At 39.5% G+C, this 52950-nt stretch carries 61 protein-coding genes and 5 pseudogenes; 63 read left to right on the top strand and 3 right to left on the bottom strand.

Annotation, left to right across the window (positions count from 1 at the left end):
* Positions 1-556 precede the first annotated feature (556 nt).
* The 23 genes and pseudogenes from DXA07_RS13130 (at position 557) to guaA (ending at position 23458) form a co-directional block, all read left to right on the top strand.
* Complete coding sequence (locus DXA07_RS13130) at positions 557-1177, top strand: ATP-binding protein (protein ID WP_182429591.1); 621 nt, start codon at positions 557-559, stop codon at positions 1175-1177.
* A 164-nt stretch (positions 1178-1341) separates the two neighbouring features.
* On the top strand, positions 1342-2037 hold the full coding sequence (locus DXA07_RS12130) for a PD-(D/E)XK nuclease family transposase (protein WP_348980830.1): 696 nt from the start codon (positions 1342-1344) through the stop codon (positions 2035-2037).
* 23 nt (positions 2038-2060) lie between these two features.
* On the top strand, positions 2061-2297 hold the full coding sequence (locus DXA07_RS14170) for a hypothetical protein (RefSeq protein ID WP_348980831.1): 237 nt from the start codon (positions 2061-2063) through the stop codon (positions 2295-2297).
* A 247-nt stretch (positions 2298-2544) separates the two neighbouring features.
* A pseudogene (locus DXA07_RS12125) lies at positions 2545-4070 on the top strand (DNA methylase).
* A gap of 15 nt (positions 4071-4085) precedes the next feature.
* Complete coding sequence (locus DXA07_RS12120) at positions 4086-4520, top strand: hypothetical protein (RefSeq protein WP_118484767.1); 435 nt, start codon at positions 4086-4088, stop codon at positions 4518-4520.
* 149 nt (positions 4521-4669) lie between these two features.
* The gene (locus tag DXA07_RS12115; protein WP_021945016.1) at positions 4670-5557 is read left to right on the top strand and encodes a sulfide/dihydroorotate dehydrogenase-like FAD/NAD-binding protein; all 888 of its coding nucleotides are present in this window, start codon (positions 4670-4672) and stop codon (positions 5555-5557) included.
* Positions 5557-6945 (top strand): NADPH-dependent glutamate synthase, encoded by a 1389-nt coding sequence (gene gltA / locus DXA07_RS12110; protein ID WP_117785569.1) that lies wholly within the window; start codon positions 5557-5559, stop codon positions 6943-6945. Before DXA07_RS12115 ends, gltA begins: the two co-directional genes overlap by 1 nt.
* 118 nt (positions 6946-7063) lie before the next feature.
* Entirely contained in the window at positions 7064-7192 is a 129-nt protein-coding gene (locus DXA07_RS12105; RefSeq protein ID WP_348980829.1) for a hypothetical protein, read from the top strand.
* 221 nt (positions 7193-7413) lie between these two features.
* Positions 7414-8759 (top strand): annotated as a pseudogene (gene gdhA, locus DXA07_RS12100) (NADP-specific glutamate dehydrogenase).
* A gap of 257 nt (positions 8760-9016) precedes the next feature.
* Positions 9017-9682: a phage holin family protein gene (locus DXA07_RS12095; protein ID WP_117822191.1), complete on the top strand. Its 666-nt coding sequence runs from the start codon at positions 9017-9019 to the stop codon at positions 9680-9682.
* 137 nt (positions 9683-9819) lie between these two features.
* The gene (locus DXA07_RS12090) at positions 9820-10254 is read left to right on the top strand and encodes a transcriptional repressor (protein ID WP_118484765.1); all 435 of its coding nucleotides are present in this window, start codon (positions 9820-9822) and stop codon (positions 10252-10254) included.
* Positions 10255-10388: 134 nt separating this feature from the next.
* Positions 10389-11513 carry a putative manganese transporter gene (locus DXA07_RS12085; protein WP_226801056.1) on the top strand — a complete coding sequence of 375 codons (1125 nt, stop codon included), beginning with the start codon at positions 10389-10391 and terminating at the stop codon, positions 11511-11513.
* Between the two features lie 27 nt (positions 11514-11540).
* Positions 11541-12274, top strand: a pseudogene (locus tag DXA07_RS12080) (SDR family NAD(P)-dependent oxidoreductase).
* A 100-nt stretch (positions 12275-12374) separates the two neighbouring features.
* Positions 12375-12617 carry a hypothetical protein gene (locus tag DXA07_RS12075; protein ID WP_117808322.1) on the top strand — a complete coding sequence of 81 codons (243 nt, stop codon included), beginning with the start codon at positions 12375-12377 and terminating at the stop codon, positions 12615-12617.
* A gap of 350 nt (positions 12618-12967) precedes the next feature.
* On the top strand, positions 12968-13525 hold the full coding sequence (locus tag DXA07_RS12065; protein ID WP_021943140.1) for a LytR C-terminal domain-containing protein: 558 nt from the start codon (positions 12968-12970) through the stop codon (positions 13523-13525).
* Positions 13526-13684: 159 nt separating this feature from the next.
* The gene (locus tag DXA07_RS12060) at positions 13685-14557 is read left to right on the top strand and encodes a YitT family protein (protein WP_118484761.1); all 873 of its coding nucleotides are present in this window, start codon (positions 13685-13687) and stop codon (positions 14555-14557) included.
* 197 nt (positions 14558-14754) lie between these two features.
* Positions 14755-15867, top strand: a complete 1113-nt coding sequence (gene ugpC / locus DXA07_RS12055) for a sn-glycerol-3-phosphate ABC transporter ATP-binding protein UgpC (protein ID WP_021943138.1) — start codon at positions 14755-14757, stop codon at positions 15865-15867.
* A gap of 206 nt (positions 15868-16073) precedes the next feature.
* Positions 16074-17162, top strand: coding sequence for a helix-turn-helix domain-containing protein (locus DXA07_RS12050; protein ID WP_021943137.1), 1089 nt, complete (start codon positions 16074-16076; stop codon positions 17160-17162).
* A gap of 128 nt (positions 17163-17290) precedes the next feature.
* Entirely contained in the window at positions 17291-17977 is a 687-nt protein-coding gene (gene ftsE / locus DXA07_RS12045; protein WP_021943136.1) for a cell division ATP-binding protein FtsE, read from the top strand.
* Positions 17967-18875 carry a permease-like cell division protein FtsX gene (gene ftsX, locus DXA07_RS12040; RefSeq protein ID WP_021943135.1) on the top strand — a complete coding sequence of 303 codons (909 nt, stop codon included), beginning with the start codon at positions 17967-17969 and terminating at the stop codon, positions 18873-18875. Before ftsE ends, ftsX begins: the two co-directional genes overlap by 11 nt.
* Before the next feature lie 13 nt (positions 18876-18888).
* Complete coding sequence (locus DXA07_RS12035) at positions 18889-20112, top strand: peptidoglycan DD-metalloendopeptidase family protein (protein WP_243013972.1); 1224 nt, start codon at positions 18889-18891, stop codon at positions 20110-20112.
* A 223-nt stretch (positions 20113-20335) separates the two neighbouring features.
* The gene (locus DXA07_RS12030) at positions 20336-21604 is read left to right on the top strand and encodes a S41 family peptidase (RefSeq protein WP_243015451.1); all 1269 of its coding nucleotides are present in this window, start codon (positions 20336-20338) and stop codon (positions 21602-21604) included.
* Positions 21605-21916: 312 nt separating this feature from the next.
* Complete coding sequence (guaA, locus tag DXA07_RS12020) at positions 21917-23458, top strand: glutamine-hydrolyzing GMP synthase (protein ID WP_044944527.1); 1542 nt, start codon at positions 21917-21919, stop codon at positions 23456-23458.
* Positions 23459-23682: 224 nt separating this feature from the next.
* Here the strand turns inward: guaA and DXA07_RS12015 are convergent, their stop codons facing one another.
* Positions 23683-23958 carry a hypothetical protein gene (locus DXA07_RS12015; RefSeq protein WP_117942769.1) on the bottom strand — a complete coding sequence of 92 codons (276 nt, stop codon included), beginning with the start codon at positions 23956-23958 and terminating at the stop codon, positions 23683-23685.
* Positions 23955-24478 (bottom strand): annotated as a pseudogene (locus DXA07_RS12010) (helix-turn-helix transcriptional regulator). The gene DXA07_RS12015 and the pseudogene DXA07_RS12010 overlap by 4 nt, the downstream one beginning before the upstream one ends.
* Positions 24479-24812: 334 nt before the next feature.
* Between DXA07_RS12010 and DXA07_RS12005 the strand changes: the two are divergent.
* The 40 genes and pseudogenes from DXA07_RS12005 to DXA07_RS11815 all read left to right on the top strand — a co-directional run bounded on the left by DXA07_RS12005 (position 24813) and on the right by DXA07_RS11815 (position 52528).
* Entirely contained in the window at positions 24813-25034 is a 222-nt protein-coding gene (locus tag DXA07_RS12005; protein WP_117942771.1) for a LysR family transcriptional regulator, read from the top strand.
* 17 nt (positions 25035-25051) lie between these two features.
* On the top strand, positions 25052-26143 hold the full coding sequence (locus DXA07_RS12000) for a site-specific integrase (protein WP_117739262.1): 1092 nt from the start codon (positions 25052-25054) through the stop codon (positions 26141-26143).
* Positions 26133-26468 carry a hypothetical protein gene (locus DXA07_RS11995; protein ID WP_015540715.1) on the top strand — a complete coding sequence of 112 codons (336 nt, stop codon included), beginning with the start codon at positions 26133-26135 and terminating at the stop codon, positions 26466-26468. Before DXA07_RS12000 ends, DXA07_RS11995 begins: the two co-directional genes overlap by 11 nt.
* The gene (locus tag DXA07_RS11990) at positions 26458-27600 is read left to right on the top strand and encodes a helicase RepA family protein (RefSeq protein ID WP_118484757.1); all 1143 of its coding nucleotides are present in this window, start codon (positions 26458-26460) and stop codon (positions 27598-27600) included. Before DXA07_RS11995 ends, DXA07_RS11990 begins: the two co-directional genes overlap by 11 nt.
* A 95-nt stretch (positions 27601-27695) precedes the next feature.
* A complete protein-coding gene (locus DXA07_RS11985; protein WP_015540717.1) occupies positions 27696-27929 on the top strand; it encodes a hypothetical protein in 234 nt (77 codons plus the stop codon).
* An 83-nt stretch (positions 27930-28012) separates the two neighbouring features.
* Entirely contained in the window at positions 28013-28240 is a 228-nt protein-coding gene (locus DXA07_RS11980) for a DUF5348 domain-containing protein (RefSeq protein ID WP_015540718.1), read from the top strand.
* A gap of 297 nt (positions 28241-28537) precedes the next feature.
* Entirely contained in the window at positions 28538-29968 is a 1431-nt protein-coding gene (locus DXA07_RS11975; protein ID WP_117942772.1) for a MobA/MobL family protein, read from the top strand.
* A gap of 17 nt (positions 29969-29985) precedes the next feature.
* Positions 29986-30360: a TnpV protein gene (locus DXA07_RS11970; protein ID WP_015540720.1), complete on the top strand. Its 375-nt coding sequence runs from the start codon at positions 29986-29988 to the stop codon at positions 30358-30360.
* Positions 30361-30453: 93 nt separating this feature from the next.
* Complete coding sequence (locus tag DXA07_RS11965) at positions 30454-31299, top strand: MerR family transcriptional regulator (RefSeq protein ID WP_015540721.1); 846 nt, start codon at positions 30454-30456, stop codon at positions 31297-31299.
* Complete coding sequence (locus DXA07_RS11960; RefSeq protein ID WP_015540722.1) at positions 31296-31991, top strand: ABC transporter ATP-binding protein; 696 nt, start codon at positions 31296-31298, stop codon at positions 31989-31991. The genes DXA07_RS11965 and DXA07_RS11960 overlap by 4 nt, the downstream gene beginning before the upstream one ends.
* Positions 31992-32262: 271 nt before the next feature.
* Positions 32263-33177, top strand: a complete 915-nt coding sequence (locus DXA07_RS11950) for a hypothetical protein (RefSeq protein WP_243015450.1) — start codon at positions 32263-32265, stop codon at positions 33175-33177.
* Positions 33178-33517: 340 nt separating this feature from the next.
* Complete coding sequence (locus tag DXA07_RS11945) at positions 33518-34018, top strand: kinase (RefSeq protein ID WP_118484753.1); 501 nt, start codon at positions 33518-33520, stop codon at positions 34016-34018.
* Between the two features lie 11 nt (positions 34019-34029).
* Entirely contained in the window at positions 34030-34278 is a 249-nt protein-coding gene (locus tag DXA07_RS11940; RefSeq protein WP_118484751.1) for an NUDIX domain-containing protein, read from the top strand.
* Between the two features lie 49 nt (positions 34279-34327).
* Entirely contained in the window at positions 34328-34642 is a 315-nt protein-coding gene (locus tag DXA07_RS14165) for a hypothetical protein (protein WP_348980828.1), read from the top strand.
* Between the two features lie 52 nt (positions 34643-34694).
* On the top strand, positions 34695-34826 hold the full coding sequence (locus DXA07_RS13800; RefSeq protein ID WP_284467268.1) for a hypothetical protein: 132 nt from the start codon (positions 34695-34697) through the stop codon (positions 34824-34826).
* Positions 34827-35113: 287 nt separating this feature from the next.
* Positions 35114-35434 carry a hypothetical protein gene (locus tag DXA07_RS11925; RefSeq protein WP_348980827.1) on the top strand — a complete coding sequence of 107 codons (321 nt, stop codon included), beginning with the start codon at positions 35114-35116 and terminating at the stop codon, positions 35432-35434.
* Positions 35407-36210, top strand: a pseudogene (locus DXA07_RS11920) (CHAP domain-containing protein); the annotation flags it as partial. The gene DXA07_RS11925 and the pseudogene DXA07_RS11920, both read left to right, overlap by 28 nt.
* Positions 36211-36368: 158 nt before the next feature.
* Positions 36369-36581, top strand: coding sequence for a helix-turn-helix transcriptional regulator (locus DXA07_RS11915; protein ID WP_008703822.1), 213 nt, complete (start codon positions 36369-36371; stop codon positions 36579-36581).
* A gap of 5 nt (positions 36582-36586) precedes the next feature.
* Positions 36587-37288 carry a VanR-ABDEGLN family response regulator transcription factor gene (gene vanR, locus DXA07_RS11910; protein WP_004853366.1) on the top strand — a complete coding sequence of 234 codons (702 nt, stop codon included), beginning with the start codon at positions 36587-36589 and terminating at the stop codon, positions 37286-37288.
* Positions 37275-38360 (top strand): HAMP domain-containing sensor histidine kinase, encoded by a 1086-nt coding sequence (locus DXA07_RS11905; RefSeq protein ID WP_008703821.1) that lies wholly within the window; start codon positions 37275-37277, stop codon positions 38358-38360. The genes vanR and DXA07_RS11905 overlap by 14 nt, the downstream gene beginning before the upstream one ends.
* 143 nt (positions 38361-38503) lie before the next feature.
* Positions 38504-39352, top strand: coding sequence for a hypothetical protein (locus DXA07_RS11900; protein ID WP_330386414.1), 849 nt, complete (start codon positions 38504-38506; stop codon positions 39350-39352).
* Positions 39353-39356: 4 nt separating this feature from the next.
* Entirely contained in the window at positions 39357-40070 is a 714-nt protein-coding gene (locus tag DXA07_RS11895; RefSeq protein ID WP_004853372.1) for an ABC transporter ATP-binding protein, read from the top strand.
* Positions 40051-40518, top strand: a complete 468-nt coding sequence (locus tag DXA07_RS13610; protein WP_243015449.1) for a hypothetical protein — start codon at positions 40051-40053, stop codon at positions 40516-40518. Before DXA07_RS11895 ends, DXA07_RS13610 begins: the two co-directional genes overlap by 20 nt.
* Positions 40509-41243 carry an FtsX-like permease family protein gene (locus tag DXA07_RS13605; protein WP_243009403.1) on the top strand — a complete coding sequence of 245 codons (735 nt, stop codon included), beginning with the start codon at positions 40509-40511 and terminating at the stop codon, positions 41241-41243. Before DXA07_RS13610 ends, DXA07_RS13605 begins: the two co-directional genes overlap by 10 nt.
* 27 nt (positions 41244-41270) lie before the next feature.
* On the top strand, positions 41271-41774 hold the full coding sequence (locus DXA07_RS11885) for a hypothetical protein (RefSeq protein ID WP_015514509.1): 504 nt from the start codon (positions 41271-41273) through the stop codon (positions 41772-41774).
* Positions 41775-41817: 43 nt separating this feature from the next.
* Positions 41818-42774, top strand: a complete 957-nt coding sequence (locus DXA07_RS11880) for a peptidase S11 (RefSeq protein WP_012744280.1) — start codon at positions 41818-41820, stop codon at positions 42772-42774.
* 65 nt (positions 42775-42839) lie between these two features.
* Positions 42840-43238: a winged helix-turn-helix domain-containing protein gene (locus tag DXA07_RS11875; protein WP_015514508.1), complete on the top strand. Its 399-nt coding sequence runs from the start codon at positions 42840-42842 to the stop codon at positions 43236-43238.
* A gap of 218 nt (positions 43239-43456) precedes the next feature.
* Complete coding sequence (locus DXA07_RS13600; RefSeq protein ID WP_243013970.1) at positions 43457-44458, top strand: hypothetical protein; 1002 nt, start codon at positions 43457-43459, stop codon at positions 44456-44458.
* Between the two features lie 4 nt (positions 44459-44462).
* Positions 44463-44837, top strand: coding sequence for a TnpV protein (locus DXA07_RS11865; protein WP_118484747.1), 375 nt, complete (start codon positions 44463-44465; stop codon positions 44835-44837).
* A gap of 199 nt (positions 44838-45036) precedes the next feature.
* The gene (locus DXA07_RS11860) at positions 45037-45624 is read left to right on the top strand and encodes a helix-turn-helix transcriptional regulator (RefSeq protein WP_118484745.1); all 588 of its coding nucleotides are present in this window, start codon (positions 45037-45039) and stop codon (positions 45622-45624) included.
* Between the two features lie 162 nt (positions 45625-45786).
* Positions 45787-46842: a helix-turn-helix transcriptional regulator gene (locus DXA07_RS11855; protein ID WP_118484743.1), complete on the top strand. Its 1056-nt coding sequence runs from the start codon at positions 45787-45789 to the stop codon at positions 46840-46842.
* Between the two features lie 126 nt (positions 46843-46968).
* Entirely contained in the window at positions 46969-47217 is a 249-nt protein-coding gene (locus DXA07_RS11850) for a type II toxin-antitoxin system prevent-host-death family antitoxin (RefSeq protein WP_005333597.1), read from the top strand.
* Between the two features lies 1 nt (position 47218).
* Positions 47219-47518, top strand: a complete 300-nt coding sequence (locus DXA07_RS11845; protein ID WP_118484741.1) for a type II toxin-antitoxin system RelE/ParE family toxin — start codon at positions 47219-47221, stop codon at positions 47516-47518.
* 43 nt (positions 47519-47561) lie between these two features.
* Positions 47562-47783 (top strand): hypothetical protein, encoded by a 222-nt coding sequence (locus tag DXA07_RS11840; protein WP_118484740.1) that lies wholly within the window; start codon positions 47562-47564, stop codon positions 47781-47783.
* Entirely contained in the window at positions 47776-48579 is an 804-nt protein-coding gene (locus DXA07_RS11835; RefSeq protein WP_118484739.1) for an LPO_1073/Vpar_1526 family protein, read from the top strand. The genes DXA07_RS11840 and DXA07_RS11835 overlap by 8 nt, the downstream gene beginning before the upstream one ends.
* Before the next feature lie 337 nt (positions 48580-48916).
* Complete coding sequence (locus tag DXA07_RS13125; protein WP_182427544.1) at positions 48917-49054, top strand: hypothetical protein; 138 nt, start codon at positions 48917-48919, stop codon at positions 49052-49054.
* On the top strand, positions 49054-49773 hold the full coding sequence (locus DXA07_RS11830) for a response regulator transcription factor (RefSeq protein ID WP_008399859.1): 720 nt from the start codon (positions 49054-49056) through the stop codon (positions 49771-49773). The genes DXA07_RS13125 and DXA07_RS11830 overlap by 1 nt, the downstream gene beginning before the upstream one ends.
* Positions 49774-49824: 51 nt before the next feature.
* Positions 49825-50778: an ABC transporter ATP-binding protein gene (locus tag DXA07_RS11825; protein ID WP_008399858.1), complete on the top strand. Its 954-nt coding sequence runs from the start codon at positions 49825-49827 to the stop codon at positions 50776-50778.
* Positions 50771-51616, top strand: coding sequence for an ABC transporter permease (locus DXA07_RS11820; RefSeq protein ID WP_118484738.1), 846 nt, complete (start codon positions 50771-50773; stop codon positions 51614-51616). Before DXA07_RS11825 ends, DXA07_RS11820 begins: the two co-directional genes overlap by 8 nt.
* Before the next feature lie 3 nt (positions 51617-51619).
* A complete protein-coding gene (locus DXA07_RS11815; protein WP_118484737.1) occupies positions 51620-52528 on the top strand; it encodes a HAMP domain-containing sensor histidine kinase in 909 nt (302 codons plus the stop codon).
* Positions 52529-52588: 60 nt separating this feature from the next.
* Here DXA07_RS11815 and DXA07_RS11810 read toward each other — a convergent pair.
* On the bottom strand, positions 52589-52950 hold a 362-nt coding region (locus DXA07_RS11810), incomplete at its 5' end, for an integrase core domain-containing protein (RefSeq protein ID WP_147352437.1).

The raw sequence follows: 52950 nt of genomic DNA, 5'->3' as shown, positions 1-52950 counted from the left end.
ATCGTGTTACTTTTATATGATGGCAAAATGAAAAATAAAATTATAGTGTATGTATTATCATTGATATGATGGCAAAATGAAAAATAAAATTATAGTGTATGTATTATCATTGATAGGTGTTAATTATATTGATACTGCGATGTTTGTAACATTAGGATATTTAATAAAAGGAAAAATATGGTGGTATTATATTTATGATGCAGGATGGATTAAGATATATGCAAATATAATTTCATTTATTATAGTCATATTGATCGTTTTGGGATGCCGCAGATTTGTTAGAAAAAATATGTTGAATAGGAAAATTGAGACCTTGCAATGTTCCTTATTATCAGTAGCAATGCTGAGTCTTTATTTCATTTTTATAATTATGATGATGACTATGGCATATGGGAAACCAGAAAACAGGGCACGGCTGTATAACATTATTGGGCTTACCTTTGCTATAATCGTTGCTTGTATTATTGTATTCTTCCTACATTCAAATCGTTTAAAACACCAAAATGATGTACACATAGAAACGGAAGGGCTTTATGGCGAAAGTTTAGGATTGAAATTGGCATATGGTGAACAAGTTCATGATGATTATGAGAAGGTTCGGCAGTTCAGACATGATTTCAGACACCATATTGCAGCAATGGAAGGTCTGGTCTATGGTGGAGAATATTCAGAATTGGAGAAATATATGGGACAATTATCCCAGAAGGATAAAGAGTTAAATCGAGAACGGGTTCGGTATACCGGAAACTTTATGGTTGATTCTATTATATTTGGCATTACAAGGGATCAGAAATTTAAAGAGGTTGATTTTCAATTTGATGGTGGATTGCCAAGCAATCTGGGTGTCAAAGATATTGACATTTGTGGAGTTCTGGCGAATGCTCTTGAAAATGCAATGGAAGCGTGTCTGAAAGGAAATGATAGGAAAGCGGTTATTATGAAAGCTGGCTGTTATGAAAATATGATCAGTTTTCAAATTAAGAATACATATGACAGCAGCCGTTATAAAGCATTGGCTGGCGGTGAATTTTATTCTTCCAAAGAGGGAGATGGTCATGGATACGGAATCCAGAATATGGAACGTGTGGTAAAATCCTATAATGGGAGAATGGAGTACAACGTAGATCCGGAATGGGTAACAGTCGATATCTTTTTACAGCAAAAAGATGAGATATAAAAGGATATTCTGACATATTGAGGATTCTTTTTAGGTAAATAATTATAAACTTGTTTTCCGTTCGGATATCCATTACAATCAAATTTGGAGAGACGGAGGCAATATACAAAGCATAAAATATGCATGTTATTCTGTTCTATCAGTATTAAGAAAGGAGATAGAACATGGATAACGAAATTGTATATTCCTCCAATGCTACTGATCAGAAAGCACAGTATGATGCCAGTGCCAAGCGGCTGCTTGGACAGAAGATCATATTGGCGCATATACTGATCAGGGTAGTAGAAGAATTTAAAGGCATGGATGCAGATACGGTTGCATCATTGATTGAAGGTGAACCGTATATCAGCCAGATTCCGGTTGAACCTGGACTAATGAACAAAGAAGCAGTGGATGCCAGAACCGGTGAACGGATTGTCGGACTGAATACAGAAAGTTCCGAAATTGATGAGGGAAAGATATATTTTGATATTATTTTCTATGTACAGATGCGGGATGGATTGGCAAAGATGATCATCAATCTGGAAGCACAGAAGAATGAACCGACAAAGTACTTTATCTTAAATCGGGCAATCTTTTACACCGCAAGACTGGTATCATCACAGAAAGAGCGAGAATTCACAGGTTCTGATTATAACGAGATCAAACAGGTATATTCCATCTGGATTTGTATGAATATGGAGAAGAACAGTCTGAGTCATATCCATATGGTGAAGGATGATCTGGTAGAGGAACAGGATTGGAAAGGCAATCTGAATATTCCTAACATCGTGATGATTGGGTTGGCGAAGGAGATACCACCCAAGGAAGAAAGATATGAATTGCATCGATTGCTTGGACACTATTGTCACAGACAATGACGGCAGAACAAAAATTGAAGCTGATGAAACAGGAATATAACATACCGGTAGACAGACGCAGTATAAGGAAAGAGGTGAATATCATGTGCAATCTGAGTGAAGGCGTAGAAGAAATGGGATATGCAAAGGGCGAAGCCGCTGGCAGGGTAGAAGGAAAAATTGAATTTATTCTGAATATGCATAAGAAAGGCTACTCCTTAGAGCAGATCATGGATGTAACCGATATGAGCGAAGCGGAAATTAAGGCAATTATAGGCTAAAGACACAGGCAGAACAGATAGCATGTATATTTTAGTAGAAGTCCAGATATGGTAGAAATGCTGTATCTGGACTTTTTGCTCCAATAATATCCCTGACATAGCACCCGAAACAGGTGGGACTTTATCTTTGTATCCGTATTTTCCCATTGAGAAAACCAACCATTTTACATATAATTGAAGCGTGAAATAAAATGCAGAACAACCGTTGGATGATGGTGGATAAAATATACGGAAGGAGCATAGATAAATGGAAGAAAATAAAACATATATAGCGATTGATCTGAAATCATTCTATGCTTCCGTAGAATGTAGAGAACGGAACAGAGACCCCCTGACCACAAATCTGGTAGTGGCAGATCCGAGCCGAACAGAGAAAACGATCTGTCTGGCGGTATCCCCTTCTCTTAAGGCATATGGAATACCGGGCAGGGCGAGATTGTTTGAGGTTATTCAGAAGGTAAGGGAGGCAAATAACGCAAGAAGACGGAATATACCGGATCATCATTTTACCGGGACATCGGATGACAGCACGAAGCTGGGGACAGACCCGACTCTTCAGCTGGATTATATTATTGCTCCGCCGCGCATGGCACTTTATATGGAATACAGTACACGGATTTATGACATTTATCTGAAATACATTGCGCCGGAGGATATTCATATTTATTCGGTCGATGAGGTATTTATGGATGTGACCGGCTATCTGAATACCTATCATATGACAGCCAGAGAACTAGCCATGATGATGATACGAGATGTGTTAAAGACGACCGGAATCACAGCGACGGCAGGAATCGGAACCAATCTGTATCTTTGTAAGATCGCGATGGATATCGTGGCGAAGCATATCGAACCGGATGAGGACGGAGTACGGATTGCGGAGCTGGATGAAATGGCATACCGCAGGAAGCTTTGGAGTCACAAGCCGATCACGGATTTCTGGCGTGTCGGTCAGGGATATGCGAAGAAATTAGCGGAATATGGGCTATACACAATGGGCGATGTGGCGAGATGCTCGGTCGGAAAGACAAATGAATTATATAATGAAGATTTATTGTATAAGTTATTTGGCATTAATGCAGAGCTGCTGATCGATCATGCATGGGGATATGAGCCTTGCACGATGGATCAGATCAAGGCATATAAGCCGGAGACGAACAGCATTTGCACCGGCAGGTACTGCATTGTCCGTATGATTTTGATAAGACAAGGTTGGTTGTAAAGGAAATGACTGATCTTATGTCGCTTGATCTGGTGGATAAGGGACTTGTTACAGATCAGATCGTGCTTACGATCGGTTATGATATTGATAATCTGACAGATCCGGCGAGAAAGAAGAGATATAAAGGCGCTGTTACAACGGATCGTTATGGACGAAAGGTTCCGAAGCATGCACATGGAACGATCAATCTGAAGCGGCAGACCTCATCGACGCAGATGCTTATGGATGCGGTAATGGAACTGTATGACCGGATCGTCGACAAGGATCTTTTGATCCGGAGGATCAATATTACCGCGAATAAACTGGTGGATGAACATACTGTCACGAATGACGATGCGTATGAGCAGCTTGATTTTTTTACAGATTATGAAGCAGTAAAGGAACAAAGGGAAAAAGAGGAAGCAGATCTGGAACGAGAGCGCCATATGCAGGAAGCCATGCTCAGTATTAAGAAAAAATATGGAAAAAATGCGATCCTGAAGGGCATGAACCTGCAGGAGGGAGCAACGGCGAAAGACAGAAATGCACAGATTGGCGGACATAAGGCATAAAGAGGTATATATAATATGCAGGAGCAGAACAACCATAAATATGATGATATCATTCATTTGGAACACCCTGTTTCAAAGACGCATCCGCAGATGACGCTCTATGACCGGGCGGCACAATTTGCGCCGTTTGCGGCATTGACAGGACATGCGGCGGCGATTCGTGAGACTGCCAGACGGACAGATGAGAAACGGGTGCTCAGTGATGAAGTATTGGAAGAATTGAATGAGAAACTAAACATTATTTCAGCCAATATAGGTACAGAACAGTTAGTGGATATTACCTATTTCGTACAGGATGAGAGAAAAGCCGGAGGAGAATATGTTACGCATTCCGGTATCGTTAAGCGAATCGATCTGTACAGGAGAGCGGTGATCATGGCAGATGCAACGATCATACCGATTGAAGATATCAGTCGGATAGAAAGCGATCTGTTTTCCGGTTTGGAGTAACGTAAAAATTATATGAAAATGCCTGAAAATTACACCTTTACAGTATTTGTTAATAGATGCTATAATGGACTATATTGTGCGATTTCGGCAGTGTAGTATTCCTGAGTCTTGTGTGGAGAGTCGGGAAAAGAGAAAGGAAGGATAAAAACGTGTTTAAGATTGTTAGAACAGAAGCGTTGACAGATGCAATCTATCTTATGGACGTGGAAGCACCAAGAGTAGCAAAGAATTGTCTTCCGGGTCAGTTTGTAATCGTAAGAGGCTCAGAAGATGGAGAGAGAATTCCTCTTACAATCTGCGATTATTCAAGAGAAGCAGGCACGATCACTATCGTATTCCAGGTAGTAGGTGCAGCAACAGAGATGATGAAGAATTTAAAGGTTGGAGACAGCTTTACAGATTTTGTTGGACCGCTTGGCCGTCCGTCGGAATTAGTAGAAGAAGATTTAGAGACATTAAAGAATAAGAAGATCTTATTTGTAGCCGGTGGTGTAGGAACCGCACCTGTATATCCACAGGTAAAATGGTTACATGAGCATGGAGTAGCCGCTGATGTTATCATCGGTGGAAGATCCAAAGAGCTTATCATTCTGGAAGAGCAGATGAAGGCAGTTGCCGGAAATCTCTACATTACAACAGACGATGGTTCATATGGAAGCAAGGGCGTTGTTACAAATGAGATTCAGAAGCTTGTAGACGCAGGCAATAAATATGATGTATGCGTAGCAATCGGACCGATGATCATGATGAAGTTCGTTTGTAAGCTTACAAAAGAGCTTGAGATCCCTACAGTTGTCAGCCTGAATCCGATCATGGTAGATGGTACCGGTATGTGTGGTGCATGTCGAGTAACAGTTGGCGGCGAAGTAAAATTCGCATGTGTAGACGGACCTGAATTTGACGGACACCTTGTAAACTTTGAAGAAGCTATGGAGCGTCAGCAGATCTATAAGACACAGGAAGGCAGAGCATATCTTGCAGCCAAGGAAGGCGACACCCATCATGGTGGATGCGGACAGTGTGGAGGTGACAAATAATGGACGTTTTAAATAGAGTACCGGTTCGTGAACAGGAACCTGCGGTTCGTGCAAAGAATTTTGAAGAAGTATGTTACGGATATAATGAAGAAGAAGCAATGGCAGAAGCAGCAAGATGTATCGGCTGTAAGAATGCACAGTGTGTAAAGGGCTGTCCTGTTTCTATTGATATTCCTGGATTTATCGCTCATGTAAAGAAGGGCGAATTTGCAGAGGCATTCCAGGTGATCAGCAAATCATCAGCACTCCCTGCTGTATGTGGCCGTGTATGTCCACAGGAGACACAGTGTGAAGGTAAATGTATCAGAGGTATCAAGGGCGATCCTGTATCTATCGGTAAACTGGAACGTTTCGTTGCTGACTGGGCAAGAGAGCATGGCATTAAGCCGGAACCGGCAGCAGAGAAGAATGGCAAGAAGGTTGCAGTTATCGGTTCCGGTCCATCCGGTCTTACCTGTGCAGGAGATCTTGCAAAGATGGGTTACGATGTAACAATCTTTGAAGCACTTCATGAGACAGGCGGCGTACTGGTTTATGGTATCCCTGAATTCCGTCTTCCAAAAGATGGCGTAGTAAAGAAAGAAATCGAAAATGTAAAATCCTTAGGTGTTAAGATTGAGACTGACGTTGTAGTCGGTAAATCTGTAACGATAGATGAATTAATGGAGGAGGAAGGCTTCTCAGCAGTATTTATCGGTTCCGGTGCAGGACTTCCTAAGTTCATGGGTATTCCGGGTGAGAATGCAAATGGTGTATTCTCAGCAAATGAGTACCTGACAAGAAGTAACCTGATGAAGGCTTACAAGGAAGGCTCTAACACACCTATCATGGTTGGTAAGAAGGTTGCCGTTGTCGGCGGTGGTAACGTAGCAATGGATGCTGCAAGAACAGCACTTCGACTTGGCGCTGAGACACATATTGTATATAGACGTAGTGAAGAAGAACTTCCTGCCAGAGTAGAAGAAGTACATCATGCAAAAGAAGAAGGAATCATTTTTGATCTCCTTACAAATCCAACTGAGATCCTTGAAGATGAAAAGGGCTGGGTTAAGGGCATGAAATGTGTTAAGATGGAACTTGGTGAGCCGGATGCATCCGGTAGAAGAAGACCGGTTGAGATTCCTGGTTCTGAGTTCGTCATGGATGTGGATGCGGTTATCATGTCACTTGGTACTTCACCAAACCCGCTGATCTCATCCACAACAAAGGGACTTGATACAAATAAGTGGAAATGTATCGTTGCCGATGAGGCAAACGGACAGACCACAAAGACAGGTGTATATGCCGGTGGTGATGCAGTTACCGGTGCAGCTACAGTTATCCTTGCTATGGGAGCCGGAAAGGCAGCAGCAAAGGGCATTGACGAGTACCTCAAAGGACTCAACTAATATATAGTCTTTGAAACAAAATAAAGGATGGTATTATCTATTATTCCACAAGACGTTTAATAGTAATACCATCCATTTATTTTTGGATTTATATACCGATTAAAATAATTGAGGTCTTTTGAGATCTGTTTTAATAAGAGATGGTGCTGCACAGCTTAACTGGGAGCTTGAGAAGCTTCTGACCATGACATTACAGGCAATGGCAGCAACGGAGGATGAGATCAAGGCAGAGATGGAAGACCTGTAAATCCCGCTAATTTGCTAGCGCTTTAGCGCATTGTAACTTAAGAAAATCCTGCTTTTTCATTAAAAAGATAAAAAAATTCATAAAAATCATATTTTTACTTGATAAATTCAAGTCTATTGTTTATAATCTTAAGTGGAAATTTTCTTAAAGAGAAAATACTACTCCAAATGAATTTCGCAGAGATGCGATTTACTTATAATTAATTTAAGGAGGATTTTAAGATGTCATACGTTGATGAAGTGCTGGAGATCGTAAAGAAGAAAAATGCTGACCAGCCAGAATTTTTACAGGCAGTAACAGAGGTTCTTGATTCACTTAGACCTTGTATCGATGCAAACGAGGAGCTCTACAGAAAGAATGCGATTCTTGAAAGAATCACAGAGCCGGACAGACAGATCATGTTCAGAGTACCTTGGGTAGATGACAATGGACAGGTTCAGGTAAACAGAGGTTTCCGTGTACAGTTTAACAATTCTATTGGACCATACAAGGGAGGATTAAGACTTCATCCTTCAGTTAATTTAGGTATTATCAAGTTCCTTGGATTTGAGCAGGTATTTAAGAATTCACTGACAACACTTCCAATCGGTGGTGGTAAAGGTGGTTCTGATTTTGATCCTAAGGGCAAATCAGATAGAGAGATCATGCATTCTGCCAGAGCTTTATGACAGAGCTTTGCAAGTACATCGGAGCAGATGTCGATGTTCCTGCTGGTGATATCGGAACAGGCGGAAGAGAGATCGGTTTCTTATTCGGACAGTATAAGAGAATCCGTGGATCCTACGAAGGTGTTCTTACAGGTAAGGGACTTACATATGGTGGATCGCTTGCTCGTACAGAAGCTACAGGATATGGTTTATTATACTTAACAAACGCATTATTAAAGGATCATGGTATTAATATCGCTGGTAAGACTTGTATCGTATCTGGTGCTGGTAACGTTGCAATCTACGCAATCCAGAAGGCACATCAGTTAGGCGCTAAGTGTGTAACATGCTCCGATTCAACAGGTTGGATTTATGATCCGGAAGGAATCGATGTTGACTTACTTAAGGAAGTTAAGGAAGTTAAGAGAGCACGTCTTACAGAGTACGCAGCAGCCAGACCAAGCGCTGAATACCATGAGAAGAAGAACGGCGAGCACGGTGTATGGAATGTTAAGGGTGATATCGCATTACCATGTGCTACTCAGAATGAGTTAGACTTAGACGATGCTAAGGCATTAGTTGCAAATGGTGTTATCTCTGTAACAGAGGGTGCTAATATGCCTACAACATTAGAGGCTACTAAGTACTTACAGGAGAATGGCGTATTATTCGTAGGTGGTAAGGCTGCTAACGCCGGTGGTGTTGCGACATCTGCACTTGAAATGAGCCAGAACTCAGAGAGACTTTCATGGACATTTGAAGAAGTTGACGGCAAGTTAAAGGGAATCATGGAGACAATCTACGCAAACATCAGCGACGCTGCTAAGCGTTACGGTGTAGAAGGCGACTATGTTGCAGGTGCTAACATCGCCGGTTTCGAAAAGGTTGTAGAAGCTATGCTTGCTCAGGGCGTTTGCTAATCAAATGCCGGTCAAAATCTGACGATAATTATTATATAGTAAATGTTAATATAAGATCCCGGAATCGTGATATGCGGTTTCGGGGTTTTCTTTGCGAGAAAACAATTACAGAAAAGAAAATTCAATAACGCTTTATTTCGGAATATGCAGATAAAATCTATAATGATTTTATGGAAAGTTTTTGATTGAATCTATGGATATCTTTTCGTATAATGTAGATATTATATGCTTTTTACATAAAAAAGGAGGATGTTGATATGGGAAGAGATATTGTACTTGCAAAAATAAAAAAAGGTGGAATCACAGCGATTGTCGGCGGAGCGGTGTTAATGCTGATTTTCGGATTGATCACAATAGGTGTGATGTCAGATAATGCAGATGACGGAATGGGTATGATCATTTTATTTGGTTTATTTGCATTATTAGGAATTGTATTTATCATAATGGGGATTCGTAATATTGTAAGACCTGAAAAAACCGGCTATTTGAAAAATAACCCGCAGCTTTTGGAGATGGCCGACCAGTTATATTCGCATATAATATATGAAGACCAATATGTATTGATTTCTGATAAGGTGCTTGCAAATAAGAAACAGCCGACACAGATGACCTGGCTCTGGGATGTATATCTGATTTATCTGCATACTACATCGACGAACTTTATTCCAACCGGAAGTGAATATGTAATCGAAAATCGTTTTCCAAAGAACCGTGTTGCTATTAATGTACTGGCAAGAGGAAAAAAGAGTAAACAGGAGTTGTTGAATGTACTTGCACAGGCATGTCCAAATGCGAGATTTGGATATTCTGATGAGGGACTGGCATATCTTCAGTATATGAGAAATCAGGATCTTAGAAATATTCCGAATACACCTTATTATCAGGGGGTACCGGTGCAGATGCAGGACAATGTGCAGCAGTAATTAGAATATGCAGTAGGAAGATAAAGTATAGATAGAATGTGTAACAAAAGGCAGATAATGTGACAGTAGATCGATACTGCATAGAATAACAGTTTACATAGTGGAGACTTAAGAACAGATAGAAAGCAGGAATTGAGATGGAACGTAAACATGAATATCAGACAAAGAGCAGACAGATGATCCTTGATTATCTGATCCGGAATAAAGATCGTGCCGTTCATGTGTCGGATATTATACAGTATATGGATCAGGAAGAGTGTTCGGTAAACAAGACAACTGTATACCGATATCTGGATAAGCTGGTTGCAGAGAAGACACTGATGAAATATGTGGCTGATAAGGGCGAAAAAGCAGGATATCAGTATGTAGAACAGCCATCCAGATGTCAGAAGCATCTACATCTGCAATGCTCCGAATGTGGAAAGGTCATCCATCTGGACTGTGATTTCATGAAAGAGATATCAGAGCACATTTTGTCTGATCATGGGTTCACACTTTGCTGCAAGGATTCCATTTTATATGGTGTCTGCGACAAATGCAGTAAGAAAGAAAAGAAAGAAATAGAAAAATAAAACCAGATAACAGGAATTTCCATGCTGAAAATTGAATATTTCTGATAATAGGAGTTGACATTGGGGAAAATAATGCTATAATCTGATAATGCAACTTGGTTGCAAATTATATTTTTAGGAATGAGATGGATAGTATGGAATTGTTATTTGATTCGTTTTCAGATGCACTGATCGATAGTGTAAAATTGATACCATTTTTATTAGTGACATATCTGCTGATGGAATGGTTGGAGCAGAGAACAGAAGAAAAGCAGAAGCAATATATGCAGTCTGCCGGTGCGTTTGGTCCGTTGGCAGGTGGAGCACTTGGAATCGTTCCACAGTGTGGATTTTCCTGTGTGGCAGCGAACCTTTACAGTGGTGGTGTGATTACAGCAGGAGTTTTGCTTGCAGTATTTATGTCAACCTCTGATGAGATGCTCCCGATCTTTATTTCGCATACAGTAAATGCCGGTACAATTATTCGTATCCTGCTTACAAAAATGTGCATTGCGGTCGTTACAGGTTATGCAGTCGATCTTGCAAATAAATATATTCGCAGAAGATATCTGGCAGGAAGAAAAACGAAGCGTACAGCGTCTTCAAAAAACGATAATTCTAAAATTACAGACAGTGCAGATGAATCAAAGCATTCTGGATATTCCGTTCAGGCAGCACAGACAGTCAATGCAGAATGTACACATAATAAAGATACTCATACACATAATGGAAAAAGTGTGCATGTGCATGATGAAAAAATTATTCATACCGACGATGAAAAAAGTACACACACACATCATGGACATATCCACTATGATGGTACAGACATAGAAGAAAAACATATCCATGATCTGTGCGAGCAGGAACACTGCAACTGCGAGGACGGAATCTGGATGTCGGCATTAAAGCACACCTTGAAGATTACGGTATTTATCCTGGCGGTATCCTTTGTGTTAAATATTATTATCGGTATCGCAGGGGAAGATGCGATTGGAAGACTTCTTGGTGATGTACCGTTCCTTGGAGAAGCAATGGCGGCACTGATTGGACTGATACCAAACTGCGCACCATCTGTTATTATTACGGAGCTTTATCTGGATGGTATGCTCAGTGCCGGAGCAATGATGTCAGGCCTGCTTGTCAGCGCAGGCGTAGGACTTCTGGTATTGTTCCGTATGAACCGCCACAGATTGAAAGAAAACATTATGGTCGTTGGAACCTTGTATGTTACTAGTGTGTGCTGGGGGTTGTTGATCAATCTGTTGGGTATCACATTTTAAATAGAAAGAACAGCGAGAACAGAAAGAATGGAGCAGAAAACAGCAATAGTTATCGGGGCATCAACAGGAATTGGTGCAGCAACGGCGGAAGCCTTGCACAACAATATAAAAAAATAGCCATAACGTCATTTCGTCATCCGGAAAAGCTGAAAGAGGTTCAACAGAAGATACTTGCGCAGGGCACAGATTGTTATGCAGAGACCGGTGATGCCGGAGATTTTACATTTGTGAAGCAGTTTATAGAACATGTAACCGAACAGTTTGGGGAGAAGATTGATCTGTTGGTCAATAATGCCGGAATTTCTTATGTCGGACTGCTGACGGATATGGATGAAATGGACTGGAAAAGGATTATAGATACGAATATAACGTCAGTATTTAACACATGCCGGCAGGTTGTGCCATACATGGTGCATGCACATAAGGGACGTATTATCAACATTTCATCTGTATGGGGCAATGTTGGAGCCTCCTGTGAGGTAGCGTATTCAGCGACCAAAGGTGCGGTCAATGCATTCACAAAGGCACTTGCGAAGGAACTTGCACCAAGCGGCATAGCGGTAAATGCCATCGCATTTGGTGCAATTGATACTGCGATGAATGGACATCTGTCATTGGAAGAAAAAACCGTTCTGGAAGAGGAGATTCCGTTTGGCAGGATGGCTACAGAGAAAGAAGCCGCAGATTTTATTGTAACGACAGCAAATGCCGGCAGCTATCTGACCGGTCAGGTCCTGACCTTTGATGGTGGCTGGCAGTAGTCTGGTAAACGTTTGCATTTTCCCTAATTTTCTATTGAAAAATTGTTCATATTGCTATAAAATAATCTATGCAAAGTTGCGCAGATATGGGGTAGAGATTATGGGAATAAAGTTTATTAAAAAGAAAAAGAGTGAGGTTGCTGCGGCAAATACATTGGCAGATCTGAGAACGACAGTAGATAAAGATGGCAATGTTGAGATCGTTTCGAAGAATTTTACAATGACAACTAGTCAGCAGCCGAAGAAGGAAGCAGAGGCTTCGGAGTGGACATGTTGGGGCTGCGGACATGTAAACAGTGGAGAAGTTTGTGAGGTCTGTGGGAAAAAACGGGTACAGAAGTGAAAATATATGGAATCGGTTGATTTTTAAAACAGAGAGTATAGATGTGAAAAAGGATTCTTGTATGAAAACATATGAGGATTCTTTTTTATGTCTGGGAAATGGACAAAATACAGGATTGTATATTATATTGGTCTATCATTTGCCGCGGATAAATAAGAAATTGGAAATGCAGGTTGAAATTTAAAAGTACGTTTGGTATACTCATTAGGTGATTTTTAGGTATAATGAAGAATCATAGAAAAGTAATTTTTTTTTGGTGCATTTGTGATGCATGGAACTGGTAGGCTGTTTTAAGAACAATCGGATGTTCCTAGGATGCATTATAGTATATATTAAATGGAGGCCAGAAAATGGGAAAAAAAGTATTGAGATTATTTCTGGAAACAATGCTCAGAGCACTTGTAATTATTCTTGCAATCGGAATAGTTATTATGGGAGCACTGCTTATAAAGACCTTAGTAAAGAATAATTCTCTGAAAGACAGTAAGAAAACAACAAACGGAAAAGAAATTGTAACAGAAGCAGGAGATGAAAATGATCCTACCTTCAAGAATGGAGATGGAGAAAACAGTGGATCAGATGACTCAGACGAATCAGGTTCTGTTGCTTCCACAGATGCGAAGATCCTTGTTATCAATGCGACAGGAACAAGTGGCGTTGCCGGTGCATGGAAGACAGCATTAGAAGGCAAGGGCTATACTTCTGTAGAAGTTGGTACGTATACACAGTCTGCAATTGCAACCTCAAAGGTATGTGTATCCGGTTCATATGATGGAGCAGATCTTGCTGCTGAATTAACTTCGCCGGAGATGTCAACGGTAGATTCCGTAAGCGCATCTGATTGTGATGTATCAATTGATGGATATGATATTATCGTTATTATAGGAACTAGCGATATTAAAAATTAAACAGAACAACTGGAAGAACATGTATTTGTACAGGTTGCCCATACAAAAAACAGGTATTGTCACAGAAGTGTGACAGTACCTGTTTTTTGTTTTAGATGCACATGACTACACTGGAATAAATCGGACATACTATAAAAAACTGTATGAAAGGCGGTTTATATGAAAAATATTGGCGAAGTGATAGAAACATATGCATTGCTTACGGTGGCAGCATTTCTGATGTCGCTTGGGGTTGTCTGGATTTTTAACAGTGAACAGATTGTGCCGGGTGGTGTGACAGGAATTGGAATTATAATTGAGAATTTGACAAAAGGGATGGGAAACGGAGAAACAGGCATACCGGTCTGGCTGAGTAATCTGGTGATCAATATACCTCTTTTTATCTGCGGATATTTTCTATTGGAAAAGAAGAGCATGATAAGGACAGTATATACAACAACCGTTTCAACAGTATTCATGGCGGCTATTCCCACATTTCCGCTTGCAACACAGGATAAACTGCTGAATATGATCCTTGGCGGTGTTATGTTTGGCTGTGCTTATGGGCTGATGTTCCGGCAGAATGCTTCCTCCGGCGGGGTTGATCTGATGGCATTGATCCTGAATCATCTGCGGCATGATATAGGAGCACCATTATTTCTTGGCGGGATCGATCTGGCGATCGTTGTGGCAGGCGGACTGGCATTTGGATTTGAAAATATGCTGTATGCAGTTATTGCGATTGCGATATCGACAAAATTATCCGATGTGATCGTGCAGGGACTCCGGCATGGAAAACTGGTATATATTATTTCTTCCCATTGTGAAGAGATCAAAGCCTGTATCATGAATGAGATTGGAAGAGGTGTGACGGTATTAAATACCAGAGGCGGTTACACGAATGAAGGGCGTGTAATGATTATTTCTGTTTTGTCAAGTAGGCAATTAGTAGAATTAAAAGATAAAATAAGGACAATTGATGAAAATTCTTTTCTCATTGTAGGGCAGGTTACGGAGGTTTTTGGTGAAGGTTTCACAAAATTCTCGCCTTAAAAGTTCTTAAATCGACGCGAATATCGTCAAAATGTTAGTTTTTTTGCGGTCGTATACAAAACAAACAAAACATTAAAATTTTTTTTGGGCAATAATCATATGGTTTAAAGAAGGGGAATGTTGTAAAATGACACTATGTTCAGAACGAATGAATAAATAAAACAATACTATATAATATTTACGGAGGTATTTGCAGAATGGCAAGTTTATCACTTAAGAACATCTATAAGGTATATCCTAACGGATTCAATGCTGTTAAGGATTTCAACCTTGAAATTGAAGATAAGGAGTTCATCATTTTCGTTGGACCTTCAGGATGTGGTAAGTCAACAACTCTTAGAATGATCGCAGGTCTTGAGGATATCAGCTCAGGTGAGTTATGGATCGGCGACAAACTTGTAAATGACGTAGAGCCTAAGGACAGAGATATCGCAATGGTATTCCAGAACTATGCTCTGTATCCACATATGTCAGTATATGACAACATGGCATTCGGACTTAAGTTAAGAAAGGTTCCAAAGGAGAAGATTGACAAGGCTGTTCATGAAGCTGCTAAGATTCTTGATATCGAGCACTTACTTGACAGAAAGCCAAAGGCTTTATCAGGTGGTCAGAGACAGCGTGTAGCTATGGGTCGTGCAATTGTTCGTGAGCCTAAGGTATTCCTTATGGATGAGCCACTTTCAAACCTTGATGCGAAACTTCGTGTACAGATGCGTGTTGAGATTTCCAAGTTACATCAGAGATTACAGACAACTATCATCTATGTTACACATGACCAGACAGAGGCTATGACACTTGGTACAAGAATCGTAGTTATGAAGGATGGTATCATTCAGCAGGTAGATACACCACAGAACTTATACGATAAGCCATGTAACTTATTCGTAGCTGGTTTCATGGGTATGCCACCTATGAACTTCATTGATTGTAAGGTAGTTAAGTCTGGATCAGACATTCTCTTAATGTTCGGTTCACACTCAATCAAAGTTCCAGACAGCAAGGCTGAGAGACTTATCGCACTTGATGCAGTTGATAAGGAAGTTGTTCTTGGTATCCGTCCAGAAGATATCCATGATGAGCAGCTCTTCATCGAGTCCTCACCGGAAAGTGTTATTGATGCAAGAATCAATATCTATGAAATGTTAGGTGCAGAAGTTTACTTATACTTCACAATCGATCAGTTCGATATCACAGCAAGAGTTAATGCTCGTACAACAGCAAGACCTGGTGATACAGTTCAGTTCGCATTTGACTTAAGCAAGATTCATATCTTTGATAAGGAAACAGAGGAAATCTTAGTAAGCTAATAGATGCTACATACTTAATATTTATAAACAAAGAGGGAAAATGCAGAAAATTCTGCATTTTCTCTTTTTTTTTTTGAAATATGTTTTAGAATAGGTATAGTAGTGTATTTTGTTATTCGTATGCTTTCCGGGAGGTTTATCCGTCGGGCAGAATGGATAAGGAAAGAATACAGAATCCGAATATAAGAATAAGGAGTGTAGAATATATGATATCGAACCAGATACTTCAGGATACGATTGATGGATTAAAGAATATTACAAGAACCGATTTATGTGTTCTTGATACAGAAGGTAAAATACTTGCATCAACATTTAAGGATGTCGATGACTGTGAAGAGGCTGTACTCGCATTTGTGGATTCTCCTGCGGAAAGTCAGGCAATCCGTGATTATCAGTTCTTCAAGGTATTTGACGATAACCAGTTAGAGCATATCTTACTTGCAAAGGGTGAGACAGATGATACCTATATGGTAGGTAAGATCGCAGCATTCCAGATCCAGAATCTGTTAGTTGCATACAAGGAGCGTTTTGATAAGGATAACTTTATCAAGAATCTTCTGCTGGATAATCTGTTGCTTGTTGATATTTACAACCGGGCAAAGAAACTGCATATCGATACAGATGTCAGAAGAATCGTATTTATCATTGAAACCAAGAATGAGAAGGATACCAATGCACTTGAGACGGTTCGTAATATTTTTTCAACAAAGACAAAGGATTTTATCACTGCTGTAGATGAGAAGAATATTATTCTTGTAAAGGAAGTAAAGCAGACAGAGTCCTATGATGATATGAATAAGATCGCAAAGGTTGTTGTAGATATGCTGAATACAGAGGTTATGTCTTCTGTTCATGTATCTTATGGTACGATTGTAAATGAGATTAAGGAAGTATCCCGTTCTTATAAAGAAGCAAAGATGGCACTGGATGTAGGAAAGATCTTCTACGAGAACCAGAATATCATCGCATACAGCAATCTGGGAATCGGACGTCTGATCTATCAGCTTCCACTTCCGCTTTGTAAGATGTTTATCCGTGAGATTTTCGATGGCAAGTCACCGGATGAATTCGACGAAGAAACACTTACGACGATTGATAAGTTCTTTGAGAACAGTCTGAATGTATCAGAGACATCCAGACAGTTATACATTCACAGAAATACTCTGGTTTATCGTCTGGATAAGCTTCAGAAGAGTACAGGCCTGGATCTTCGTGTATTTGAGGATGCGATCACATTTAAGATCGCGCTGATGGTTGTAAAATACATGAAGTATATGGAGTCATTAGATTATTAAAGGTAAAAGCTGGTCTCTTTGTAATATATTGTATGCATGATTTACACATATATTTCACATTTAGTTGCTATACTTGCAAATGCAAAGAGAGAGAAAGTACAGACAGTTAAAGTTGAAAGGAAACCATTATGATAGAGTTAGAGAATGTTACTATGACCTACCCGGGTGGTATGACGGCTCTGAAGAATGTTAATATCAATATAGAAAAAGGCGAGTTTGTCTTTATCGTTGGAAGCAGTGGATCTGGTAAAACGACATTGATCAAGCTCTTATTAAAGGAACTAGATCCGACATCCGGTTCTATCCGTGTAGCGGGATATAATTATAAAACGATCAAAAAGAAGAATATCCCAAAGGTCAGAAGAAAGATTGGAGTTGTATTCCAGAACTTCCGACTGTTAAAGGATCGTACCATCTATGAGAATGTCGCATTTGCACAGAGAGTTATACAGACTCCTGCAAGATATATCAGAAGACGAGTACCTGCTATGCTGACGCTGGTAGGACTTGCTGATAAGTACAAGTCATATCCAAAGGAGTTATCCGGTGGTGAACAGCAGAGAGTTGCCATGGCAAGAGCTTTGGTAAATAATCCTGAGATCATCCTTGCCGATGAGCCAACCGGTAACCTGGATCCGAAGAACTCAGAGGATATTATGGAGCTGCTGGACGATATCAATAAACGTGGAACGACAGTTGTTGTAGTTACACATAATAAGGATATCGTAAATGAGATGCGAAAGAGAGTAATCACACTGAAGAAGGGTGTGGTTATCAGCGATGAAAAACAAGGTGGTTATATAGATGAAGATTAGTACATTCTTTTATATCCTGAAACAGGGATTTACAAACATCAGAAGAAATATATTGTTCTCCCTTGCATCCATCGGTACAATTATTTCGTGTTTGTTTATATTTGGTATTGTATATGCAGTTGTTGTTAACTTCCAGTCCGGAATGCAGGATCTGGAGAACAACGTAACGATATCTATCTTTTTTGATGAAGATATTCCGGATGAAACGGTTCAGTTGATCGGAGAGCAGATCCGTGTTCTCGATTATGTGAACACAATGGATTTTATCAGTGCAGATGAAGCATTTGATAAATTCTGTGAGCAGAACTATGATGATCCGAAAGCAGCAAAAGCAGCTTTTGGTGATGACAATCCGTTAAAGAATTCTGCTTCTTATGAGGTAACATTGAAGGATGTATCCAAACAGGCTGAATTTGTAGCATTTGCAAAGGGACTGGACGGTGTAAGAAATGTCAGAAGCTCAGAGGTAACGGCTGATAGTATTTCGACATTATCATCACTGGTCGGTTATGCTTCCGTCGGTATCGTTGTGATACTGATGCTGGTATCTATCTTCCTGATCAGTAATACGATCACGATCGGTATTACCGTTCGTAAGGAAGAAATTGCGATCATGAAGCTGATCGGTGCAACAAACTTTTTTGTACGTGCACCGTTCATAATAGAAGGTATTATTATCGGAGCAGTCGGTTCTGTTATTCCGCTTTATCTGTTATATATTATGTATCAGAAGATTCTGGAATATGTGGCAGGACGATTTGCAGTTCTGACATCAGTATTTGCATTTGTAAGCAAAGAGGAACTGTTCCGTACGATGGTACCGGTAGGCTTAATACTTGGTATAGGTGTAGGTTTGTTTGGTAGTTTGATCACTACCAGAAAACATTTGAAGGTTTAAGGGAGGTTTTATTTTGAAGAAATTTCAGATTCCATTGATGAAGAAATTCAAAAAGACAGCAATTGTTGTTGTATGTGCGGTTACACTTGCGGCAATACCGCCGGTTTCCAATGTCTCGGCAACTACCATGCAGGAGGCACAGGACAGCAAGAATGAAGCTGAGGGAAATAAAAAAGATGCACAGAATGTGCTGGACGGTCTGCAGGAGAGACAGAACCAGTTGATCAGTGATGTTGAAGTGCTTGATAAACAGGTTTCTGATATTCAGACAAAGATCACTGCAAAAGAGGAAGAAGAAGATCAGTTGAATACTGAGATCGATGATACAAAGAAAAAGCTTGCAGAAGCCCAGGTTGAGGAAGATAATCAGTATGCAGCAATGATGAAGCGTATTCAGTATCTTTATGAAAACGGAGAGGTAGAATACATAGACACACTGATGTCATCTGCTTCCTTTACAGATATGCTGAATAAATCAGAATATGTTGAGCAGATATCAAGCTATGACCAGAAACAGTTAAATGCATTGATTCAGACCAGACAGGATATTCAGGATTACGAAGCAACACTGGAAAAAGACCTGAAAGAGGTTGAGAGTGTTAAGGCTGATCTTGAAATTGAAAGAGATAATCTGAATACAACAATTACAGAGAAGAATAATAAGATCGCAGAGTATTCCAAGGATATTGACGCTCAGACAGCTATGGTTGAACAGTATCAGAAAGAGATTGATGCAGCAGATGCAGAGATGGCAGCCATTCAGAAGCGACTGGATGAGCAGCGTGCAGCACAGCAGCAGAGTGGTGGCAGCAGCGGAAGCAGTGAGCCACAGTACTATACACCAAGCGGTGGTTCTTATATGTGGCCTGCTACACAGGGAAGCCGGATCAGTTCTTACTTCGGACCAAGATCTTCACCTACAGCAGGTGCAAGTTCGAACCATAAGGGAATTGATATTCCATGTCCAACCGGTAGTGATATTGTTGCATCAGCAGCAGGTACAGTTGTTGTATCACAGTACAGCTCATCTGCAGGATACTACATCATGATCGATCATGGAAATGGTGTATCGACAGTATATATGCATAATTCCCAGTTGGTTGTCAGTGTAGGACAGAGTGTTGAACAGGGACAGGTAATTGCCAAGGCAGGAAGTACCGGATACAGTACAGGTTCCCATTGCCATTTTGGAGTTATGATCAATGGATCTTATGTAAATCCACTGGATTACCTGTAAAAAGACAGAAAGTTGGGATTCATACAAGTATGATAACCAGTCAGAATTGTAAGATTTTACAGAATTACACATAGGATAAAACAACAGACAGATCGGGTGAAAGCTGGATTTGTCTGTTGTCGTTTATAAAAGGAAATTTTCGGGAGATATTCAAAAAAGCTAACATGATACAAATGAATATGAATGATTATTTCTAAGAATATGAAAGGATGCAAAATGCGCGATGCGCATTGCAAAAGGTAAAATGAAGCATAATTTTAAGAAATGGATTCTTGGTGCGGCAGTTATAGCCGGATGTGCGGGAATGATGGGATGCTCCTTTACGAAGGACAATACAAAAAGCGGCGATTTGAATACGGATGCCGGAAAACGGCATGATAATCTGGAATACAATGGTTCTGTTGTGGATGAAGATACACTGGAGAAGCTTGCAAGTCTGGAGACGATCATTGATCAGTCGTATTATTTTGACACATCGGATGAGGATATGCAGAATGGTCTGTATGCCGGGCTGATCGAGGCATTGGATGATCCATATGCAAAATATTATACCCCAGAGGAATTTGCAAAATTGCAGGAAGACAGTTCCGGAGAATATGCGGGCATCGGTGTTGTTGTGAGACAGGATGAAGATACTGGATATGCAATCGCAGTCAGCATTACAGAAGATTCCCCGGCATCAGAAGCTGATATTAAGCCGGATGATCTGATCTGTAAGATCGATGATTATGAGATTCAGGAATCTGATGATCTGGACTATCTGGTTACAAAGATCCGTGGAGAAGAAGGTACGGATGTCACTCTTGAGATCTACAGACCAAGCGAACGGAAGTACCATACAGTAACCCTTACAAGAAGAAAACTGGAAAACAGTACCGTTTCTTATTTTATGGCAGATACAGATAAGAAGATCGGCTATGTTCGTGTAACACAGTTTGTTGCGAATACAGGTGATTTGTTCAGAAAAGCAGTAGAAGATCTGAAATCACAGGGAATGACAGCACTGATGATAGATCTCCGTTCCGATCCGGGCGGAATGTTATCAACGGTTGTTGATATGTGTGATTATCTGCTTCCTGCCGGTAAGATCGTATATCAGGAAGATAAGAATGGAAATGTCTTATCAACGTATGAGTCTACGGATGAAGAGCAGCTAGATCTACCGATGGTAGTGCTCGTAAACGGAGAAAGTGCAAGCGCATCCGAGATCATGACAGCGGCATTAAAAGAATATGGCGTAGCAACGATTGTTGGCGAGAACACATATGGCAAGGGAATCGTACAGTCGGTTATTCCGCTTTCTGATGGCTCAGCAATAAAGCTTACAACTGCCAAATATTTCACACCAAATGGAAATGATATTCACAAGAAGGGTGTAGCACCGGATATCGAAGTAGAACTTCCGGAGGATTATGTTTCCGATGATTTCCAGGGCGAGAAAGATACACAGTACCAGAAGGGGCTGGAAGTCCTGCGCGGGAACGTAAAATAGAGTAGGATTAGGTGTAGAAAATAGAGTAATTACATGGTATAATATGCGTAAGCATTGAGCCGTGCCAAAACAAACTCTGATGATTCGGCTGCTTGCAGACGAAAGCATTAGAGTTTATTTTGATAGGGCGAAAGCCCGACAACGAGGAAATACGAAGTATTTGCGAGTGGCACGGCGAAAAAGAAAACCCGTGCGAGGGAGAAAATACGAAGTATTTGCGAGTGTGCACGGCAAAAAAGAAAACCCGTGCGAGGGAGGAAATACGAAGTATTTGCGAGTGGCACGGTTAAGAAAAATAAAGGAGAAACTTTCATGAATAAGGAATTGATTATCGTACTGGACTTTGGTGGACAGTACAATCAGCTTATTGCACGAAGGGTCAGAGAATGTAATGTTTATGCAGAAGTACATCCGTACACTATGAGCATTGACGAGATCAAGAAGATGAACCCGAAAGGCATTATTTTCACCGGTGGACCGAATAGTGTATACAAGGCTGATTCACCAAGTTACAGCAAGGAAATTTTTGAACTGGGTATTCCAATCCTTGGAATCTGTTATGGTTCACAGTTGATGGCACATGTGCTCGGTGGCAAGGTAGCAACTGCTCCGGTCAGTGAATATGGCAGAACTGAGGTAACAGTGGATAAGAATTCCATTTTGTTTAAAGATGTAAATAAATCAACAATCTGCTGGATGAGTCATACCGACTATATCGCAGAAGCACCAGAAGGATTTGTATCAACTGCAACGACTCCAAACTGTCCATTTGCGGCAATGGAAAATGCAGAGAAGAATTTATATGCAACACAGTTCCATCCAGAGGTTATGCACACAGAAGAGGGAATGAAGATGCTTCGTGCATTTGTCATGGATGTATGTAAATGCTCCGGTGACTGGAAGATGGATTCTTTCGTTGAAGATACGATCAAGAGTCTGCGTGAGAAGATTGGAAATGGCAAGGTGCTCTGTGCATTATCCGGTGGTGTAGATTCGTCGGTTGCAGCCGTTCTGTTATCCAAGGCAGTTGGTAAGCAGCTTACCTGTGTATTTGTCGATCAGGGACTTCTTCGTAAGAACGAGGGTGATGAGGTCGAGGCAGTATTTGGTCCGGACGGTCCATATGATCTGAACTTCATCCGTGTAAATGCGCAGGATCGTTTCTACCAGAAACTTGCAGGAGTTGTTGAACCGGAAGCAAAACGTAAGATCATCGGTGAAGAATTTATCCGTGTATTTGAGGAAGAAGCAAAGAAGATCGGCGCTGTCGACTTCTTGGTACAGGGAACAATTTACCCTGATGTGATCGAATCCGGTCTCGGAAAATCTGCAACGATCAAGAGTCACCACAACGTAGGCGGACTTCCGGATTATGTTGATTTCAAAGAAATTGTTGAACCGCTTCGTCTCCTGTTCAAGGACGAGGTTCGTAAAGCGGGTCGTGAGCTTGGTATCCCAGAGTATCTGGTAAGCCGTCAGCCATTCCCAGGTCCGGGTCTTGGAATCCGTATCGTTGGGGAAGTAACTGCTGAGAAGGTTAAGATCGTTCAGGATGCTGACTATATCTACCGTGAGGAGATTGCAAAAGCAGGTCTTGATAAAGGACTTGGACAGTATTTTGCAGCTCTTACCAACATGCGTTCTGTTGGTGTTATGGGCGATGAACGTACCTACGACTATGCAGTTGCACTTCGGGCCGTATGCACCAGCGATTTCATGACTGCTGACTGCGCGGATATTCCGTTTGAAGTATTGCAGAGAGTAATGACAAGAATTATTAATGAAGTGAAGGGTGTCAATCGAGTAATGTATGATCTGACGAGTAAGCCACCTGGAACGATTGAGTTTGAATAAACAAAAATGCTTAGTAAATCCAGCGTTTATGCGGGTTTGCGGTACTTTTAAAAGTCTTTTGATAACAATTTGATAACGGTTGCATAAGAGCCAATATTCTTGTAATCCAGTGGTTTTCGGGTTAGAGAATGATTGACAGGTGGTTGTGCAACAAAGAAATCCATATTATTTAGAAAGCCCTTAGCTGTGGGTAAAAACTCATGGCTAAGGGCTTTTTGTCATGCTTATTTATTTTTTTGCTGACGCTTTATAAGAATATCCATCAACTCGATATCATTATGGGGTAATTCATCATCTTCAAATTCACCTAAATAAGTTACATCATGATATTTTTGACCATCATATTCGTAACCAGTGTAAGGATACCCCCTATCTGTTGTTCCGTGATATTCTTTGAACTCTTGTTTGGCTTCTTCGGCGGTGAAAGTGCTTGAATCGAAATAGATACCTTCTTTTTCTTTAGCCCAACCCATTTTTGTTGCCTTAAACAGATGCTTCATAGATGTTCCTCCTTTAAAGAATTTATTAGAGCGTCGCTAAGTGCCTGTGATGGGACTTTTGCCCATGTTTGCGTAGTATCAAATTCTGGGTAGTGGTAACGCCACTCATTGTATTTGTCTTTACTGATTTCCTCAGAAGATAGCTTGTCAGCCTGTTCTTTCCAGGCATACAGCATTTTCTGGAGTTCGTGAGCATCTTTGCCTTTGGAAGTATCGACTTTCAGACAGATTTCTCCGTCTGATTCACTGACAGTCAGACCGTACAAATCTTCAAGGGTAAATAAAGTGTGCATCAGTCCGATATAGCTGTCAATGTCAGGCACATCGAGGGCATGAGGGGAAACATCCAGAGCCTGTGCCAGTGCAGCAGTAAGTTCCGCCTCGGTTTTCTTGTTCCTGTTTCGTATTGTGCTAAACGTACATCGGCACTTCGCTCAGGAAAGCCGACAATCGTACCAAGATATTTTTGTGTCATCCCACGCAGAATGCGGAAAAAATGGATTCTCTCTCCAATCGCCATAACGTGTCCACTCCTTGTATGTATTTTACAATGAGTATAGCAGATATGTTTAGGAGAAGTCAAGATAATACAAAACAAAAAAGTTTAATATTTTCCGAAAAGCCACTTGACACAAGCAAATATGCTTAGTATAATAAGTTCGAATTAAGCAAATAAGTTTAATAAAAACAAAATGACCGTCCGAACAGTATAAACCGCCAAGACCTTGCCAGACGGCAAGCGAGCGCCTGATCTATTACGGTATATCGGGACAGCACAGTGCCGAACAGGGAATACCTGCTGGAACTTCATTCGGATAGAACGGCAATCAAAAACGAAAGAAAGGACTGATTATATGAAAAACAGATTTATTTGTGCCGAAGAAGTGGCACAGGAACTAAGCGTATCAAAGCCGTATGCTTACAAGCTAATCCGTCAGTTGAATGAGGAACTGAAAGAAAAAGGCTTTATTACTATTTCAGGACGGGTAAACCGCCAGTATTTCTATGAAAGGCTCTACGGAACAGGAAATCCCCAAGGGGATACCACTATGTCCTACAAGGCAGGACAGGAATAAGGAAAGGAGGATGAATAATGCCGGTATTCAAGAACGAGAGCAATGGAACATGGTATGTGATGGCGAGATATGTCAACTGGAAAGGCGAGCGTAAGCAGAAATGCAAGCGTGGATTTTCTACCAAGAAAGAAGCACAGGAATGGGAGCGAATGTTTCAGTTGCAGAACTCCTCTGATATGGATATGAGTTTTGAAGCTTTTACCGAACTGTATATCCGGGATATGAAAAGCCGTCTGAAGGAGAATACATGGCTGACAAAGGAGCATATCATCCGCACAAAGATTTTACCTTATTTCGGCAAGTTGAAAATCAGCGAGATTTCTACAAAAGAGGTTATCGCATGGCAGAATGAGATGCTTGCCTATCGGGACGAAAAGAAAAAGCCATACTCACAGACCTATCTGAAAACGCTGCACAATCAGTTGTCCGCTATCTTCAATCATGCGGTGCGGTATTATGAGCTGCGTTCCAATCCAGCCGCTAAAGCGGGAAATATGGGAAGTGAGGAACACAAGGAAATGCTGTTCTGGACGAAAGAAGAATACAAGAAATTCTCATTTGAGATGATGGACAAGCCTGTTTCCTTTTACGCTTTTGAAATGCTCTACTGGTGCGGCATCCGTGAAGGAGAACTGCTGGCACTGACCGCCGCTGATTTCGATTTTGAGAAAGAAACGGTCAGAATCAATAAGTCCTATCAGCGATTACACGGCGAAGATGTGATTACCACACCGAAAACAAAGAAAAGTAACCGCATCATCAAAATGCCGAAGTTCCTATGTGAAGAAATGCAGGAATATTTGCAGATGCTTTACGGATTGAAGAAGAAAGACCGAATCTTTACAGTCACAAAAAGTTATCTTCATCACGAGATGGACAGAGGTGCGAAAGCCGCAGGCGTAAAACGAATCCGTATCCATGATTTACGGCACAGCCACATCAGCCTGTTGATTGATATGGGATTTTCAGCGGTGGCGATTGCAGACCGTGTAGGGCATGAAAGCATTGACATCACTTACCAGTACGCTCATCTGTTCCCGTCAAAGCAAACGGAAATGGCAGATAGATTAGACGATTTAGGGAAAGGAGAGATTGAAAATGTCAGCTAAGAACAGAGATAACAAAAACCGTTGGAGAAACATCACAGTAGGGTTTCGGGTATCGCCCGAAGAAAATGAACTCATTAACAAGGCAGTTGCCTTATCGGGACTGCCAAAGCAGGAATACTGTTACCGCCGCTGTCTGAATCAGGATGTAGTGGTACAGGGCAATCCCAGAATATTCAAGGCACTTAAAACGGAACTTGCCACTGTGCTCACAGAATTAAAGCGGATTGAAGCAGGAAACGGTGTGGATGAAGAACTGCTGAATGTCATTGAACTGATCGCTGTTATTATGGGCGGTCTGAAAGGAGAGGACGAGGATGGAAAATAAAAAAGAAAAGACTGCCCCGGATGTATCTGTTGGCGCAGATACGGAGCAGCCAATTCGTAAAAACACTACAAGTAGTATATCCGAGAATGGTGGAAATATCAAGAGTTTTGAGGAATTGCAGAGAGAAATGCAGTTGCGATCAGACCCGTCCTATCTCCAGACAATCTCCATGAATGAACTGTTTGACACACAGTATCGGAGTAAGCAGCCGTTGATTGACGGTCTGCTCTACCCCGGCACTTATATCTTTGCAGGTTCGCCCAAACTGGGGAAGAGCTTTCTGATGGCACAGCTTGCCTACCATGTCAGCACAGGTACACCGCTTTGGAATTATACCACCCGAAAAGGAACGGTGCTGTATCTGGCACTTGAGGACGATTACCGCCGCTTGCAGGAGCGTCTGTACCGGATGTTCGGGACAGAAAGTACCGATAATCTTTACTTCTCTGTTTCTGCCAGCCAGCTTGGAAATGGACTGGATGAACAGCTTGTAAGATTTGTGGCAGAGCATAAGGACACGAAGCTGATTATCATTGATACGCTTCAGAAAGTGCGTGAGGTTGGCGGCGATAATTACAGTTATGCAAATGATTATCAGATTATGGCAAGACTGAAAAGTTTTGCGGATGCTCACGGACTTTGCTTACTGCTCGTACACCACACGAGAAAGCAGAATGCGGATGATAAGTTTGACATGATTTCCGGGACAAGCGGACTGCTTGGGGCGGCAGACGGAGCGTTTCTTCTTCAGAAAGAAAAACGGACAGGCAATGCCGCAACACTGGAAGTATCGGGCAGAGATCAGCAAGACCAGAAGCTGTATCTTATCCGCAATACAGAAACATTGTTGTGGGATTTGCAAAAGGCAGAAACGGAATTATGGAAAGAACCGCCAGAGCCGTTACTGGATGAGATTGCGGAGCTTGTTATGAAAGACAATCCTTATTGGGAGGGTTCTCCAACGGCACTTGTTGCACTGATAAATGTGGACATTCAACCTCATGTTATTACAAGAAAGCTGAATGTTCTTGCAGGAAGGTTGTATGCAGAGCATGGGATTCTCTTTCGGAGTGAGCGTGTCCATGAGGGACGGAAACTAAGGCTCTGGAAAGACAATACAGAGAATGCGTGACAGTACGTGACGGTTGTGACGGTATTTTTGACAGCGGGGCGGTATCAAAATAACCGTCACGACTGTCACATACCGTCACGGAAAGGATGGATAAGATGGGAAATGTGCAAATATCACAGGAATTATTTATGCAGTTGCTCCGCTTTCACTTGGTTGAAGATGGGAGCTGTGAGAAAGAAATCAAGCAGGGATTGGAGAAAAAACTGGACAGAATGGTCATGCGTGACCTGTATGGAAAATTTAAAACTGCTCCGACAGAGGAAGAACGGGAACGGGCGAGAAAAGAGTATCTGGACAGACGTGGAGTGCCGGAGAGTTTCCGATGGTAATTCTTCCTTGGTGATAAGAACAGGAGCGTGGCACGCCCCTGTTAAGCATAGACAAGGAGAAATCTGGAAAGGAGAATCATGCAATGAGAGAAGGAAGATTAGGTTATAACTGTGAAAATGGAAGATATGGATTGCTGTCAATGGACTTATGGATTGATACGGGATTTCACTGCGGAGAGTGTATGGAAGTTCTGGTAGATGATCAGTGGGTAAAGACCAGGATGGAAATGAATCTGGCGAGGGAATGGTATCTGGTGGGAACGCCCTATTGCGGTGATCTGGAGTATGTACGGGCAAGGATACCGGAATAAATCAGACAGAAAAGTAAAGAATCGGTTTGGTGTCAGGGATAAAAAATAAGCCCGGATACGGGCAAATAAAAAGGGCGGATACGCCCAAAATAAAAAGTCCAAGCCGGAACATGACAGAGGAAGATAGCACCTTATAAAGCCCTCGGCGTTTGAGAGCGAAATACACCCATCGCACAAACTTCGTTTATGCTCTGTGTATTTCGCCCTTGCAGGGGGCAACCGCCGACAGGCGGATAGTTCGTAAACAGGTGCCTATGCACCTACTCACAGCAAAGTAGGCGAGAGCCGGAAAGGAGAATGCTTATAGGCAGACATTCATTTATCAGACAAAACAAGCTGTCTGATGTGGCAGGAAGAATTGACTATATTTCCAATCCGAAAAGACAGGAACATCTCTATGCTACCTATCAGACGGAAGGAGCAACATCAGAGTTCTGGAAAAATCTTGCCAGAGAGAATCAGTTGGATTTTAAGGCAAGCGGAACAGCAGGGAAATGTATTGAAGGACGAGAGTTTATCATTGCACTTCCAGAAAGTTTTGTTGAGTACAAGGCAGATGATGTAGTAAGGCTTTTCACGGACAGCTTTCATAAAAGGTATGGTGTAGAATGTAGTGTGGCACTTCACCATAACAAAAGAATGACCAATTACCATATCCATCTTGTATTCAGCGAACGGAAAATGCTGGAACATCCCGAAGTGAAAATTGCTATCAGAAATATGTTTTATGATGAGCAGGGAAAGCACAGACGCACGAAGAAAGAGATTTTAGATGAGCAGGGAAATCTTCGGGTAGGATGCAGCATTATTCCCAAAGGGGAAGTTTATGAGAGCCATATTTTTACGAAGAAAGATGAATGGTTTAAGAACGATGCTTTTACCAGAGAAGTGAAGGAAATGTTTACGGAAATCATCAACAGTCATGTGAAAGAAGAATCCGAAAAGCTGTCTGTATTTCAGCAGGGCGGTGTGTATCTGGCAACGAAGAAAATCGGGAAGAATAATCCGAAAGAAGCAGAAATACGGGCAGATAATGCGGCAAGGCAGGAATGGAATCGGACGGTTGATGTGGCATTAGTCGAGGGCGTTCCCGAAGAAGATATTTTAACGGTCAAGCGGGAAAAAATCACTGACAAAACGCTGCAATCAATAAGGACACATGGTTGGCTGCCGGATATGTTTCAGCAGATTATCCGTGGTGCGAAAGACTTCTTACAGGAAATGATTTTCAAATTTAAGCTGCCGCCAAAGCCAGTACCGAAGATTGATTTACAGGAATGGAATGATATGCGGAAGCTGATGGAGAAACTTCAGAAGCAGTCACAGGCGATGAAGTCCACGCAACAGGAGCTTTCCTTGTTGAAGAAACAGCTTTCCGAGACAACAGGATTTTTCAAAGGAAAAGTACGGAAATCCTTAGAGGGCAAAATTGAACAGGCAGAGAAACAGGAAAAACGTATTCATACAGATATGGAACAGATGGTAACACAGGCAGGATATCCAGATGTTCAGTCCTTTGCAAAGACGTATCAGAAATCGGAAAAACTGGTCAGGGAATATAATGAGGAGCTGCGAGCATGGGAAAATCAGACAGAGCAGAAGAAAGAGCCGTCATCAGAACCGCCGAAAAAGGCAAGCATACGGGAAAAATTGCACCGCTATCAGCAGGAAAGCAGACAGCAGCCGAAACGGTCAGTTAAAAAGAAATCTATGGATAGAGAACGATAAGAAAGGTGGAAATGATTATGAAGAAAACAATTTTTGAAGAAATGGGCGGCACTTATATCAGACACGGGGATTATTTTATCCCCTGTCTTACCTTGACGGAGGAAGAACAGAGATTTATCGGCGTATGGGGACAAAGACATTTACGCTATCTGAAAGAATATCGTAGAAGTGTATATTTGAATTTACTTACAAGTGGCAGGCTGAATAGTTATCTTGCAGATATAGAAGAACAGGCACAAGAACGCTTTGAAAGGATTATAGAGCAGATGAAACAGGAGCAGGGCATTACAGAACAGTTAAAGGCAGAAAATCAGATGGAATGGGTATCGAGAATGAACAATATACAGGCGTGTGCAAGAGAGGTTGTGAACGCCGAATTGATTTATAACTAAAAGAAAAGAGATTTTGGATAAATGCTTGACTGTAAACCTTGTTTATAGCTTATTCTTAAGATAAAATAGAGTTGCTTGAAAGGAGTGCATAACATGACAATAAAAGATGTAGAAGAACGAACAGGTTTATCCCGTTCTAATGTCCGTTTTTATGAAAAGGAAAAACTCGTTGAGCCTTCAAGAAATGAAAGTAATGGTTATAGAGATTATTCTGAAAATGATGTGGAAAATATAAAGAAGATAGCATATCTGCGTACATTGGGAATTTCTATTGAGGATATACGAAGTATTATATCTGGGAAAGTAACTTTGCAGGAAACGCTTGAGAAGCAGAATGAAGTATTAAAAAGTCAGATTACTGATTTGAATAAGGCGAAACTCATGTGCGAAAAAATGCTGGATGAAGAAAGTATTAGTTATGAAAAATTACAGGTAGAACAATATGTAACAGAGTTGCAGGATTATTGGAAAGATAATCAAACTGTTTTCAAATTGGATTCAGTCAGCTTTTTGTATATATGGGGAAGTATGCTTACTTGGATAACGATTACCGTATTATGCTTGATTATTGGGGCGTTGTCTTATTCTAAGCTGCCAGTAAAGATTCCGGTACAATGGAGTAAAGGTGTGGCAACATCTTTGGTGAATAAAAACTGGATTTTTATTTGTCCCGTTATCTGTATTATAATCCGTTATTTATTAAAACCTTTTATTTATGCCAAATTACAGATGAACAATTATTATGGAGATATTATAACAGAGTATTTGACAAATTATATGTGTTTTATTGTGTTGTCGGTAGAAATTTTCTCCATACTTTTTACTTTCGGAGTGGTAAAAAATATTGTTGTACTGTTATTTGTGGACACAGTAGTTTTTATTGGATTGTTAGTCGTTGGGCTGACGAAAATGGATTTGAGAGGAAAAGAAATTTTATGATTCAGATTTCAAATTTAAGTAAAAAATATGGTGAAACGGTTGTTTTTTCGGACTTAAACTATACATTTGAAAATGCTTGTATTTATGGACTTGTTGGAAGAAATGGAGCTGGAAAGACTACTCTTTTAAATATACTTTCGAATTATGACAAAAATTATACAGGAGTAATCTCTATCGACAGAAAAAAGATGAATAAGGTTGATTATCTTGATATGCCGGTCGCCTATGCAATGGATCAACCAAGTTTTTTTAATGAGCTGACGATATATGAAAATCTTCTTTTGATTGCTTCAAGCAGAAAGATAAAAAAACAAGAGGCATTTGATAAAATCGAGAGGATTTTAGATGGGTTGGGATTAAAAAAGTATGAGAACTATTCTCCGTTAGAACTTTCAAAAGGTACAATGCAACGGTTAAATAATGCTTGTGCAATGATACAAGAAGAAAAAATTACTATTTTTGATGAACCATTTTCAGGACTTGATCCTGTCCAAATGAAACTTTTAGAAAATGTAATAGTGGAGTTTCACAAGAAAGAAAAAGGAATTTACATTATTTCAAGCCATGATATAGAGTGTTTACAAAATGTTTGTGACAAGTGTCTTTTGTTACATAACGGACAAATTAGAGAAATCAATATGGAGGAAGTTGACAGAGAGGAAATAGCAAAAATTTTATCTGAAGGGGAGTAAGTATGTATCAGTTGCTTTTGAAACAGAGATTCAAATTTGCAGTTAGAATGGTCAAACGAAATATAGGTGCTTATCTTATACTGATTGCTATTGTGCCATGTATTCTTATATTGCAATCTATGATTCAGAAAAACTATGGAATGGATATTGCTGTTTTATACCATATGGTATTCTCTGTTTCTTGTTTATGAATTTGTTTGGAACAATACCAAGAATGCGTATTTCTCCTGAAACTTATATTTGGAAAATAGAAAAAACATATATTTGGAGAGTGAAGAAGATAGGAAAAAGCATGGTACTGACGTTGAGTGTTGCGTTGATTTTATTTTGGGCTTTTCCAATGGAGGGAATGGTCTTAAGACAGTTTATTGTGGCTATGCTTTGTAACCCAATTGTCAATATGCATACGGTTTTATCAACACAATATAAATATCGGGATATTATGAATATATGTATGTTGGCAGTAGTAATGATTTGTTTTTTTTATGGAAGTGTATTTGTTACCAGTATATTATTGATCATTTACGGATTATATTTTATTTTATATCCTTATTTTAGCTATCAAGCAATTATCCCGTTCTTTCAACAATATAATCAGATGTTATATGGATTTTTGAATAGAGAATATGATACAGTTTTGCAAACGCAGGATGAAGTGTTCTTCCAAAATAATCAGAAAGAAATGAAAGGACTGATGAAGAAATATTATGGCAGCCGCTATCGTTTTTTGATGGTTTATGAGGTGGTTAGTATTGTCAGAAGAAAGAAACAGATTATGTATCAGTATTTTGCGATTGTTTTAATCACAATGTTATTATCGCAGATAGACGGAAAATATATTGAGTATGTATTATTGTTTTCTATATTGATATTAGGACAGAATGTTGTCAGCTATAATGTGCAAAATGAATTACGTTTAGTTAGAAAAGGATTTCCGCTCAGATATTCTTTAAAAGAAAAATTACAATGTAAGTCAGTTATTGGAATGTTCTTGTTGTTACTTCCAATGCTCTGTTATTGGATAGCGTATAAAATTGAATTATTTAGTATTATCCTTTGGATATGGATACCGATTCAGAGTATTATAATATATACAGCAAAGAACCGACTGCAAAGGTTACTATATATACTTCCGTTTTATATTTTGTCATTGTTATCTATGAGAGTATGGCAGATGTTTTTTTAACAATAAGATTATTGATTTTCTAAGCAAAACCGCTTATAATTTGAGTCGGTACATATTGCTATTATCCACAGTTACAGGGCGTGTGTTATCAATGCCGATAACAAAATGATAACATTAGCCTGTATAGGCAGGATAATATGGATAAATCAAATAATTAAAAGAAAAGCGAACACGGCAACAAATAATCTCTAAACAAAATTGATTAGTGATTGTCGAGTTTGAATAACGGATTTAAATGCCGAAAGCCTGTATTTATGCGGGTTTCCGGCATTTATTTTATCAAATGGCTCTGGTTTGGCTCTATTTGTGGAGAGAGTAATAGCAAGATTAAGGAGAATTTATGAAAAAGATAATCATATTAAGAGGTAACTCTGGAAGTGGAAAAACAACAGTAGCTAGAGCGTTGCAAAAAAAATTTGGATACAATACAATGATGATTTCACAAGATGAGATTAGGAGAAATATCTTGTGGGTTAAAGATGGCGTTGATACTAAGGCATTACCACTTATGATAGAACTTATGAAATATGGGTATGAGCATTGTGATGTGGTTATTTTAGATGGCATCATGTATGATGAGTGGTATAGTCCTTTATTCAAAACGGCAAATGAATTGTATGGAATGGATATATATGCGTACTATTTTGATATACCATTTGAAGAGACGGTCAGGCGGCATAATACACGAGATAAAAAACAGGAATTTGGTGAAGAAGATATGCGTAGATGGTGGAGAGAAAAGGATTTTTCATCAGTTTTTAATGAAAAAATTATTACATCTGATATTGATGCAGACAGTATTGTTGAAATGATATATAGAGATTCAGCAAATGAAGGATAAGGGTATTACGAATGGCAAGAACAGAAAAAGTGATAATGACAAATATGTGTATGGTGTTTAGTGAAAATAGGGTACTTGTCCAAGATAAGACTGATGACGATTACTCTGGAATAACATTTCCGGGAGGACATGTGGAAAGAGGAGAATCATTTACAGATGCTGTGATACGCGAAGTGTGGGAAGAAACTGGATTGAAAATTTCAGAACCAAAACTTTGTGGGATGCAGGAAAGCAGGAAGTATCGGGAAAAGCAAGGCTGATGATATGGAGTTCTGGACAAAACAGGAGTTTAAGCAGTTTCTTCCGTCTATGGATAAGAAACCAGAGGCGAGAATGGCATTTATGCTTTTGTATTGGACAGGAATGCGTATAGGAGATGATGATGATAAAATAAGACTAAATCAACGGAAACCCAGTAAATACAAGGGGTTGAGGCGATTTGGTCCTGAAAAAAACTTGCAACGAATCAACAAATTTATGAAGGAAAGGCCTATCTTTTATAAAAACCTTATTCAGATGAAAGAAAATATTCGCTTTTATCTGAGATGCTTTTACTGTATCACGAAAGTGATGATATTACAATTTAATAGCGAAAACAGGACCGAATTAGCTCGTAATGGATGAAAATCTGTTTAGCTGATTCGGTCATTTTTATTGATTGAAAGGTGATGAAAAAATGGCTAGAATTATTTCTATTGGTATGGCTGCATTAAGTGTCATCATTGGAGCATTGATCGGAAGTATCATGATTCCAGTGTATGTGATCAGAGCGATATACGTTTTTATACGGTATATCATTGGAAAATAGAAGATTAGTTTGATAAGAGGCAGGCTTGCGAAAACAAAAATCGTAAGTCTGCCTCTTTTTTTGTGCCTAAAAACAGGCAATTCAGGGTAAATCCCTTTTGCAAATATTAGTTTGGAGGATTTTATTATGAGAGAAGGAATGCGTTTGCCTATGCAACGTATGGAACTGAGAGAGCAAATGCCTATAAGATTCTGGAAGATACCCTGAACCTGAAAGATGTCCGCATTTATGATAAGAGTGTCAATGAGAATGGTGATGAAATCCGTGTCCTTAATAAGAAAGAAACCATGCTGGCATCACAGAAGCAGGATGCCATGAAAGTAGCATTTAAGGATTGGATTTTTAAAGATCAGCAGAGGCGTGAAAGACTGGTAAAAGTTTACAATGAACGATTTAACAGTATCCGTCCCCGTGAATATGATGGCAGTCATTTGACTTTCCCAGGAATGAATCCGGAAATAGAGCTTCGCCCGCATCAGAAAAATGCTGTTGCACATCAGCTTTACGGAGAGAATGTGCTTCTGGCTCATGTAGTAGGAGCTGGGAAGACTTACGAGATGGTAGCGGCTGCAATGGAGAGCAAGAGGTGCTTGCCGTTTACTCTGTAAAAACGAATACGGATCAAGATAACCCCCAAGAGGTTGCCACAATGGACGATGGCAAAAAGCAACTCTTAAAAGACATCTTTTGGGAGATGAATCAAATATCTTCCCGAACAGAGAGCAAGACCGAAACAGTTATTACCGAAACCGATGACGGACACGGTAATATCGTGGAAACTGAAAGCACGGTCACACAAACCTATCTGTATATTACCGTCAGCCACAAGACTGCCGAGGAAATGGCGGCGCAATATGGTTTTAACGAAGAACAGAAAGGCTACCTCGCTGAACTGCTTGCAGATGAAAACAATTACCTTTGGTCACAGGTGCTTTACGGCATTACAGGCGGCGACGGACAGATCGTGACCGTTGCACTCTCTCTGGTTGGCAATGTGGGCGGTCAGCCGTATTGGTCGTGGTACGGTTTTAACTCCCGTGTAGAATGGTGTGCTTGCTTTGTATCTTGGTGTGCCAACGAGTGCGGCTATATCGACGCTGGAGTTATCCCAAAATATGCAGGCTGTGTCAACGGAGTACAATGGTTTAAGGATCGTGGACAATGGCTGGATGGCAGCGCCGAGCCTGCCCCCGGAATGATTATTTTCTTCGATTGGGCAGACGAAAGTGGTCAGGATGGATTATCCGACCATACGGGTATTGTTCAAAAGGTCGAAAACGGCAAGGTTTATACGGTCGAGGGCAACTCCGGCGACAGTTGCCGAGTCAATGAGTATTCTATCGGTTATTACGAGATTCTTGGCTACGGCGCACCTGCCTATTAAAATACACAAGCCGCCTGCATTTTGCAGGCGGTTGGATTACATATCAGAAAGATATTGTGCCGGTTTGAAAACTAAAAGTCTCAAAATACAGACTTAATAATTGCGATTTCACTCTCAAAGTGCTATAATACAAACTATATTTGGGTGGAGGTGCGGAAATGAAAGTACGGTACAACAAACTTTGGAAACTTCTGATTGACAAGGGAATGAAAAAGAGTCAATTACGAGAAGCGGTCGGGGCAAGCAAAAGTACATTTGCGAAACTCGGAAAAAATGAAAATGTTACCCTTCCCGTGCTGTTGAATATATGCGAATACTTAGAGTGTGATTTTGGCGACATAATGGAAGCCGTACCCGAAAATGAGGTGTAGGATCAATGAACAAGAAGATTTTAATTGTGGATGACGAAAAAGAAATCGTTGATCTGCTTGAAGTGTATTTGAGTAACGATGGTTATTCAGTATATAAATGTTATAATGGGTTAGAGGCGATGAAATGTATCAAACAGTCGCAGATTGATTTAGCGATACTTGATATTATGCTGCCGGATATTGATGGTTTTCGACTTTGCCAAAAAATTCGGGAAAAGTTTTACTTCCCTATTATTATGCTTACCGCCAAAATTGAGGATAGCGACAAGATTATGGGGCTTACGATTGGTGCGGATGATTATATAACGAAACCGTTTAATCCTTTAGAGGTTGTGGCAAGAGTAAAGACGCAATTAAGGCGTTATCAGAGCTATAACAGTCCTAATTTGAGCCAATCCGAAGAAAAAGACGAGTATGACATCAGAGGTCTACTGATAAACAGAGTCAGCCACAAGTGCTACTTGTATGGCAAAGAAATAGCCTTGACTCCGTTGGAGTTTTCTATTCTGTGGTATCTGTGCGAACATCAGGGTAAAGTTGTCGCCTCGGAGGAATTATTTGAAGCCGTGTGGAAAGAAAAGTATCTTCGCAACAGTAACAATACGGTAATGGCGCACATTGGGCGGCTTCGGGAAAAATTGAATGAACCTTCAAAAAATCCGAAGTTCATTAAAACTGTTTGGGGGGTAGGGTATGAAATTGAATAAAAAAGAAAAAAACTATCTGCTCTCTACCTTGTTCAAAGGGTATGTAATTCAATGTGCGATTTGCTCTGTGCTTATTTTTGGCGGTACTTTTCTTTTAGGAATTATGGCAGAGGAAATTCTCCGCAAGTATGTTTTGTATTATTACTTGTATTACAGAACAGTATATCTTTATATAGTGGCTGTAATCGTGTGGGGTGGCTGTATTATATACATGACATACCTACTTTTGAAAAAAGTAGTCGCCTATGTGTACGAGGTACAGGCTGCGACAGGAAAAATGTTCGATCAGAATGTCAGTTACATTGAAATGTCCCCGGAGTTGAGTGAAATCGCCGCTAACATCAATCAGTTAAAACAAGAGGCTGAAAGTAATGCAAGGCTTGCAAAAGAAAATGAGCAGCGAAAAAATGACCTGATTATGTATCTTGCACACGATTTGAAAACACCGCTTTCTTCTGTAATCGGGTATCTTACTTTACTGCGTGATGAGTCGCAAATCTCAAAGGAACTTCGAGAAAAGTACCTTTCAATCACTCTTGGTAAGGCAGAACGGTTAGAGGATCTGATTAACGAGTTTTTCGAGATAACACGATTCAATATATACGATATTACATTACAATACACGAAAATCAATTTAACTCGCCTGCTGGAGCAACTTGTATATGAATTTAAGCCTATGCTCAAATCAAAGAATTTGCAATGTAATCTTTGTGTTGATGATGATATAATGCTTCGATGTGACGCAGACAAAATTCAGCGTGTTTTTGATAACCTTTTGAGAAATGCGGTTATCTACAGTTTTGAAAATACGGATATCACGATCAGCGCACAATGTCAGGAAGATACGGTCAGCATTATTTTTTGTAACCACGGCGATACTCTGCCGGAAGAAAAGTTAAACAGGATTTTCGAGCAGTTTTATCGGCTTGACGCAGCGAGAAGTACAAGCAGTGGAGGAGCTGGATTAGGTTTGGCGATTGCAAAGCAGATTGTTGAACTACACAATGGTACAATCGTTGCAGAGAGCCAAGAGGATCAAAACAAGTTTTCAATTACTTTGCCGTTGGCGTAGGAAAATTGTAAGAATTTGCATAGAAAAAAAGAGGAATATCTTACGAGCAATCAAGAAAATACGGGCTTCTGTTTTGGTACAATAAAAGTATCAAGATAGAGGCTCGTATTTTTTGTGATACAGCATAAGGAGGAATGATGAAGTTGCTAAGAAAACAAATGCTGCTATGTTCTATTTTGTTTCTTGTATTTACGCTATCTGCCTGCTCTGCAATTGGGCAGACAGACGAAAACAATCTTACAGATAGCGCAACATCCGCAGAAAAAACGGTATCAGTTGTACGAGGGACGATTACTCCAACCGTTTCAACGCAAACGACTATTGTTCCGGCAGTACCGTTTATTATTTTCTCACCCGAAAATGGCATATTTAATACAGCGGTAGAATTAGAAGAAAAAATCACTGCCGGGCAAATTATTGGAACTGTGAACGGCAAAGAATTGAAATCTCCGGTGGATGGTACAATTACCTCTATTGCCCCATCCAATGAAAGCGTACCGAGTAATTATCCCGTAGCGATAGTGCATTATACAGGATTTGCCCTCAATGTAGAGGCAGATAATTTTTTGAGTACCTTACCGGAGTATGCAGAGTTGAAAGCAAAATTTCAAGTATATGATGGTGTAGGACCAACCGATATGATTGCCGTGGTGTCGCCTGCCGCAGATGAAAATGCGTTTACGGGAATCGTGCCGCAAGAGGGCATTCTGCAATGCTTGATCAGTCAAACAGTCGATGTGAAATCGGGGCAAAGTGCAACGGTAGTCATAACGGCGACAACGAGAAATGATGTCCTTATATTGCCGCTGTCGGTAATAGCGGGTAGACAAGGGACGGGATTGGTTACTGTAATTACTCCGAATGGAGAAAGAGTGGAAACAAAAGTGACATTGGGTGTGACAGACGGAGCCAATATAGAAATACTGTCCGGCTTAGAGGAGGGCGATGTAGTTTCTGCTACTCCGCCAAACCTTGATCCGAGGGGGATTTGATAAAATGAAAGGAATTTCCGAAAAGACTTTAATCAAAATAAAGGATTTGAAAGCAAGCGTCAAATTGAATAATGGCGATATGCTGACAACAGTAACCAACGCTAATATGGAATTGCAACGAGGGCGCAGTTATGCCATTGTCGGAAAGTCCGGCTCAGGCAAAACAAGCCTTATATCCATTATTGGCTTGTTAAATCGGGAATATGAGGGCGAGTACCTTTATGATGGTATATCTATTTCTGCTTTGAAAGACCGTGATCTGTCTATACTGCGAGCCAATAATATCGGATTTGTATTTCAGAACTACTCTCTGATTAAGCACTTGCGGGTATGGGAAAATATCGAATTACCCCTACTCTATGCCAAAAAGTCGTTTACCGCCAAACAGCGTCACGAGATAATTACAGGCTTGCTAAAAAGTGTCGGCTTAGAAAGCAAGGAAAATGATTACCCAATCAATTTGTCCGGCGGTGAACAACAAAGAGTTGCAATCGCAAGGGCGCTTGCAGTATCTCCGGAAGCCATTTTATGTGATGAGCCTACGGGAGCGTTGGATAAAAAGACGGGAACGCAGATTATGGAACTGTTGCACAGCGTCGTAAAAGAAAATGGAATTATGCTGCTGTTGGTTACGCACGATCCTGATATTGCAGATACCTGTGATACGATTTTTGAAATGGATGGAGGGAGGATAACTTGTGCTAAAAATGATACTTAAAGACCTTCGTCTGTCTCCACTTAGAAGTATTCTGACAAGTGTTTCAATGCTTGTAGGCATTATCGCAATGCTTGGATCGGTATTAGTTGGTACGCTTGGACGGGAGTATTTGATTTCCGTAAACGCACAGGTATATGGCTGGTCACCTACTTACTCATTCGTGATAACGGAATCCGATTTTCACGATAGAAATAAAATGGAACAATTATTCCAGAGATTTGAAGCCATTGATGATGTAGCCGCTGTTACTTTTTCTATGGGAGAAGATATTCGATTTGCACCAATGAAAGATTTAACGCCAATACCGCCGAATGATGTTTACCAAAACCTGATGGCTTTTGATTTAGTTTGCACCACGGAGGCATATAGTCAAGTCTATAATCTTCCAATGACATCCGGTAGATGGTTAGAGCCTCGAGTGAGGGCGGATCGCTTGAAGTGGTCATAAACAAAGAAGCTAAAAACTATTTTAATGATTCGCCCTATGCTGCAGGAAATGTAAAAAGCACACTTTCGTTAACCCCATTCAATATTGTCGGAGTAGTAAACGATGGCAGGGATTTTCCGACTATCTATGCGGATTCTGCGGCGATCCTCAATTTCGCACCAGCAATGTGGCAAGTACAAAATGCAAATGTGTATTGGCATCCCACAACAGGACTGACAATCGAACAGATACATTCTGCCCTTGGCGACATTTTGACTGATACCATTGGCGGTTACTGGGAAAGTGCTGGGCGGAGTGATATTGGAGATACCTATGATTCGGTATTGTCCATACTGCAATTAGGGCTTTTGGTTACTTCGCTTTTGTTGCTGTTTGTTTCCGTATTAGGGCAGATCAATATCGGACTATCTTCATTGGAACAGCGCACACATGAGTTGCTGATCCGCAGAGCGATAGGTGCTTCACGAACAAATATTGTGGCATTGGTTTTAGGCTCACAGTTGATTTTATCAATATTCGTTTGCTTTGCAGCTATTTTGATTTCGCTGATTTTGGTGCATTGTATTGGAGCGTTGCTCCCTGTGGATTCCCCGGTGGGAACACCGAGTTATCCAATCAGCGTTGCTGTTGTTGCAGTTGCTGTGTCTGTGCTTACAGCATTATTGGGCGGATTATTACCAGCATTGAAAGCAGCAAAATTAGAGCCTGCATTGGCTCTTAGATAATAAAACTCAATTTAAGGAGGAAACAAAATGAAACGAACAATCTCAAAATCCGAAAGACCGTACAGACTGTTATTGTGTGTTATGATTTCTTTGCTGGTGATTATGCTGGCAGGCTGCTCCACTTCTTCGGACTCCGACACAAACACAAGAGGTTTCACGGACTTTGCTACCATTGAAGAAGAATACCTAACGACCATTGAGAGTTTGAATTGGCCGGAGGGCTTTACGCCGCCTGATGCTTTGGAAGGCGAAGATACGGGAGCGTCTTTTCAGATAGGATATGGCGATACAAGAGCATCTAACCTTTGGGAATATTCTTGGATGCAGGAATGGCTTGATACTTACAATACGGATTCGGAAAGGGCGGCAAAAGCCTTAGCTGAACTCGAAAAAGCCTTTGATATGCCTTATATGGGAACAGATCGCTGTGATGACGCCACACGCAAATATCTTCGTGATAATATTGATAAAGCTAAGTTGGGAGATCCGTCTGGATTTACAGAGTGTATTCAGGCAAATTATGCCGATTAAAAATGGCACATAGGAGTTTTGGTGTTGGGAGGTGAGCACATATATGCAGAGAAAACGCCGTAAGAAAAAACGATTTGGAGTATTTTTGTTTTTGCTTGTAGTTTGTATCGGCATAGGTATAATGTTTGTGCCGTGGGCAATGCAGCCGGAAAATTTCAGAGAGGTAAAGAATAAAATAAATGGTTTTCTCTACAAAGAAGATTTTCCTGACTCTTATAATGCAAAATCGCTGATTTTGGTGGATTGTTCTGATGATGAAATATTTGTTTCAAAAAACGAGAACGAGCCACAAATTCCTGCAAGTTTAGCCAAGCTGTTTGTTATTGAGTATGCGTCAACTTTAGCAGACCTTGATAGTATCGTTGTTGCAGACTATGGTGCTATTTCACTCACGAAACCTGGCTCGTCTGTTGCTCAAATCAAGGAAAAAGAATACTTTTTACACAATCTATTTGCGGCAATGTTAGTACCGTCAGGGAATGACGCAGCTTATGTGGTTGCTGATTATTGTGGAGGATTACTTTCGCCGCAAGCAGAAAGCTGTCAAGAGCGTGTGAGGATTTTCATGGAGAACTTAAACCTGCATTTGCAACAGCAGGGGTACTTAGACACAGTTTTATATGATCCGAGTGGTTTTGATATGGAGGCACTTACCACCACTTTAGATTTGAAAGAAGTAGTATATCGGTTGTTGGAATACTCGTGGTTTAGAGAAATTGTATCTCAAAACACTTATACGGCAACACTGCCTGATGGCAGTACACAAATATGGCAGAATACAAACGCCTTCCTTGATCCGACATCCGAATATTACAACGAAAATGTATGCGGAATTAAGACTGGCTCTCTGTCTGACGACTATAACTTGATTGTGCTTTATCAGCAGCACGGAAAAGAGTTTTTGATATGCAGTTTAGGCTCTCAGTCCGATTCCTCTCGTTATGACGATGTGAATTTTATTCTGAAAACGATTGATGAATCGTATTATCTCACGCAATAAATCTTATGTTGTCCAAGACAAAAAAACTAACCAAGGGGGGTGATAATATCGGACGAATCGTAATAATGGAGTTCAAAGCACAAGACTCAACAGCCTTTGACGATATGCTGGCTTTTGTAAAACAGCACCCTGATTTTGAAAAATTAGAGATTTCATATGAGCCGACATTATCCCTTTCCGGCTTAGAAATCAATTTGAGCCGGCGCAGAGTTATCAATAACGGTCAGGAAATTGAACTGACCGTCAAAGAGTACGATATACTCTGCTTGCTCGCAGCCAATAAAGGTCGTGTTCTTACATACGAGCAGATTTATGATAAGGTGTGGGGCGAAATATCAGCAGGCAATGAAAAGGATACCGTAGGCTTTCACATTCGGAATCTTCGTAAAAAACTTTGTGATACAAACTCTCACTTTTCCATAGATAGTGTTCGTGAGATCGGCTACCGCTTTAACAGTCAGTAAGCAGTCCCTCGTAGTTCATAATGAATTGCGAGGGATTATTCATTTTCTAAGACGGTATGTCGGAATTTGATAAATCCCTGCAAATGTTGATTTTATACGACTGTTAAGAGCAATATCGTGTCTAAACTTGCGACTGGACTTTGCATTTTCTACGAGTTATCTTCGTAATATCTCGGCATTATACTACTGGAATGTTTATCATAAACAGGGCATGATTTATGGCAGAATGGGCAGTCGTTCTCGTGCCATTTATTAGGTCTTGCTTGGATACGAATATGTTTAACTCCATTCTTATCAGAGTAAAGATTACAATTTTTTATAACTGTGTTCTTGACATTACGGAGATGAATCAGTGGATAAATCATGAAAAAGAAGTTCTAGCTGAGATTGCAAAGCAATATGGAATTGAATGGGAACAGAAAGGTACTCATGAGGAACATTTGGACGTTTACAATTTCAAAAAGAAAGAACGGAAAAAGGAAGTACAGGTGCTAGAACAGGAAAAAGAATACTTGACAGTAGAGAACGAAGGATTGGCCGTACAAATCGCAGAATCCAGAGAAGATATACAGCTTTTGAAGGAAAGTAAAGAACAGGCGGTCAGAGATAAAAAAGCAGCAGAAAAGCGTGCAGAAACAGTAGAAAAACAATTAAAAAGCTTGGAAGAACGCAGGGAACAGTTACAGCCGATTATGGATAATGTGAGTAAGGAAATAAAAGAATATGGAATAGTTAAAATGTTGTTACCGGAAGCAGGAACGTTGGAACGGGCAGCAACCTACCGGGACAAAAAAATCAAACCGCTGTTTCTTCAGATAAAAAATAAGGTTGCGGCAATGGCTGCGCAGGTTAAAGAACTTACAAAAGAGGTGGAAAATTGGAAGAGTAAATATCAAAAGCTGAAACAAAAATATAACGGTATTCAGAAGGAGTTGGATGATATGCGTAAAGAAAATCATAAATTGTCAGAAGAAAAGAATATAATGCAAGGTGTTTCTGATAGGTATGACCGTGTTGTACGAGTTCTGGGAATAGAGACGGTAGATGCGGCAGTACAGCAGGATATTCGTAACGAGAAAGCTCTGGAAGAAAAGCAGCGGATGGAACAAATGCCGAAGGGAAGTATTCATGAAAGATTAGCCTGGGGAATAAAAAAGAGTGAGATGGAGAATCAGCAGCGTAAGAAAAATAAATCAAAAAATAGAGAAATGGAGAGATAAAATCATGGAAAAACACGTTTATGATGAAAAGAACGGATTAAGCTATACTCTGTGTGGAGATTATTATTTGCCGGATCTGGTATTGAATGAGGACGAACCGACCTATGGTAAATATGGAATACTGCGGAAGCAATTCCTGAAAGAGTATAGACCGGCACGATACCAGTATTTATTGATAACGGGGGAATTGACAGCACATTTAAATCGAGTTGATCAGGAAGCTAGGGAACAGGTAGAAAGCCTAATGAAGCAGATGGCAGAAAAACAGGGTGTGACAGAACAAGTGAAAATGCAGGATCAGATGAAATGGGTTGGTTTAATGAATGGCATCAAAGCCTGTGCAGAAGAAATTGTGTTGAAAGAGAGGGTATATATGTGAGTAGAAAGGGTGATCGAAAGGCTGCTCTTTACAAAGATGAAAATAAAAATTGCTGAAAAGGCATGAGAGTTGTAGTGTAAAACTCTTTTGACATTGTGTTTTCCGTTAAGTAAAATATCTTTGATAGACAGATAATGAAAAAATGATTATTCTTGGCTCAGATCAAGAGAACAAATTACTTGCGAAGGGAGGAAATTATATGGAGCTGAGTATACAGATAAAAAAATACCGAACAGAGCTTCATCTATCACAGGAGGAATTGGCAGAAAAGGTATATGTAACAAGACAGACAATTTCTAATTGGGAAAACGAAAAGAGTTATCCTGATATTCATAGCTTGTTACTTCTTAGTTCATTGTTTAATGTATCTCTCGATCAATTAATTAAAGGAGATATAGAGAAAATGAAAGAAATTATTAGCGAGCAAGAAATTAAAAAGTTTAATTATTATGGTTCCATCTATACAGTTCATTTGGTCGTGTTGATTATATCGGCAGTACCTTTGTTTATGTGGCTCGGAAGGTATGCGTATATTCCGTTTGGGATTTTATTTATTATTACAATGTCCTGGGCGTTAAAGGTTGAAAAACTAAAAAAGAAAAATGATATACAAACCTATAAGGAAATTGTTGCATTTACGGAGGGAAAAAAATTGGATGAACTTCATAAGGCAGTTGAAGTGGGAAAACGTCCTTATCAAAATATATTAAAGGTTATTATCAGTGCGGGTGTTACAGCGATGAGTTGCTTCTTAATTGGAGTACTGATGCACGTATTCTTGAATTAATTAAATTTAAGGATATTTTGATTTGTAGAATTATAAAATAGAGCATTTTTCTCGCAGATTTTAACCGGTAGTTAAGAAATCGAAGCCATAATTAAACGAAGGCTCAATTGTAAACCCATATTAGAAATACTATAATGAGAATATAAACAGGAGGTAGGAACAATGCAAATTGGTGAGAAGATAAAAAACTATCGGAAAACTGCGGGATTAACACAAGAACAGGTGGCGGATTATTTGGACGTTTCTACTCCTGCGGTAAATAAATGGGAAAAAGGAAATACATATCCAGATATATCATTACTTCCGGCAATTGCTCGATTATTAAAAATTGATATGAATGAACTATTTTCATTTCGTGAAGAATTGACAGAAAAAGAGATTGGACAATTTGTGAATGAGCTTTCGGAAGTTTCATTGGATAGCTTTATAAAAGCTTTTGAGATGGGAAAAAATAAAATAAAGGAATATCCTCATTGTGATTCGTTGATTTATTCAATTGCTACTGTTTTAAATGCGACGTTAACTTTATCCGATGTTGATGATGAGAAAAAGTTGGAATGCAATAATGTGATTGTTGAATGGCTGGAACGAACTGCTGAAAGTCCGAATGAAAAGGTAAGGCTTTCTAGTATTTTTATGCTTGCGGCGAAATATATACAAATGGAAAAATATAAAGAAGCAAATATCTTTTTGGATAAAATTCCAGATACTATGATAGATGCCACAATTATGAAAACGAATGTACTAGCACACCAGGAAGGGACAGATATTGCAGCGTTCTTTTTAGAGGGAAAATTGATGCAGACAGTTACGAATATACAAAACTATCTGTATAAGTTGATAGAAATGGAAGAAGAAACCGGAAATCATTGTAAAGCAGAGGAGATTGCCGAAATCACAGAACATATGGTATTGTTATTTGATCTGTGGGATTACGGTAAAGTAGTACCATATCTATTGATTGCCGTGTATCGAAAGGATGTAGAAAAATGTATTCAGTTGATAAAAGAAGTGCTGATGGAGTCACAGAAGCCATGGAAGATGGTGGAATCACCTTTATATTACAGATATGCGGATACAGTACATGGAAAATCTTTTTCAGGTGTTGGAAATAATTTTGTTCGTGCATTAGCTATAGAAATTGAAAATAAAGAAGAGTATGAATTTTTGAAAGGAAATAAAGAATTGGAGGCGATTTTTTCTCAATATTTAAAATAGATTGCGATAAAAATATATAGAAATGATAAAATAAAAGCTGTAAAAATCTACGTTGAATTTTACAGCTTTTTGTGTATAATAGAAGTAGCAGAAACAATTTAAATCAAAGGAAGGAGCTGAAAGAATATGGCAAATATTTTACCAGTATCTGATTTGAGAAATTATAATGAAGTCCTGAAAAACTGTCATAAAGGAGAACCAGTATATCTGACCAAGAATGGCAGAGGACGTTTCGTTGTCATGGATATTGAGGATTATGAGCGTGACCGGGCAGAGAAAAAGCTTCTGATGAAGCTGCAGGAAGCTGAAGAAGCAGTGAAAGACGGAGAAGGCTGGCTGGATCTGGATGAATTAAAAGCACTTGTGGGGGAATAAGATGTTAAAACTGCGGATCAATCCGATTGTTGCAAGGGATTTGAAAAATATCCGGGATTATATTGCTGAAGACAATGAGGAATATGCTGCGAAGACAATAAAGGAAATTTACGGAAAATTTGAAAATCTTCAGATGTTTCCGGGAATGGGATCGGATCTCTCCAAACGGGTCAGCTTTCGGACAGATTATAAATATGCGATATGGGAAGATTATGTTATTATCTACAAGGTCGGTAACGAATATGTAGAGATTTATCGTGTAGTTAACCGATATCAGGATATCACAAGGATTTTTGAATAAGATTTTCCGTGCTTAAAAAGTTGGTGCAAGAGGACGCATAATTATGGATAAAATAATAAATTGGATTAGTGAAAATAAGGAATGGTTTTTTAGTGGTATAGGAGTAACTGTCGTAACATTGATACTTGCAGCAATAAAAAAAGTGTTTTGTAAGAAAAAGCAAGAAAAAAATCAAACAAGAATAGAGCAAGTTAATTATGGTACAAAAAGCACGCAAATAGGAATTCAAAATAACTATTACACGAAAGAGGAAAACGATGAGTGATGGGACAAAAGTAATACAGAAATCAGCACTGGGATCCGATACAACACAGATTGGGGAACAAAATAATTATTATGGTATGACAGCAGAAGAAGCGAGTAATTTAGCTATAAAATTGTTTATGGATAATTTTCCTAGACTGCAAGAAGAAGCCAAGAAGATTGCTGAAGAGCGAGCAGAAGAATTGTGTAAAAATATAGTGGATAAACTAAAAAAACAAGGGAAAACAAATTTCTCTGAATTTTCAGATCCTGATATTCAATATATTTTAAATAAGTCACATCAGGAATATGCACGATTTGGAACTCAAACATTACATGATTTGTTAAGTGATCTTATTGTTAACAGAATAAATTATGATAATGACTACTATATGAAAATCCTTTTAGATGAAGCTGTAGAAATTGTAAAATCACTATCAGAAGTTCATTTAAATTATCTTTCGCTAATATTTTTATGTAAAGAAACAAGGATGAATTCTATTAATTCTATTGATTTACTTAAAGAACATTGTGAATATATTTGCTCAAAAATGCCAATTACAAATGGGATAGAGAGCAGTGTCCCCTTTTTATATATGCTTAGATTATTAACTATTTCTTTAGGAAATGCAGACGAGGTGTATGCAAAAAAATACAATTTGGATATAGGCAAGGTTAAAGAAATACTACCATTAGCAATGAATAGTATTCCAGGGGATTATAGTTTAACCCCAGTAGGAATTATAATTGCAATTATAAATATACATAATAAAACAAATCTAAATTTAGACTTTAAAATATGGATAAAATCTGTTTAAAGAAATATTGAAAAATTGTCTTAGGAAAATGATAACATATATTTGATAACAAAATGATAACACCGTTCAGTACAGCCTATGGACTTAGGACAGTTGAACACATATAAAACCAAATAGAACCATAATGCCAATACTAAAAAGTATAGTAACAAAATTTTATTTGCGAGTTTGAATAACGGATTAAAATGCCGAAAGCCTGTATTTATGCGGGTTTCCGGCATTTATTTTATCAAATGGCTCTAGTTTGGCTCTAGTTTGGCTCTATTTGTGGGCGGGATAAGGGTTGCGAAAGCACTGATGGAGAAATAAAGGCATAATGGTAAGGAAAAAGTGATATATGCATCTTGGAAGCACAGCAATACTGAAAATTATAAGTTCAGCTGGAACAAAAAGTAAGTTATGTACTGGAGAATTCTGGGGATCTGTGGGGGGATTTGCGGGAAAAAAGGAAAAAGCGTATAATGCAAGAAAATAATGTTTTCACAGTGTAAAATAGAGGAGAGAACTATCATGCAGAAAATACTGATTGTAGAAGATGATACAAATATCAATAATCTGCTTCAGGAAGCATTATCCAAAGCAGGCTATTCCTGTGAGCAGGCGTTTTCCGGAACTGAGGCAAAGCTGCTTTTGAATATGCAGGAGCATAGCTATGCACTGGTGTTGCTGGATTTGATGTTGCCGGGAATTACAGGAGAAGCAGTTCTGGAGGAAATACGGAAAAAGGGAAATCTTCCGGTTATTGTTTTGACTGCGAAAGATAGCTTGGATGAAAAGGTAAAGGTTTTAACTAGTGGGGCTGATGATTATATAACGAAACCTTTTGAAATCAGAGAGGTACTGGCAAGAATTCAGGTACAGCTTCGTCATACAGAAGAAAAGGAAATAAAAGAATCTAACCTTTCGTTCAGAGAGATGGTATTGAACAAAGCTACTTTTCAGGTCAGCATTGGTGGAAAAATACTTCCTAAGATAACAAGACAGGAGTTTGCGATTTTAGAATTACTGCTCAGAAATCCGAAGCAGGTTTTCAGTAAAGAGGACATTTTTGAATATGCGTGGGACGAACCATATATGGGTGAAACAAAAACTCTGGATGTACATATAAGCAATATTCGTAAAAAGATAAAAACAGTTACATCTGAGGAATATATTGAAACAGTCTGGGGAATCGGTTATCGTCTTCATCTATAATCTTTACTCTTTTTTTACTATTTATTTGCGTTTGATTAGGATTATTCCTTTATGATAAATGCAGATAAGAAAAAGGAGATGAAAAACTTGAGCGAAATGTTATTGGAAACAAGAAACTTGACTAAGCAATATGGACACCATAAAGCTGTGGACAGTGTCAATATGCATATTAAAAAAGGTGCTATTTATGGTTTTATCGGTCGGAATGGAGCTGGGAAGACAACTTGTCTGAAGATGATCAGTGGACTTTCCAAGCCAACTTGTGGAGAAATCGAGATGTTCGGATACAAGGGAAAGGATTTGCAAAAAGTTCGATCACGGATAGGATGTCTGATTGAGGCACCGGGACTTTATGGAGATATGACTGCATATGAAAATCTGAATATCAAATGCAAGCTGTTTGGAATAAAGAAAAAAAGTTATATTGAAGAAATATTGAGAATTATCGGTCTGGAGGATGTGGGAAAGAAAAAAACAAAACATTTTTCACTTGGAATGAAACAGCGTTTGGGAATTGGTCTTGCTTTGGTTGGAGAACCAGATTTATTAGTTCTTGATGAGCCAATCAATGGATTGGATCCACAGGGTATTGCAGAGATCCGGGATACGATTCAGAGACTTCAGAAAGAGAAGAATATGACAATATGCATTTCCAGTCATATTCTTGAGGAATTATCGAAGATTGCTACTGATTATGGAATTATTCATAATGGAAGTTTATTACAGGAAATTACAAGAGAAGAATTAATAAGAAGATGCAGTGAACGGATAGAGTTGACATTGGATCATCCGAAACAGGCGATTCCGGTGATGGATTCTATGGGATTTACCAACTATCAGGTAACAGATAAAGAGCATATTCATATTTTTGAACGATTGAATGAAAGTGCAGCGTTGAATATGGAACTTGCAAAGTCAGGAATTCCGGTAAAAGGGATTTCCATAACCAGTGAAGAACTGGAAACTTATTTTCTGAATCTGACGGGAGGTGCGGATCATGCTTAATATAATAAAAATGGATTTATACCGGATGCTTAAAACCAAAAGTATGTATGTAATCTGGATCGTACTGGCAGCAATATTATTGATTACAACATCTTTATGCAAGACAGATTATGAGCTTTTGACTGAAAAGGATGCCATGAAACAGGAGCAGGTTACTGAACCTACTGTGGATAATATTAATGTGGGAATGATGGTAACGCTGCCTACGGAGCCGGGAGAAAAGGTGACGGTATATGATATCTTTTTTGCCAATTCCCAAGGAAAATTGTATGCACTGCTTTTGGTGATTTTTACTGTTCTGTTTTCAACAGCGGATATCAGTAGCGGATATATTAAGAATATAGGAGGTCAGGTTAGAAATAGAGGAACTCTGATTTTTTCCAGGGCAATTGCCTTGGCTGTCTTTACGGTACTGACAATGGCAGGTGCATTCTTATTTCAGGCAGCGGCGAATGGTATTTTTTTCGGGGAATTGGAATGGGGAAATACAAAGGCAATTTTATCTTATTTTGTGACTGAACTGGCTCTTCATTATGCACTTGTGCTGATTTGTATGGCGATTGCAATTGTTTTGAAAAATAATGTAATCAGCATGGTCATTGCTGTCTGTCTTAGCATGAATATAATGACCATTGTGTATGGGATGATCAATAGTGCTATTCAAAAAATAGGAATTCAGAATTTCCAGATTTATAAGTATACGATAACAGGAAAATTATCGCTGCTTCCTATGAATCCGAGTGGAAATGAGTGTTTGGCGGCATTTGGTGTGGCAATAGTGTTCATCGTTATGATGATATCAGTAAGCAGCGTTGTTTTTCAAAAGAGGGATATTTAACGGATGTATATCGTAATTGGGATATTAGCAGGAATTATTATCTTACAATTTATTATTATGTGGAAATACCAGCGGCAGGTGAAAGACATCTGCCGCCAATTGGCGTTTATGATGAAACATGACAGTAACATGTTGATTAACCATGAATTTGATGTGGGTGGAATAGGAAAGCTTTCTGACAAGTTGAATGAGCTTCTGGAACTGCGAAGAAAAGAGAAGCAGCATTATCAGGAGAAAGAAGCTCTGATTGCGGACACTTATACAAATCTTTCTCATGATATCCGCACACCACTGACATCTTTGGACGGATATTTCCAGCTAATGGAAGAATGTGAAAATATAGGGGATCAGAAACGTTATTTAAGCATTATCCACGAAAGAATTCATAGTCTGAATGAAATGTTGGAAGAACTTTTTATGTTTACAAAGTTAAAAAACGAATCTTACAGTTTGAAATTGACATTGTGCTGTATGAACCGGATTTTGAAAGAAACAGTTTTTTCATACTATGATGAATGGGTAAGAATGGAAATTCAGCCGGATATTCAGATTACGGAAGAACAGTTGTATATACATGGAAACAGGCAGGGACTCCGCCGTGTTATCCAGAATGTGATAAAAAATGGGCTGGATCATGGAGAAAAGAAGATTAGCATTGTGTTGGAACGTAATCAAAATCAGGCGGTGCTTAGAATCAGCAATCAGGTTACACATCCAGAACAGATTAATATAGATCAGGTATTTGAGCGATTTTATAAAGCAGATATTGCCAGAAGTAAAACATCTACTGGATTGGGACTATCTATTGCAAAGGAGTTGGTTAGTCGGATGGATGGAGAGATTGAAGCAAAAATAGAAAAAAAAGAGTTTATTGTTGAAATGAACTTTCCGATTGTAACCGATGCTAAATAGTATTTTGCGACGTAGAGGGATAATCAATAATTTTTATTTTGTAGGTTTGTCAAACATATGTTACACAGATGCCAGATAATCCTTTAGTACCTGATTTGGGGATTTCCATCCTAATGGACGCATAGGAAAGTTGTTATAATTCCTGCGATTATACACTTTCAACTGTTTGGCAAAGTCCTCAAAAGAATAAAAAGTATGAGTTGCATAAAAACGCTCATTATCCTTTCGGTGGCTTCTTTCATCTTTCCCGTTATGTCGTGGTGTAAAAGGTCGTATAACTTTATAGCGAATCCCATGCTGCTTCAGATGCACCTGAAATAGTGTGGGTTTGTCACGGTGAGTGGTAAAACGATTTGTAAATTCTGCTCCATTATCAGTTTGGATACATTGAATGGGTAACGGAAAGGCTTTCACCAGATGCT

Origin of the sequence: Clostridium sp. AM54-37XD (genome assembly GCF_003478225.1) — a bacterium.
Taxonomy (GTDB): Bacteria; Bacillota; Clostridia; order Lachnospirales; family Lachnospiraceae; genus Coprococcus; species Coprococcus ammoniilyticus.
This window is presented reverse-complemented; position numbering and strand designations above follow the sequence as displayed.

What these genes read in the sequence shown, in the direction of transcription:
- DXA07_RS11885 (WP_015514509.1), top strand. Translation starts at nt 41,271, where the DNA reads ATGAAACGAACAATCTCAAAATCCGAAAGACCGTACAGACTGTTATTG.
- DXA07_RS12030 (WP_243015451.1), top strand. Translation starts at nt 20,336, where the DNA reads ATGCGCATTGCAAAAGGTAAAATGAAGCATAATTTTAAGAAATGGATT.
- DXA07_RS11820 (WP_118484738.1), top strand. Translation starts at nt 50,771, where the DNA reads ATGCTTAATATAATAAAAATGGATTTATACCGGATGCTTAAAACCAAA.
- DXA07_RS11965 (WP_015540721.1), top strand. Translation starts at nt 30,454, where the DNA reads ATGACAATAAAAGATGTAGAAGAACGAACAGGTTTATCCCGTTCTAAT.
- DXA07_RS11940 (WP_118484751.1), top strand. Translation starts at nt 34,030, where the DNA reads ATGGCAAGAACAGAAAAAGTGATAATGACAAATATGTGTATGGTGTTT.
- guaA (WP_044944527.1), top strand. Translation starts at nt 21,917, where the DNA reads ATGAATAAGGAATTGATTATCGTACTGGACTTTGGTGGACAGTACAAT.
- DXA07_RS11840 (WP_118484740.1), top strand. Translation starts at nt 47,562, where the DNA reads ATGGATAAAATAATAAATTGGATTAGTGAAAATAAGGAATGGTTTTTT.
- DXA07_RS11945 (WP_118484753.1), top strand. Translation starts at nt 33,518, where the DNA reads ATGAAAAAGATAATCATATTAAGAGGTAACTCTGGAAGTGGAAAAACA.
- DXA07_RS11845 (WP_118484741.1), top strand. Translation starts at nt 47,219, where the DNA reads ATGTTAAAACTGCGGATCAATCCGATTGTTGCAAGGGATTTGAAAAAT.
- DXA07_RS11985 (WP_015540717.1), top strand. Translation starts at nt 27,696, where the DNA reads ATGGGAAATGTGCAAATATCACAGGAATTATTTATGCAGTTGCTCCGC.
- DXA07_RS11925 (WP_348980827.1), top strand. Translation starts at nt 35,114, where the DNA reads ATGCTGGCATCACAGAAGCAGGATGCCATGAAAGTAGCATTTAAGGAT.
- DXA07_RS11895 (WP_004853372.1), top strand. Translation starts at nt 39,357, where the DNA reads ATGAAAGGAATTTCCGAAAAGACTTTAATCAAAATAAAGGATTTGAAA.
- DXA07_RS11850 (WP_005333597.1), top strand. Translation starts at nt 46,969, where the DNA reads ATGGCAAATATTTTACCAGTATCTGATTTGAGAAATTATAATGAAGTC.
- vanR (WP_004853366.1), top strand. Translation starts at nt 36,587, where the DNA reads ATGAACAAGAAGATTTTAATTGTGGATGACGAAAAAGAAATCGTTGAT.
- DXA07_RS11975 (WP_117942772.1), top strand. Translation starts at nt 28,538, where the DNA reads ATGCTTATAGGCAGACATTCATTTATCAGACAAAACAAGCTGTCTGAT.
- DXA07_RS11905 (WP_008703821.1), top strand. Translation starts at nt 37,275, where the DNA reads ATGAAATTGAATAAAAAAGAAAAAAACTATCTGCTCTCTACCTTGTTC.
- DXA07_RS14170 (WP_348980831.1), top strand. Translation starts at nt 2,061, where the DNA reads ATGAAACAGGAATATAACATACCGGTAGACAGACGCAGTATAAGGAAA.
- DXA07_RS12000 (WP_117739262.1), top strand. Translation starts at nt 25,052, where the DNA reads ATGCCGGTATTCAAGAACGAGAGCAATGGAACATGGTATGTGATGGCG.
- DXA07_RS13800 (WP_284467268.1), top strand. Translation starts at nt 34,695, where the DNA reads ATGGCTAGAATTATTTCTATTGGTATGGCTGCATTAAGTGTCATCATT.
- DXA07_RS12060 (WP_118484761.1), top strand. Translation starts at nt 13,685, where the DNA reads ATGAAAAATATTGGCGAAGTGATAGAAACATATGCATTGCTTACGGTG.
- DXA07_RS12015 (WP_117942769.1), bottom strand. Translation starts at nt 23,958, where the DNA reads ATGAAGCATCTGTTTAAGGCAACAAAAATGGGTTGGGCTAAAGAAAAA.
- ugpC (WP_021943138.1), top strand. Translation starts at nt 14,755, where the DNA reads ATGGCAAGTTTATCACTTAAGAACATCTATAAGGTATATCCTAACGGA.
- DXA07_RS12090 (WP_118484765.1), top strand. Translation starts at nt 9,820, where the DNA reads ATGGAACGTAAACATGAATATCAGACAAAGAGCAGACAGATGATCCTT.
- DXA07_RS11980 (WP_015540718.1), top strand. Translation starts at nt 28,013, where the DNA reads ATGAGAGAAGGAAGATTAGGTTATAACTGTGAAAATGGAAGATATGGA.
- DXA07_RS12095 (WP_117822191.1), top strand. Translation starts at nt 9,017, where the DNA reads ATGGGAAGAGATATTGTACTTGCAAAAATAAAAAAAGGTGGAATCACA.
- DXA07_RS12120 (WP_118484767.1), top strand. Translation starts at nt 4,086, where the DNA reads ATGCAGGAGCAGAACAACCATAAATATGATGATATCATTCATTTGGAA.
- DXA07_RS12130 (WP_348980830.1), top strand. Translation starts at nt 1,342, where the DNA reads ATGGATAACGAAATTGTATATTCCTCCAATGCTACTGATCAGAAAGCA.
- DXA07_RS12065 (WP_021943140.1), top strand. Translation starts at nt 12,968, where the DNA reads ATGGGAAAAAAAGTATTGAGATTATTTCTGGAAACAATGCTCAGAGCA.
- DXA07_RS11995 (WP_015540715.1), top strand. Translation starts at nt 26,133, where the DNA reads ATGTCAGCTAAGAACAGAGATAACAAAAACCGTTGGAGAAACATCACA.
- DXA07_RS14165 (WP_348980828.1), top strand. Translation starts at nt 34,328, where the DNA reads ATGGATAAGAAACCAGAGGCGAGAATGGCATTTATGCTTTTGTATTGG.
- DXA07_RS11960 (WP_015540722.1), top strand. Translation starts at nt 31,296, where the DNA reads ATGATTCAGATTTCAAATTTAAGTAAAAAATATGGTGAAACGGTTGTT.
- DXA07_RS12075 (WP_117808322.1), top strand. Translation starts at nt 12,375, where the DNA reads ATGGGAATAAAGTTTATTAAAAAGAAAAAGAGTGAGGTTGCTGCGGCA.
- DXA07_RS11875 (WP_015514508.1), top strand. Translation starts at nt 42,840, where the DNA reads ATGGAGTTCAAAGCACAAGACTCAACAGCCTTTGACGATATGCTGGCT.
- DXA07_RS11970 (WP_015540720.1), top strand. Translation starts at nt 29,986, where the DNA reads ATGAAGAAAACAATTTTTGAAGAAATGGGCGGCACTTATATCAGACAC.
- DXA07_RS11825 (WP_008399858.1), top strand. Translation starts at nt 49,825, where the DNA reads ATGATAAATGCAGATAAGAAAAAGGAGATGAAAAACTTGAGCGAAATG.
- ftsE (WP_021943136.1), top strand. Translation starts at nt 17,291, where the DNA reads ATGATAGAGTTAGAGAATGTTACTATGACCTACCCGGGTGGTATGACG.
- DXA07_RS11835 (WP_118484739.1), top strand. Translation starts at nt 47,776, where the DNA reads ATGAGTGATGGGACAAAAGTAATACAGAAATCAGCACTGGGATCCGAT.
- gltA (WP_117785569.1), top strand. Translation starts at nt 5,557, where the DNA reads ATGGACGTTTTAAATAGAGTACCGGTTCGTGAACAGGAACCTGCGGTT.
- DXA07_RS11865 (WP_118484747.1), top strand. Translation starts at nt 44,463, where the DNA reads ATGGAAAAACACGTTTATGATGAAAAGAACGGATTAAGCTATACTCTG.
- DXA07_RS12050 (WP_021943137.1), top strand. Translation starts at nt 16,074, where the DNA reads ATGATATCGAACCAGATACTTCAGGATACGATTGATGGATTAAAGAAT.
- DXA07_RS13600 (WP_243013970.1), top strand. Translation starts at nt 43,457, where the DNA reads ATGGCAGAATGGGCAGTCGTTCTCGTGCCATTTATTAGGTCTTGCTTG.
- DXA07_RS12005 (WP_117942771.1), top strand. Translation starts at nt 24,813, where the DNA reads ATGAAAAACAGATTTATTTGTGCCGAAGAAGTGGCACAGGAACTAAGC.
- DXA07_RS11830 (WP_008399859.1), top strand. Translation starts at nt 49,054, where the DNA reads ATGTTTTCACAGTGTAAAATAGAGGAGAGAACTATCATGCAGAAAATA.
- ftsX (WP_021943135.1), top strand. Translation starts at nt 17,967, where the DNA reads ATGAAGATTAGTACATTCTTTTATATCCTGAAACAGGGATTTACAAAC.
- DXA07_RS11915 (WP_008703822.1), top strand. Translation starts at nt 36,369, where the DNA reads ATGAAAGTACGGTACAACAAACTTTGGAAACTTCTGATTGACAAGGGA.
- DXA07_RS13125 (WP_182427544.1), top strand. Translation starts at nt 48,917, where the DNA reads ATGCATCTTGGAAGCACAGCAATACTGAAAATTATAAGTTCAGCTGGA.
- DXA07_RS11860 (WP_118484745.1), top strand. Translation starts at nt 45,037, where the DNA reads ATGGAGCTGAGTATACAGATAAAAAAATACCGAACAGAGCTTCATCTA.
- DXA07_RS11880 (WP_012744280.1), top strand. Translation starts at nt 41,818, where the DNA reads ATGCAGAGAAAACGCCGTAAGAAAAAACGATTTGGAGTATTTTTGTTT.
- DXA07_RS11815 (WP_118484737.1), top strand. Translation starts at nt 51,620, where the DNA reads ATGTATATCGTAATTGGGATATTAGCAGGAATTATTATCTTACAATTT.
- DXA07_RS11990 (WP_118484757.1), top strand. Translation starts at nt 26,458, where the DNA reads ATGGAAAATAAAAAAGAAAAGACTGCCCCGGATGTATCTGTTGGCGCA.
- DXA07_RS11855 (WP_118484743.1), top strand. Translation starts at nt 45,787, where the DNA reads ATGCAAATTGGTGAGAAGATAAAAAACTATCGGAAAACTGCGGGATTA.
- DXA07_RS12085 (WP_226801056.1), top strand. Translation starts at nt 10,389, where the DNA reads ATGGAATTGTTATTTGATTCGTTTTCAGATGCACTGATCGATAGTGTA.